General features: G+C 36.3%; 54 protein-coding genes and 1 tRNA gene. 36 read left to right on the forward strand and 19 right to left on the reverse strand.

The genetic code is table 11. The annotated features are described in order from the left end of the window. Window positions 1–149 precede the first annotated feature (149 nt). Window positions 150–707: a DUF234 domain-containing protein gene (locus tag HYU07_04350; GenBank protein ID MBI2129445.1), complete on the forward strand. Its 558-nt coding sequence runs from the start codon at window positions 150–152 to the stop codon at window positions 705–707. Between the two features lie 66 nt (window positions 708–773). Here HYU07_04350 and HYU07_04355 read toward each other — a convergent pair whose 3' ends face one another. Further along, window positions 774–1,196 (reverse strand): hypothetical protein, encoded by a 423-nt coding sequence (locus HYU07_04355; GenBank protein ID MBI2129446.1) that lies wholly within the window; start codon window positions 1,194–1,196, stop codon window positions 774–776. Between the two features lie 114 nt (window positions 1,197–1,310). Next, window positions 1,311–2,567: a B12-binding domain-containing radical SAM protein gene (locus HYU07_04360; GenBank protein ID MBI2129447.1), complete on the reverse strand. Its 1,257-nt coding sequence runs from the start codon at window positions 2,565–2,567 to the stop codon at window positions 1,311–1,313. A 178-nt stretch (window positions 2,568–2,745) separates the two neighbouring features. Here HYU07_04360 and HYU07_04365 point away from each other — a divergent pair, with 178 nt between their 5' ends. Continuing rightward, window positions 2,746–3,711, forward strand: coding sequence for a deoxyhypusine synthase family protein (locus tag HYU07_04365; GenBank protein MBI2129448.1), 966 nt, complete (start codon window positions 2,746–2,748; stop codon window positions 3,709–3,711). 3 nt (window positions 3,712–3,714) lie between these two features. Next, on the forward strand, window positions 3,715–4,743 hold the full coding sequence (locus tag HYU07_04370; protein ID MBI2129449.1) for a decarboxylase: 1,029 nt from the start codon (window positions 3,715–3,717) through the stop codon (window positions 4,741–4,743). Between the two features lie 20 nt (window positions 4,744–4,763). On the opposite strand, the gene HYU07_04375 is transcribed toward HYU07_04370, so the two are convergent. Then, window positions 4,764–5,414 (reverse strand): hypothetical protein, encoded by a 651-nt coding sequence (locus HYU07_04375; GenBank protein ID MBI2129450.1) that lies wholly within the window; start codon window positions 5,412–5,414, stop codon window positions 4,764–4,766. A 104-nt stretch (window positions 5,415–5,518) separates the two neighbouring features. Between HYU07_04375 and HYU07_04380 the strand changes: the two genes are divergently transcribed. From HYU07_04380 to HYU07_04440, 13 genes are all read left to right on the forward strand, one after another. Beyond that, a complete protein-coding gene (locus HYU07_04380; protein ID MBI2129451.1) occupies window positions 5,519–5,755 on the forward strand; it encodes a hypothetical protein in 237 nt (78 codons plus the stop codon). Between the two features lie 26 nt (window positions 5,756–5,781). Further along, window positions 5,782–6,576, forward strand: coding sequence for a TatD family hydrolase (locus tag HYU07_04385; GenBank protein MBI2129452.1), 795 nt, complete (start codon window positions 5,782–5,784; stop codon window positions 6,574–6,576). A gap of 405 nt (window positions 6,577–6,981) precedes the next feature. Beyond that, a complete protein-coding gene (locus HYU07_04390) occupies window positions 6,982–7,359 on the forward strand; it encodes a hypothetical protein (protein ID MBI2129453.1) in 378 nt (125 codons plus the stop codon). Continuing rightward, window positions 7,356–8,006 carry a nucleotidyltransferase domain-containing protein gene (locus tag HYU07_04395; protein ID MBI2129454.1) on the forward strand — a complete coding sequence of 217 codons (651 nt, stop codon included), beginning with the start codon at window positions 7,356–7,358 and terminating at the stop codon, window positions 8,004–8,006. Before HYU07_04390 ends, HYU07_04395 begins: the two co-directional genes overlap by 4 nt. Then, window positions 8,003–9,154 carry a radical SAM protein gene (locus tag HYU07_04400; protein ID MBI2129455.1) on the forward strand — a complete coding sequence of 384 codons (1,152 nt, stop codon included), beginning with the start codon at window positions 8,003–8,005 and terminating at the stop codon, window positions 9,152–9,154. Before HYU07_04395 ends, HYU07_04400 begins: the two co-directional genes overlap by 4 nt. 39 nt (window positions 9,155–9,193) lie before the next feature. Then, window positions 9,194–9,466, forward strand: a complete 273-nt coding sequence (locus HYU07_04405) for a hypothetical protein (GenBank protein ID MBI2129456.1) — start codon at window positions 9,194–9,196, stop codon at window positions 9,464–9,466. Next, the gene (locus tag HYU07_04410; GenBank protein MBI2129457.1) at window positions 9,456–9,881 is read left to right on the forward strand and encodes a DUF2391 family protein; all 426 of its coding nucleotides are present in this window, start codon (window positions 9,456–9,458) and stop codon (window positions 9,879–9,881) included. Before HYU07_04405 ends, HYU07_04410 begins: the two co-directional genes overlap by 11 nt. A gap of 32 nt (window positions 9,882–9,913) precedes the next feature. Next, complete coding sequence (locus tag HYU07_04415; protein ID MBI2129458.1) at window positions 9,914–10,324, forward strand: archease; 411 nt, start codon at window positions 9,914–9,916, stop codon at window positions 10,322–10,324. Between the two features lie 42 nt (window positions 10,325–10,366). Further along, window positions 10,367–11,788 carry an RtcB family protein gene (locus tag HYU07_04420; protein ID MBI2129459.1) on the forward strand — a complete coding sequence of 474 codons (1,422 nt, stop codon included), beginning with the start codon at window positions 10,367–10,369 and terminating at the stop codon, window positions 11,786–11,788. A 166-nt stretch (window positions 11,789–11,954) separates the two neighbouring features. After that, a complete protein-coding gene (locus HYU07_04425) occupies window positions 11,955–12,539 on the forward strand; it encodes a hypothetical protein (protein MBI2129460.1) in 585 nt (194 codons plus the stop codon). Beyond that, window positions 12,539–12,901, forward strand: coding sequence for a hypothetical protein (locus tag HYU07_04430; protein MBI2129461.1), 363 nt, complete (start codon window positions 12,539–12,541; stop codon window positions 12,899–12,901). The genes HYU07_04425 and HYU07_04430 overlap by 1 nt, the downstream gene beginning before the upstream one ends. Next, on the forward strand, window positions 12,898–13,197 hold the full coding sequence (locus HYU07_04435; protein MBI2129462.1) for a hypothetical protein: 300 nt from the start codon (window positions 12,898–12,900) through the stop codon (window positions 13,195–13,197). The genes HYU07_04430 and HYU07_04435 overlap by 4 nt, the downstream gene beginning before the upstream one ends. Further along, complete coding sequence (locus tag HYU07_04440; protein MBI2129463.1) at window positions 13,181–14,455, forward strand: 7-cyano-7-deazaguanine synthase; 1,275 nt, start codon at window positions 13,181–13,183, stop codon at window positions 14,453–14,455. The genes HYU07_04435 and HYU07_04440 overlap by 17 nt, the downstream gene beginning before the upstream one ends. A 28-nt stretch (window positions 14,456–14,483) precedes the next feature. Here HYU07_04440 and HYU07_04445 read toward each other — a convergent pair whose 3' ends face one another. Genes HYU07_04445 through HYU07_04455 form a run of 3 tightly spaced genes read right to left on the reverse strand, consistent with a single transcriptional unit; the run spans window position 14,484 to window position 16,279 of the window. Beyond that, entirely contained in the window at window positions 14,484–15,197 is a 714-nt protein-coding gene (locus HYU07_04445) for a hypothetical protein (protein MBI2129464.1), read from the reverse strand. Window positions 15,198–15,248: 51 nt separating this feature from the next. Beyond that, complete coding sequence (locus tag HYU07_04450) at window positions 15,249–15,626, reverse strand: hypothetical protein (protein MBI2129465.1); 378 nt, start codon at window positions 15,624–15,626, stop codon at window positions 15,249–15,251. Continuing rightward, window positions 15,626–16,279, reverse strand: a complete 654-nt coding sequence (locus HYU07_04455; GenBank protein ID MBI2129466.1) for a hypothetical protein — start codon at window positions 16,277–16,279, stop codon at window positions 15,626–15,628. Before HYU07_04455 ends, HYU07_04450 begins: the two co-directional genes overlap by 1 nt. Before the next feature lie 147 nt (window positions 16,280–16,426). Between HYU07_04455 and HYU07_04460 the strand changes: the two genes are divergently transcribed. Further along, the gene (locus HYU07_04460) at window positions 16,427–17,317 is read left to right on the forward strand and encodes a Fic family protein (protein MBI2129467.1); all 891 of its coding nucleotides are present in this window, start codon (window positions 16,427–16,429) and stop codon (window positions 17,315–17,317) included. 280 nt (window positions 17,318–17,597) lie between these two features. Further along, window positions 17,598–18,494: a hypothetical protein gene (locus HYU07_04465; GenBank protein ID MBI2129468.1), complete on the forward strand. Its 897-nt coding sequence runs from the start codon at window positions 17,598–17,600 to the stop codon at window positions 18,492–18,494. 188 nt (window positions 18,495–18,682) lie between these two features. On the opposite strand, the gene HYU07_04470 is transcribed toward HYU07_04465, so the two are convergent. The 3 genes from HYU07_04470 to HYU07_04480 are packed head-to-tail and all read right to left on the reverse strand — an operon-like array spanning window position 18,683 to window position 20,225. Continuing rightward, the gene (locus HYU07_04470) at window positions 18,683–19,309 is read right to left on the reverse strand and encodes a metallophosphoesterase (protein ID MBI2129469.1); all 627 of its coding nucleotides are present in this window, start codon (window positions 19,307–19,309) and stop codon (window positions 18,683–18,685) included. Window positions 19,310–19,344: 35 nt separating this feature from the next. Continuing rightward, the gene (locus HYU07_04475; GenBank protein MBI2129470.1) at window positions 19,345–19,914 is read right to left on the reverse strand and encodes a threonylcarbamoyl-AMP synthase; all 570 of its coding nucleotides are present in this window, start codon (window positions 19,912–19,914) and stop codon (window positions 19,345–19,347) included. Between the two features lie 56 nt (window positions 19,915–19,970). After that, on the reverse strand, window positions 19,971–20,225 hold the full coding sequence (locus HYU07_04480) for a DUF192 domain-containing protein (protein MBI2129471.1): 255 nt from the start codon (window positions 20,223–20,225) through the stop codon (window positions 19,971–19,973). A 267-nt stretch (window positions 20,226–20,492) separates the two neighbouring features. Here HYU07_04480 and HYU07_04485 point away from each other — a divergent pair, with 267 nt between their 5' ends. Continuing rightward, entirely contained in the window at window positions 20,493–21,554 is a 1,062-nt protein-coding gene (locus tag HYU07_04485) for a winged helix-turn-helix transcriptional regulator (protein ID MBI2129472.1), read from the forward strand. Here HYU07_04485 and pyrG read toward each other — a convergent pair. Next, window positions 21,551–23,170 (reverse strand): CTP synthase (glutamine hydrolyzing), encoded by a 1,620-nt coding sequence (gene pyrG, locus HYU07_04490; GenBank protein ID MBI2129473.1) that lies wholly within the window; start codon window positions 23,168–23,170, stop codon window positions 21,551–21,553. The genes HYU07_04485 and pyrG overlap by 4 nt on opposite strands. 44 nt (window positions 23,171–23,214) lie before the next feature. Next, complete coding sequence (locus HYU07_04495; protein MBI2129474.1) at window positions 23,215–23,835, reverse strand: hypothetical protein; 621 nt, start codon at window positions 23,833–23,835, stop codon at window positions 23,215–23,217. A 98-nt stretch (window positions 23,836–23,933) separates the two neighbouring features. Here HYU07_04495 and HYU07_04500 point away from each other — a divergent pair, with 98 nt between their 5' ends. From HYU07_04500 to HYU07_04510, 3 genes are read left to right on the forward strand one after another with little or no spacing between them, the layout of a single operon-like run. After that, the gene (locus tag HYU07_04500) at window positions 23,934–24,728 is read left to right on the forward strand and encodes a hypothetical protein (protein ID MBI2129475.1); all 795 of its coding nucleotides are present in this window, start codon (window positions 23,934–23,936) and stop codon (window positions 24,726–24,728) included. 47 nt (window positions 24,729–24,775) lie between these two features. Continuing rightward, window positions 24,776–25,762, forward strand: coding sequence for a calcium/sodium antiporter (locus HYU07_04505; protein ID MBI2129476.1), 987 nt, complete (start codon window positions 24,776–24,778; stop codon window positions 25,760–25,762). Window positions 25,763–25,768: 6 nt separating this feature from the next. Then, window positions 25,769–26,125, forward strand: coding sequence for a hypothetical protein (locus tag HYU07_04510; protein ID MBI2129477.1), 357 nt, complete (start codon window positions 25,769–25,771; stop codon window positions 26,123–26,125). A gap of 1 nt (window position 26,126) precedes the next feature. On the opposite strand, the gene HYU07_04515 is transcribed toward HYU07_04510, so the two are convergent. Genes HYU07_04515 through HYU07_04530 form a run of 4 tightly spaced genes read right to left on the reverse strand, consistent with a single transcriptional unit; the run spans window position 26,127 to window position 28,753 of the window. Beyond that, the gene (locus tag HYU07_04515) at window positions 26,127–26,819 is read right to left on the reverse strand and encodes a hypothetical protein (protein ID MBI2129478.1); all 693 of its coding nucleotides are present in this window, start codon (window positions 26,817–26,819) and stop codon (window positions 26,127–26,129) included. After that, window positions 26,816–27,151 (reverse strand): hypothetical protein, encoded by a 336-nt coding sequence (locus HYU07_04520; GenBank protein MBI2129479.1) that lies wholly within the window; start codon window positions 27,149–27,151, stop codon window positions 26,816–26,818. Before HYU07_04520 ends, HYU07_04515 begins: the two co-directional genes overlap by 4 nt. A gap of 1 nt (window position 27,152) precedes the next feature. Next, entirely contained in the window at window positions 27,153–27,731 is a 579-nt protein-coding gene (locus tag HYU07_04525) for a hypothetical protein (protein ID MBI2129480.1), read from the reverse strand. A 50-nt stretch (window positions 27,732–27,781) separates the two neighbouring features. After that, complete coding sequence (locus HYU07_04530; protein MBI2129481.1) at window positions 27,782–28,753, reverse strand: Lrp/AsnC family transcriptional regulator; 972 nt, start codon at window positions 28,751–28,753, stop codon at window positions 27,782–27,784. 122 nt (window positions 28,754–28,875) lie between these two features. Between HYU07_04530 and HYU07_04535 the strand changes: the two genes are divergently transcribed. The 11 genes from HYU07_04535 (at window position 28,876) to HYU07_04585 (ending at window position 37,071) form a co-directional block, all read left to right on the forward strand. Continuing rightward, window positions 28,876–29,715: a hypothetical protein gene (locus HYU07_04535; GenBank protein ID MBI2129482.1), complete on the forward strand. Its 840-nt coding sequence runs from the start codon at window positions 28,876–28,878 to the stop codon at window positions 29,713–29,715. Next, on the forward strand, window positions 29,712–30,779 hold the full coding sequence (locus HYU07_04540; protein MBI2129483.1) for a hypothetical protein: 1,068 nt from the start codon (window positions 29,712–29,714) through the stop codon (window positions 30,777–30,779). The genes HYU07_04535 and HYU07_04540 overlap by 4 nt, the downstream gene beginning before the upstream one ends. Window positions 30,780–30,808: 29 nt before the next feature. Beyond that, on the forward strand, window positions 30,809–31,153 hold the full coding sequence (locus HYU07_04545) for a hypothetical protein (protein MBI2129484.1): 345 nt from the start codon (window positions 30,809–30,811) through the stop codon (window positions 31,151–31,153). 39 nt (window positions 31,154–31,192) lie between these two features. After that, a complete protein-coding gene (locus HYU07_04550) occupies window positions 31,193–31,435 on the forward strand; it encodes a hypothetical protein (GenBank protein ID MBI2129485.1) in 243 nt (80 codons plus the stop codon). Between the two features lie 235 nt (window positions 31,436–31,670). After that, on the forward strand, window positions 31,671–31,910 hold the full coding sequence (locus HYU07_04555) for an AbrB/MazE/SpoVT family DNA-binding domain-containing protein (protein MBI2129486.1): 240 nt from the start codon (window positions 31,671–31,673) through the stop codon (window positions 31,908–31,910). Then, entirely contained in the window at window positions 31,907–32,599 is a 693-nt protein-coding gene (locus HYU07_04560; protein ID MBI2129487.1) for an ABC transporter ATP-binding protein, read from the forward strand. Before HYU07_04555 ends, HYU07_04560 begins: the two co-directional genes overlap by 4 nt. Further along, complete coding sequence (locus tag HYU07_04565) at window positions 32,600–33,856, forward strand: hypothetical protein (GenBank protein MBI2129488.1); 1,257 nt, start codon at window positions 32,600–32,602, stop codon at window positions 33,854–33,856. 30 nt (window positions 33,857–33,886) lie between these two features. Next, window positions 33,887–35,110 (forward strand): ABC transporter permease, encoded by a 1,224-nt coding sequence (locus HYU07_04570; protein MBI2129489.1) that lies wholly within the window; start codon window positions 33,887–33,889, stop codon window positions 35,108–35,110. Then, entirely contained in the window at window positions 35,107–36,321 is a 1,215-nt protein-coding gene (locus tag HYU07_04575) for an ABC transporter permease (protein MBI2129490.1), read from the forward strand. Before HYU07_04570 ends, HYU07_04575 begins: the two co-directional genes overlap by 4 nt. Window positions 36,322–36,425: 104 nt before the next feature. Then, a complete protein-coding gene (locus HYU07_04580; GenBank protein MBI2129491.1) occupies window positions 36,426–36,710 on the forward strand; it encodes a hypothetical protein in 285 nt (94 codons plus the stop codon). A gap of 1 nt (window position 36,711) precedes the next feature. Then, complete coding sequence (locus tag HYU07_04585; protein ID MBI2129492.1) at window positions 36,712–37,071, forward strand: two pore domain potassium channel family protein; 360 nt, start codon at window positions 36,712–36,714, stop codon at window positions 37,069–37,071. Here HYU07_04585 and HYU07_04590 read toward each other — a convergent pair. The 3 genes from HYU07_04590 to HYU07_04600 form a co-directional block, all read right to left on the reverse strand. Beyond that, window positions 37,055–38,008, reverse strand: coding sequence for a radical SAM protein (locus HYU07_04590; protein ID MBI2129493.1), 954 nt, complete (start codon window positions 38,006–38,008; stop codon window positions 37,055–37,057). The two genes, HYU07_04585 and HYU07_04590, sit on opposite strands and share 17 nt — an antisense overlap. 5 nt (window positions 38,009–38,013) lie before the next feature. Next, window positions 38,014–38,087, reverse strand: a tRNA-Thr gene (locus HYU07_04595). Window positions 38,088–38,093: 6 nt separating this feature from the next. Further along, window positions 38,094–38,252 (reverse strand): hypothetical protein, encoded by a 159-nt coding sequence (locus HYU07_04600; GenBank protein MBI2129494.1) that lies wholly within the window; start codon window positions 38,250–38,252, stop codon window positions 38,094–38,096. A gap of 105 nt (window positions 38,253–38,357) precedes the next feature. On the opposite strand from HYU07_04600, the gene HYU07_04605 reads away from it, so the two are divergent. Genes HYU07_04605 through HYU07_04615 form a run of 3 tightly spaced genes read left to right on the forward strand, consistent with a single transcriptional unit; the run spans window position 38,358 to window position 40,770 of the window. Continuing rightward, window positions 38,358–38,624 carry a hypothetical protein gene (locus HYU07_04605; GenBank protein ID MBI2129495.1) on the forward strand — a complete coding sequence of 89 codons (267 nt, stop codon included), beginning with the start codon at window positions 38,358–38,360 and terminating at the stop codon, window positions 38,622–38,624. Continuing rightward, complete coding sequence (locus HYU07_04610) at window positions 38,621–38,956, forward strand: type II toxin-antitoxin system YoeB family toxin (protein MBI2129496.1); 336 nt, start codon at window positions 38,621–38,623, stop codon at window positions 38,954–38,956. The genes HYU07_04605 and HYU07_04610 overlap by 4 nt, the downstream gene beginning before the upstream one ends. 59 nt (window positions 38,957–39,015) lie before the next feature. Beyond that, window positions 39,016–40,770, forward strand: coding sequence for a ribosome biogenesis/translation initiation ATPase RLI (locus HYU07_04615; GenBank protein MBI2129497.1), 1,755 nt, complete (start codon window positions 39,016–39,018; stop codon window positions 40,768–40,770). A 9-nt stretch (window positions 40,771–40,779) separates the two neighbouring features. On the opposite strand, the gene HYU07_04620 is transcribed toward HYU07_04615, so the two are convergent. Beyond that, window positions 40,780–41,952 (reverse strand): NAD(P)/FAD-dependent oxidoreductase (locus tag HYU07_04620; GenBank protein ID MBI2129498.1); only part of this gene is annotated, 1,173 nt, incomplete at its 5' end.

Consider the following 41,952-nt stretch of genomic DNA (forward strand, 5'->3'; position numbering starts at 1 on the left):
TATAGTTTGGGAAAGATTCGAGAACATACAATACTGTTCTGGTTGCGATATCAGAGGGAAAAACAAAATTAAATGAGATCTCGAGCTTATTTAATAATAAAACAAATGAGTCGATAAAATATCTAGACATACTCCGAAGAGAATTTAACATGGTAAAAAAGATGACGCCTATAACTGAAAATCCCGCAAAGTCCAGAATAGGGAAGTATGAAATAATTGATAATTTCCTGTCATTTTGGTTTTATTTTTATGATAAAAACAGATCTTATGCAGAGCAGGAAAGATTTGATGAAATTTTAAGGTATTTTAATAATGAATTTAATGCTTTTGTTGGAAGAAAATTTGAAAAGTTAGTGATATCCTTGATTAAAGAGAAAAAGGTTCTGTCTGAAATAGATTTTAGCCGTATAGGAAATCAGTGGGGAAAATCAGAGGCTGGAGCCTATGAAATAGACCTTGTTGCATTAAATGAGGCAAAGAAAGAAGTATTATTTGCCGAATGCAAATGGAAAGAAAAAGTAAATTCTCTGGAAGTTTTAAAAGAACTCGAAGAAAAAACAGGTTTTGTAGCTTGGAATAAAGAGAATAGAAAAGAGAGCTTTGCCGTGTTTGCAAAATCATTCAGCAAGAAGACTTCGGAATTCAATGGAAGAAAAGTTTATTGCTTTGATTTAAGAGATATGGAGAAGCTTCTGAAAAAGAAGTAAAAAAGGTTTAGGGTTGATTATGCTGTTTAGTAGCTGCATTTTAATTCCTGATCGCTTTAAAGAACCCTATTTCTTCTGCTCTGCCTGCTCAGAAACCTTTGGAAGCGGTATTGGCGGAGGCAGGTTGATCTCCTTGCTCAGGATCAAAGCTTCAATGTTGCATCTCAACAAGATGCTGTTCAGCACTTCTGCCATGATCTCCTTGGAAACATTCTTGCTCTTCTTCCATTCCTTGATGATTTCCTTCAGCTTTTTATCTTCATCAATATAGATGATCTCCCCGCTCAGCTCTATCTTTCCTATGTCAGGATCAAACTTTGATTCAAACTTAAACGAGAATTTCAGGCCTTTTTCATCAGCCTTGCCAAATGCCAGGTCTGTTTCTTCAATATTGCTTATGTTTACGTTGTTTGATATGTTTATCTGCCCTACTGCAGGCTGCCTTCTCTCAACATCTATTTTTGTAAAATTAAATCCGACCATTGTCATAAATATCACCAATGCCTAAGATTTCAGGATGCTATATAAAACTTTCGGAATTGCGCCTCGAATCCTCTCCATCACTAAACTTGACTTGCATCAAAGATTTCATCGTTTACTTATTTATTTTAAGCCCCCTTTTACCCACGTATTAACTAAAAAAGTCCATAATGGATGATTTGAACCTACTGTTCTTTTCATGATTCTGTGCCAAGAATAAGCTTGTTTATTTGCCCAGTCATAACCATTTTGTAATTCATCAGGTGACATGCTGGTTGGTTTAAAAACAACACTTCCAGTATTATATAATGACCAGTCATTTGTCAGAAGCCTATTTTGTTGCTTCATTCTTTCGTAAAGGTTTGTTCCGGGATAAGGCGTAAGTATGTGAAAGTTAGGAGAATCAATTTCTGCATCATTAATAAACTCTAAAGTTTCTTCAAAAATTGTTTTCTTATCATTATCAAACCCAAAAATAAATCCTGATTCGATTGCAATTCCATAATCATGAATTTTTTTTATTTGTTCCCTGTATTTTTTAATCCTATTCCCCTTTTTATTGGCTTCCTTTAAGCTCTCTTCAGATACAGACTCTACTCCAACATATAACCCAATACAACCAGACTTGGAAGCCAACTCTAATAATTTGTCATTATCAGCGATGTAGATGGGTGATTGACTTAACCACTTTTTTCCCAATCCAGTCATTCTTTCAAACAACTTTTTCGCATAATTAATGTCACCTATCAAATTATCATCAACAAAGAACAGATAATTTCCTTTTGTTGACATAATATCTTCAATCACCGAATCAATGGAAAATCTTTGAAACTTTCCATCATTGATAATAGGAACAGAGCAATAATTGCACCTATTTGGGCAACCTCTAGATGTTTCAACACTTTCAAAAACAAACAAGGATTTATTGCCCAGTACAGTTCTTTTTGGAAGAACTCGTTCTGAAGGGGCATTTCCAATATATTCTGATTTTAGTTCACTTCTTTTAAAATCCTCTAATAATTCTTTCCATGCAATTTCACCTTGACCCCTTACTATCGAATTAGCATATAATTTTGATTCTTCAGGCAAGACTGAAGGATGGATGCCTCCCCATACGACTTTTATACCTTTGCTTCTATATTTAGCTGATATTTCTTTTGCTCTCTTAAAAGCGGAAGTTAAAACAGTAATTCCAACTAAATCAACAGGTCTTCTGAAATCTACCTCTTCAACATTTTCTTCATATATTGCTAAATCGACATCTTTAGGAGTATATGAAGCCAACACTGGGAAAGTGGCTCTGTAAAAAGTCCCAATCTTTTTTACCCAACTGTTTACCTTAGTTCCTTCTGATCTCGGATTAATTAAAGCAACTCTCATTAAGAAAGTAAAGCATTACACATATATAAACCTTTTTTTCAGTTAATTTTATAAATAACTCTATTTTCCCATACTGCATGGCATTGTTCGATACAGTAAGGAAATCCGGATCATAGTCCTTTTCTTAGTTATATTTTCATTATTTTAGTTCATTAAACATCTTAATTTGGAGGCCAATATGGAGTCTATAAAGGATCTTATCTGGAAAAAAGGATTAACAGCAAAAGATTTTGTGGATAAAATAGGGAAAGTGGGGTTTCAGAGCATTGAATTAGGCAAAGCTTCAGATCTTATAGTTAAGATGAAGAAGGATAGCGCAAAGATATTCTTCACTTTCACATCAAACATGGTTACATCCGGGTTAAGGGGATTCTTTGCTCAGTTAATCAAATTAAAAATGGCAGACATTATAGTAACCACAGTCGGCAGCGTTGAAGAAGATATTATGAAAGCATTGGGTGAGAAATTCCTTATCAGCACTTTTGACTCTGATGATGTTGAGCTGCATGAAAAAGGAATGAACAGGGTGGGCAATCTGCTTGTTTCAAATGAAAGCTACTGTAAATTTGAAGATGCAATAATGCCGATTTTGGATCAGCTTTACAAAAAGAAGCCAAGGTATGCTGTATCAGAGCTTTTAAGAGAAATTGGCTTGCTGTTGAATGATGAGAATTCAATACTCTGTCAGGCTGCAAAAAACAATGCGCCGATATTCTGCCCTGCAATAACAGACGGCGCATTTGGCTTTCATTTATACTTATTCCAGCAGAAGCATAAAGACTTTATAGTTGATGTTGTGGAAGACTTCAAAAACATACTATTGAGCACAACCCATGATGAAAAGAAAGGCCTCATCTGCCTGGGCGGAGGAATTTCAAAGCATCATGCAATTTTGTCTGTTTTATTGAACGGCGGTGCAGAATATGCATTATACATGACAACTGCAAGAGAAAGCTCTGGCAGCATGAGCGGAGCAACAACAAGGGAAGCAAAAAGCTGGGGAAAGATCAAAGACGATTCTGATGCTGTAACTGTTATTGGAGATGTCAGCATAAACTTTCCGTTGGCAATGATTGCAGCATTGGAAACTTTAACTGAGGAGGGTATCCTCACTTCGTTCGGAGACCCCTCTGGGGCTTTATAAAACATGAATAAGGCAAGATTTGTATTAAGCAGGTCAAAAGTAATCGAGCAGCACAATAAATTAAAAGCCCTTGATGCAGATATTTCCTACAGCTTCAAAACAAATGAAGAAGTAGGAAAAGTGCTGGAAGAAGAAACAGGCTGCCTGTTCAGCATTCATTTTGAGAATGACCTGCCTTTCCTGAAAGACAGAAGCAGGGTTATATTTTTAGCTCAGGGCTTGAATGAAGAGCAATTAAACAGGCTTTTTGATTTAGGAATCAATAAATTTGTGGTTGATAATTTAGTTGATTTAAATACTCTACTGCATTATATAAAAAAAAGCAATAAAAAAATCCTCTTATTGCTTAGAATGAAACTTAAAGAGAATACAATCCATACAGGCAAATACTTTGTTTTCGGCATGGAATCAAAAATAATAAATGAAAAAATCATCGAGTTAAAAAACAATAAAAATATAGAAAATCTCGGAGTTCATGTCCACAGAAAAACCCAGAATGTAAGCGAATGGTCTTTGAAGTATGAGTTGAGCGAAGCATTAAATGAAGAAACCTTGAAATTGCTTGATATCGTGTGCATCGGAGGAGGAATTCCGGGAAATTACAGGAATGTAAGCGATAAAAGCATTGAATATGTATTTAATAAGATTGCTGAAGTCAAGGAATGGCTAAGCTCTTACAGCATAAAAACCCTTATTGAGCCGGGAAGGTTTCTTGCATCATACCCTGTAACTTTGGAAACTGAGATAATAAACATTGTCGGCAATACGGTCATTGTAAACTGCTCTGTTTATAACAGCGCAATGGACACAATCATTGTTCCGATCAAGCTGCTTGTAAAGGGCGAATTAGAAAGCGGGGAAGCATACACTATAAAGGGCTACACTCCCTGCTCATTGGATATTTTCAGGTACAAGGTTTTCCTGAAAAACCCGAAGATCGGAGACAAAATGATATTTCTTAATGCTGGAGCGTATAACTTCTCAACAGATTTCTGCAATCTGGAAAAACTGGAGACTGTGGTTGTAGATTAAAAATTGGTAATTATATGATTTTATTTTTTTGAGTGATTTAAAATGCGCTTAATTGTAATTTGAAGATCTATTGGTGAAGGAAAAGAAGAATTAATGAACTTTTTATTAATCTGATCTGATTCAAAGATGACATCATAATAGCATATCCCACAAACAGGCCCCATAAATTCTTGAGTTTCATTTGAATAAAAATTTATCAAGAATTCAAGACCTTTTTCAATAATATTTATATCTGCTGAACAATTCTTTTTTTTAAATGATTCGATAGTCTGTTTATTAGCAAATTTAACTTCAAATTTCGATTCTTTTTGGATCGGCGGGGTTTCATAAAATTCATAATATTTTTTACCACCACTATCGTTCATGTAACATGTAGAAATGCTAACAACTCCATTAGTGATTCTTGTATCGCCAGTATTCTCCACAATTAAAGGGATGTAAGATTTTTCACCAATTACATTCAAATAAGGATCAATATATACATCAACATCGACTTTTTTATGTACATTTGTTAAAGCCATTCCTACATAAAAAGCGGCGATAATACTGAACAACCAAAATATCACTATAACTATAATAGTGTAAATTAACCTTTTTCTTGATGGTGTTTTTGTACCTGTAATTTGTCTTTTTGCTTCATCTACAATATTTTTAGGATCTGCTCTTGCCATATTGACAATAGAATAAATAACTCAGATTTAAAGCTTATTGTAATTTTTAAAAATTGATTCAACAATAACATAAATTTTAAATACTTGTTTATCAATATTATATTATGCAAAAAAGAGACTATCTTATGATCGCAGTTATTTTGCTTGCCATTATCCTAGTTTCTTCCTTCTTATTTAATTATGCAAGATCCAACATAGGAAGGGCATTTCTCGGCAATCCGCAGGGGTTTGCCTCAAATGCATCGACAATTGCAATGGTCGGTATAATTGCAGTATTTTTCGTAATATTCATTGCTGCATTGATTTTCACATCAAAACCAAAAGCAAACAACAAAATATAAAAACAAAACTTCTTTTTCATCCTTTTATGATATTAGTTGACGTGCATGCGCATCTTGACCACCATAAGTTTGGAAACAATCTGGACAATGTTATAGAGAACTCCAGAAAAGCAGGAGTCAAGGCAATAATCACATCAGGCATAAACAAAAAAACCAACAGATTGATATTGGAAATAGCACAAAAATACCCGGATATTGTAAAATGCTCTTTCGGCCTGTATCCGATAGATGCTTTAGACAAAGAGATCGAGGCAGACCCGAAAACATTTGTCAGGGATATTGGGCCGCTAAATGTTGACGAAGAGCTTGAATGGATTGAAAGGAACAAGGGCAAATGCATTGCAGTCGGCGAATGCGGCCTTGATTTCCACTGGGTTCGGGGAAGGGATGAAGAGCAGAAAAAGGTTTTCCGGAAAATAATTGCAGCAGTTGAAAAAATAAAAAAGCCGATAATTGTCCACTCAAGAAAAGCAGAGCTTGAAGCCATTGAAATGCTGGAAAGCTCTAAAATAAAGCACATTATAATGCACTGCTTCTCAGGCAACAAAAAGCTGATTAAAAGGGCCGCTGACAACGGCTGGAGCTTCTCCATTCCCCCTGTTATTGTAAGATTGCAGCATTTCCAATTATTGACAGAAATGGTCAACATTAACCAGCTATTGACAGAGACTGACGCCCCTTATCTCTCGCCTTATCCGGACAAGATGAATGAGCCCGCTTTTGTGGTCGAAACAATAAAGAAGATCGCCGGGATCAAGGGCTTTGATATCGAAGAAACAGCGAACAGCATTTATTTAAACTACAAGAGGATATTTGAATAAGTGTAACAGTGCAGCAACCGAATGTATGCTGTGCAACAACACTGGTGGTCGGCGAGGTGGGGGTTGTCCCTTACGGGGTGCCGAGTAGGGCAAAATTTCATTAGAAATTTTGACCGTCGACCCACCAGTAGTGTTGTTGCTGAATGATTAGATAAAAATAAACCTTTGGGCTCATGGTCTAGCAGCTATGACGTCGCTCTCACTAAGCGGAGATCGGGAGTGCAAGTCTCCCTGGGCCCATTATGATCCAAAGAATAGAAAGATTGATTATCTGTAATAAATAAAATTAAAATTTTTATAATTTTAGTTACCAATAACCAAAAAATCGAAACATTTATATAGATCTTATAATTACCAGTAATCAATAAAATAATAAATTGATAATTATTGGTTACAGGTGAGCATATGAGCTTAGCATCTAAAAAATATTACGAGATAGCAAAACAAGTTGAAGAGGAAATGAACCTTGCTATAAATGAGCAAGAAAAGAAAGAGCTTAGAAAGGTAGCTGCCCAAAACTACTTTTATTCCGGAGTAGAAGCCATAGAGCATATCCTGAAAAAATCAGGACTCTCTATTTATTCTATAACAAACCACAAAGAGCGCCTTGACATAATAAAGAAGTACAGCAGACAATTTAAAGATCCTGCCGCCATAGCATTAAAATATGAAATTTTGATAAATTATGATTATAGAAGAAAGGTGGCGTATAAGGGAGAAAACGGAAATAAATTCGTCCTTATAAGAGAGTTTGCAGATGCCTGCAAGAGGGAACTTGAATGAATTATGCTGAAAAAAAGCTGAAGAGGGTAAGCAATCTAGAAACAGTAAAAAAACAATCTGAAGAAATTCTTAATGACATAAAAAAGGAACTGGTTAAAATGGAAAAGATAAACGCCATTGTGCTCTTTGGCTCATTTGCCCGCGGCGATTATTCTGAAAGGCACTCCGATTTGGATATAATGATTTTTTTAGATGACACAGAAAAAAACACTGCTCTTGAAGAGCGGATTTTAAAAAAAATCATACAAATAAACCAATCAAAACGAATCTCCATTCATACGGTTTTTCAATATAAAAAACTAAGCGAAGAGGATGCCAGCTTAATGCTTACAATAGCAGAAGAGGGCAGAACATTGTTTGCTAAAAAATCAATAGTCATAAGCAAGGATATCCTGGGCTTGAAAAGCCATCATTTGGTGATATTTGATACAGCAAATACAGATCAAATAAAGAAAAACAAGCTTCAAAGATTCCTTCATGGCTATAGTGTAAAAGGCAAAAAGTACAGGGGAATTATAGATGGCGATAAAGTAATTGGCGCTGGAAAGGGCGCGATAATAGTTCCACAAGAGCTTCTCAACAAAGTGCTTCTTTTTGCAGATTATATAGATGTGAAGGCAAGACAGGGCGGTAAATTCTATAAATGATGATCCAAAAAACAAGCTTTTATTCGTGGAAAACAGGGAATCTGGCAAAAGGATGCAGGCTTTGTGTAGATGGATCTAAATTAGTTTTATTTGCAACCGGTCTATGCCCCAGAAGCTGCTTTTACTGCCCATTGTCCGAGCAAAAAAAGAACAAGGATGTTGTTTATGCAGATGAATGGAAGATCGAAAAAGACAAGGACATAATATCCGAAGCACAATCAATAGGCGCAAAAGGAGCTTCTCTGACAGGAGGCGACCCGTTCATGGTTTTAAACAGAAGCATAAAATACATCAGATTATTGAAAAAAGCCTTTGGGAAAAAATTTCACATCCACCTTTACACGCTTCCTGAATTATTGAATTATGAAAAATTAAAAAAATTTCATGATGCTGGATTGGATGAGCTAAGGCTCCATCCTGATATTTTCAATAAGAAGAATTGGGCTAAGATTGACATTGTTAAAAAATTCAAATGGCAAATCGGAGTTGAAATCCCTGTTATTCCGGGCCAAAAAAAGAAAATCATTGAGCTGATTGATTATTTTGCGGATAAAATCAATTTTCTGAATCTAAACGAATTGGAAATATCAGACACAAATGCGAATAAATTATTGAAAATGGGCTTCAGGTGCAAAGATGAAGTTTCATACGGCATAAAAGGAAGCGAAGAGCTGGCTTTTGAATTATTAAGACATATCAATAAAAAACATCCAAAGCTGAATGTCCATTACTGCACCGCAGCATTAAAGGACAAAGTCCAATTGGCAAACCGGATAAAGAGAAGGGCAAAAAATACTGCAAAAGATTACGATATTATCGGTAAAGAAGGCATGCTGGCCAGGGGCGCTGTTTATTTATCAAATTTAAAGCCCGGATTCAGCTATAGAAAAAGGCTGGGAAATATTTTAAAAAATAAAAAAATAAAAAATGAGCTTATAAAAAAATTAAATGCAATAAAAAATAATCTAAAAAACGGCTTTAAAATAAAAAACAGCTTAATCGCCGTTGACAGGCAGAAATTAAGGATCCTGACTTCAATAAAAATAATCAATAAAATATCAAAAACTAAAAAAGGCCTGTGTTTTGCAATTGTCGAAGAATATCCCACATGGGATCAGACTGAGATGAGTGTTGAATTTCTGCAATAAAGCAAAAACTATTTAAATTATAAAAATAAAGAGCCAAATATGATAATCACCATAAACACAAAAGAGGATTCTCATGAAGACATAAAAAGAGTCATAATGGTGCTGCAGCACCTTCTCGGGGATCACAGCACATTTACAAACCGGAATATATTTGATTCTCCCTCTCCGAGCTTGGATTCTTCGCAGCCTGCAAGCGCTTTTGGGGCAATGTTCGGCAGTGAAAATACGTCATTAACAGATTCATCTTCAGCTGAAATCAAAGAAAAAAAAGACGATGAAGAAACTCCCGAGGTAATTGTTTATGACTATTGAGCCAGAAGAGCCGGAGTATTTCTCGGCAAAGGATATTGTGAGGTCGTTTTTCGGCTCTTTATTTTTTGGGTTTGCACTCATATTCAGCAAGGCATTGATCGATCTCAGCATTACATTGGACAAGATTCACATAATCCTTATTCTGCTTTCGACTTTTCTGATCCTTACATTTGAGATATATTTCATCGGCTACCAAAGGATAAAAAATAGGGAAAGAAGGCCTTTCTGGGAATTCTGGCTGAAAAGATTCGCAACATTCTACATAATAACAGTCTTGGTTTCACTCTATCTCGTTTATATTTATAATTTTCAGGTTTATCTTATAACATACATGGAAGTAATAAAGCTCGTAGTTGCAGTTTCATTGCCCTGCGCAACAGGAGCTGCAATAGCAGACTTGCTGAAAAAATACTAAGCTTTTTATAGTCGGATTTTTTCTCTCTCTTAATGGAAAAATACAAGTTTTTTGAGCACACGGCAGATGCTAAATTCCAGGCATACGGCAAAACCCTGGAAGAGGCATTCTCGAATGCAGCTTTGGCTATGTTCTCAGTAATGACTGATGTTAAAAAAATAAAGCCAAAAATAAAAAAAGAGATAAGTGTTGAAGGAATAGACCAAAAGCAGCTTCTTTATAATTTTCTGGAAGAATTCTTGTTTTTAATGGACACGGAATTTTTGCTGTTAAGCAGCGTTGAAAAGATAAAGATCAATGCAAATAAATTAACTGCAGCAGCCTCTTTTGACAAGGCAGAAAACTATGAAACACATGGTGATGTGAAAGCAGTTACATACCAGGAAATGGAAATAAAACAGGAAAAAGATAAATTTACTGTGCAGGTTGTGGTTGACATATAATCGTAGCAAACTATTTAAACTGATTAAATTTACCCTTTCTTTATGGAACTAAAAAAAATAAATGAGCTTACTTGGGAGATACCGAAAACAGGCAACATGAAAGTTCCTGCGATAATATACGCTTCCGAGAAGCTTATTGAGAAGATAAAGCAGGATTTAACCCTGAAACAAGCAGAGAATGTTGCAGCATTGAAAGGGATCCAGAGAGCATCATACACAATGCCGGATGCTCATCAAGGATATGGATTTCCAATCGGTGGTGTTGCTGCGTTTGACATGGATGAAGGAATTATAAGCCCAGGCGGAGTAGGGTATGATATAAATTGCGGCGTCAGATTATTGAGCACAGACTGGTCTGAAAAAGACATTGCTGCAAAAAGAAAAGAGCTGCTTAATGAGATCTTCAAAGAAGTCCCTGCAGGAGTTGGGAAAGCAGGAATTACAAAGCTGAGCAAAGATATTTTAATTGAGATTCTTAAAAAAGGAGCAAAATGGGCATTAGAAAATGGCTATGGGACAAAAGAAGATCTGGAAAGAACAGAAGAAAACGGAATTATGAAAGATGCTGAGCCAGGCACAGTTTCTCAAAGAGCTTTAGAAAGGGGAATGCCGCAGTTGGGAACATTGGGAAGCGGTAATCATTTTCTGGAAATACAGAAGGTTGATCAAATCTACGACATAGAAACTGCAAAAGATTTTGGAATAACTGAAAAAGGCCAGATAGCTGTGATGATACACTGCGGATCCAGAGGATTAGGCCATCAGGTTGCTTCTGATTATATTAAAGAAATGGAAGAAAAGCACGGCATAAAAGATCTGCCGGACAGGGAACTGGTTAATGCCCCTATTAATTCAGAAACAGGCCAGAGGTACTATAAAGCAATGTGCTGCGCAATAAATTACGCTTTTGCCAACAGGCAGATGATAGAGCATTGGACAAGGGATGTTTTCAGTAAAGTAATGGGCAGCTCTGATGGAATGAAGCAAGTTTATGATGTCTGCCATAACTTGGCTAAATTTGAAAGGCACAATGTTGATGGAAAGCAGAAATTAGTCTGCGTTCACAGAAAAGGCGCAACAAGATCATTTGGCCCCGGAAGAGAGGAAATTCCAGATGTTTATAGAAGCATTGGGCAGCCTGTTATTATTCCGGGCAGCATGGGAACTGCATCTTATCTTTTGGTTGGAACGAAAAAAGCAGAAGAGATTTCCTGGGGATCAACAGCCCACGGCGCAGGAAGAGTGGCATCAAGGAGCGAAGGGTTGAGGACATTAAGGGGAGAGCAGGTTGCGCATGATCTTGAAAGGAAAGGCATAGAAGTCAAGGCAACTTCATGGAAAGGGATCGCAGAAGAAGCTCCGCAGATGTACAAGGACATTGATGAAGTTGTCAGAGTTTCTCATGCGCTTGGGATCGGGAATATGGTTGTCAGATTGGTGCCTCTGGCAGTGATGAAGGGGTAGATGGGATATAATTAGCTTAATGGTTGTTAAAGTTAATTATTACTCGGGGCACACTCCTGATTGTGCTACACCCTTGATGTCTTATTTTATGAAATCGGAACAAATAATACAAAAATTTATATTTAAATACTCACATTCAACTACATGGGGGGTAAGGAGCTTACAAATGACATTAGATTTTACCAACTTATTGCTTGGAAGCGCTTTTGGAATATTTATTGCTTTATTAGCTTGGGGCGACCAGATAAGAAAACCTAGAAAAGAAATAATGGAACTCGAAGAAACTTTTAGAAAAGAATTCAATTTAAAAAAAAGCGTTACAAACCCTCTCATCAGGAAATCATATAATTCAATGCAAAGTTCTAATCGGTATAGCTTTCTTCAACAAACTAAATCAATGATCCAATTATTGGAAAACCCATCAATTAAAGGTGAGAATATTAAACTATTAAATCAGTTCAGGAAACTTCACGGAATTAGGCAACAGTTAGAAACTGATTACACTTTTAGATACATCTTTTCAATTTGGCTTTGTGTAATATTGTATTCTTTTGGTATAATCTCAATTTATACAAATGAACTTACGTTTTCGTTGTTTAACATAACTATAGAATTTAATATAGTTCTTTTATTCATTGTGATTATCATGATTGGTGTTTTGATTCACAATTTCTTTATAGTGCATAAAGGTGAAGAATTATTTGTGAATGAAATATATTCTACGGATGATAGAATAGAGGTAAAAGATTAATGGGAGGAAGAAAATCAGCTAGCGTTGATAGGGTTGTAGGTAAATCTGATACGATTAAACCTAATAAAAAAGCATTTTTTAATGCTATTGATTCTGAAAACCCAAAAAAGATAGTATCAACAGCTGTCGATTTATTATCCTCAAGCGACAGTGCGATTAGTAATCTTTCTCAAGCAACTAAACTCCTAGATTTCATTAGCGAGAATAAACTTAAAGAAACAGCACCATACCAAGATAGAAAAGAAGAAGTTTCAAAAGAATGGGCAAAAATAAAAAAAGAGCATGACTTAAAGACATCCTCAGAAATAGACAGGATATTTATTGATTCTGCCACTAAGGTTATTAGAAGGGGTAAAAAATGAGCGTAGACCCCCTCCAATATGAAAAAGAGTTTTGGGCAGATGTGATATTTAAGAACCTAAATGGATTGACACGTTCAGAAGATGCAAGTCTCAAGTTTTATGCTATGGAACTGGAAAAACAAAATGCTACTGAACAAGGATTTAGAGAATTTTCTTGGATTGCTTCCAATATATTTATTGAACTATGGGCTAAAAGAAAAAGAGAAGGTAAGAATTTAAATGAGAAAGAAATTGAGAAGCTAATAAAACAGAGTTTAAGTAATACATGGAAAGAGTATAATGAACAAAAAAATTAAGGATATTGTCTACACGATTTCTCCGAATTCAAAGATGCGTTTCTTAAATGATAAATATCTTTGGATGGAAAGAGATATTTTTATACTTGCATCAATAATTTTTAATATCGAAACTGTTTTCAGGATGAAAGAAAAAGTTAATCAGGTTAAAATATCTATTTCTGAAGAGACTGCCGAATTATGCAATTTAACAGCTCTCAAAAATGAGATAATGGATTTGTTAAATTATGTGCTGATGTATGATGTCGAGGTTATTTTTGAAGTTAATCAAGAATATTCTAAATATAAAAGAGACAAGGATTTAGAATTTAACAAATGCAATAATGTTTGTCTATTCTCCGGGGGTATTGATAGCTTTTCAGGAATTGTTACTTGTAAAAAAGAATATAAAGATATTGAAGGACTATTCGTAGCACATGGAGATCAACCTAGGGGAGTGAATATTGTCTCTACCCTCTACAAAAATGCATTAGAAAAATTAAAAATTCCAATCCACACTCTTTATGCACCCCCCATGAAAAGATATGGATACTCTCAATTAAGGGGTTTTCTTTATTGTATGTATGGTGCAATCTACATGAGTTTACTCAAAGCAGATAATCTACTTGTAACTGAATGTGGTCCAACGATGTATCAACCAAAATTCTCACCTTTTGATAGTGTAACCATGACTACTCACCCATATGTGTTAAAAAGGACTAAAAATATTATTGAATTATTTTTAAGAAGAAAAGTTCATATTATCACTCCATTTGAAAATCTAACAAAAGCAGAAGTTTTTATAAATTCACCAATAAAAAATCAATTCCAGTTTACACATTCATGTATTTCTTTAGGAACGGGAAGAAATTGTGGGCATTGTTATGGTTGCGTTGTTCGAAAAATTGGATCAATAATAGCTGATCTTAAAGATACAGAATATGATATTAATCCTTTTACTGAGGATTACCAAAAAGGAGAAAATCTTGTCAGTTTAGCAAGGTTTTCTCATGATGTACTATTAAAATATGAGACTATGAATTTTACTTCCAAGGAGAATATTTTCATTTACAAAAAACAGAGGTTGTTTAAGAGATTTGCATTAGATACCTTTGCAGCAATTTATATTTTGAAAGAAAAAGGATTTCAGACTAACCCTTACATCGAAAATTCATATGAAGCCGTCATTAATAAATTAGGTATAAAAAAGATAAAAGAAAGAATTGAAAATGTAAGGTCTGGTAAATTTATTCCTAATTTTGATAAAGAAGTTAACTAGAAAACTTAACTTTAGAGTTCATACATGTTTAATCTTCATGTAAATATTTAAAATTAGTGAATTTATCAAATAGGTCTAAGGTTTTTATAACCTTTTTTTCATAATCTGAAAAATACTTTTTATCCAATATAACCTCTTTTTTTTCTCCACCTAATAAAAAACACAATTTTGGAAGAGGAGAATCACATAATTTTAATGGTGCAGAAAATATCACTTTCCCATGAGCAAAACGATCCCTTGTTTCTATGATTTCCTTAATTAAAGTTAAAAGTTCTTTTCTTTCATCCTCTGCAAGATTATTGATATCAAGATGTTTAATCAATTCCCTAAAAAGTTTCCATTTATTCATCAATGTAAAAAATTCTTTCTCAAGAATAAGCTCTTTGAATATACATTTTTTATTTTTATTAACCATTGCATCCGAAATAAAACCGTCAAGTCTACGTTCAATATTTAAACAACTCCCAATAATTCTTCCCCTCATATTAGTAACTAAAGAATTTTGTATGCCAACATTCCTTAAATGGTCTGTTGTATAACCGCACTTTGGTGTTAGTTTTATTTCTTCAGGGTTTCTTAAATTAAATCCACCATAATTCATAGTGTTAGGATTCATATAAAAGTAGATATAATATGAAATATATAAATATTTGTGAGTGTGCCCCTTGACAATTATCCTTGATGGCTCTCCAAGCTTGATTGGACTGTGTGCCCCTGCATCATAACTCTCATCAGATTTCATCGAATCTTAATTATCTTCCCTTTCTCCCCGGCATAAACATCAAGTAATTCATCAATAGCTTTTCTTCGTCATCTCAAGGCTCTTTCTGACTTTATCATAATATTTATGATCTCCTAAATGAAACTCAATGTAGAATGAATTCTTGACTTTCACAAATAATATCCTGTATTCAATGCCCTCAAGATTAAATGCATATCTGAATGTCATAAGTTCGCCGATTGCCCAGTCTTTATACTTCTTCTTTGAGCCAATTGTTATTGGCTGTATTTTCCTTTCAATGACACTCTTTATCCAGTTATATATTCCCTGTGCTTTAGAGTCTGAAATAAGCATAGTTATCTGATCAAAATTATTCCCAAGAAATTCCAGCCGGTATTCCTGAGAGATTATGCTTCTGATCATATTCTTGAATTCCTTTGGCTCAACCATCACGCAGCACCCTTTACAACATTGTGCGAAAGCTCATATAAATATTTTTGGCTTTCATAATCCAAAGAATCTTTATAATAGCCCGCCTGCGTATAGAAATACCTTTTAATGTAGCCTTTCGTTAAGTATTTGTCTATGATCAAAGGGGCTTCTTCAGATATGTAATTTAAAATTTCCCTGAAATTTCTGAATTTTTCAATTTTCTTCATTAGCTCATAGCCATCCAGAATCTGGTTGTTTTTGAAGTATTCTGTATAAAGCACAAGAAATCGTATGTTTTTATGGTATTTGTTCTTCTCATTCAATATAGTGGGAACTGCCTCATTCACGACATTCCAATAATCTGCAATAGTTGCCTTTAATGGCTTTTTCGGCAGTATGTTCTTTGCAATGCAGCTTTTTGAAACAGAATGGTAAAACAGCGAGTAAAGATCGTTAAAATCAATCCTTATTACATTTATTTTTTTGTTAACAGGTTTAATCTCTTTTTTTGCCCTGCTGATTACGAATAAGTCTATATCCCCGTACTTTTCTTTAAACAAAAAAGAGCCGCTGATAAAGCAGTATTTCAATGGAATGCTGTTTAGGATTTTTTGCGCTTCTTCCATTCTTCCAGCGATCATTGCTTCATCAGAGGGGTTGTAAATTATCATATATTACTTATTTTATACTTATTTATAAATCTTTCCATATTTTAGATTAAATATATAAAAAAAGTAATAGTCAGGTGACTACAAAACAGCCTGAATGTAGTCACCTAATACCAAAAGATTTAAATATGTAGTCACCTATATTATGCCATGCACGTTGAGAAAAGAAAGGCAGGAAAGCGGATAAAGTATTTCTTGGCGCATTCTTACAGGGAAGGCTCCAAGGTTCATAAATTCAGAAAATATCTGGGGCAGGATATAGATTTGCTGGATGAAAGGAAAAAAATAGCTGAAAAGCTTATTCTGGAAGAAATACACAGATACCAAATCATAAAAGATCCGCTTCAGGTAGAGCTTTCAGAAGAAGAGATAAATTCAATAAGAAAGCTTGAAGCTCAAATACCATTAAAGATAAGCCACTTATCAGAAAGAGACTGGAAAGAATTCTCAAAAATATTCACATACAATACCAACGCAATAGAAGGAAGCAGATTAAACCAGGAGGAAGTGAAAGAGCTGCTGGAAAAAGACAAATGGCCCGATAAGTCAAAAGAGGATATTGCAGAAGCATTCGGAGTGGATGAAGCAATTTCATATATTCGAAACACAAAAGAGCGCATCTCATTAGAGCTCATAAAAAAGATGCATAAAATTGTATTTAAAAATTCCAAGCCATTTGCAGGAAAACTAAGAAAAAGAGGCGAAGAAGTGGTTGTCATGGGCAGCGGGGGAAATGTTGTCCACGAAGGAGCGCCTCAGTCGAGAATAAATCATCTTCTGCGCGGATTGGCAGAATGGTATGAAAAGAACAAAAACAGGTATCCTGGATTGATTCTCGGGGCAGTTGTACATAACCAATTTGAGAATATTCATCCGTTCAGGGATGGAAATGGGCGGGTGGGAAGAATCTTGCTGAATAATATACTCATCAAGCATAATCTGCCCCCGATAAACATAGATTTCAGGAACAGGGCAGAATACTATGCATCTTTGCAGGCATATGAAAAAAACCATGATTTAAAGCCCACGATAGAGCTTTAGATTTCAGGAACAGGGCAGAATACTATGCATCTTTGCAGGCATATGAAAAAAACCATGATTTAAAGCCCACGATAGAGCTTTATATGAAAGAATACAATGAATTAAAGAAAAAACTCGGTAACTATAAAACAAAGAAAGCCTAAATAGCCGAATCAGCTCTTTTTCAAATCTCAATTATCTTCCCGGCATTTATGGCCGTTGGCAGTGATTAAATGTTATCTTATATTTATCAGTGACTTTAGAAACATTTTTATACTACCTGAAAATAGTAATTTATACAATGAATTATTTGTTCAAAAAAATCTACATGCCTCTGGACAAGTCATGGATTATAAGGATGGGCATCCTTGACCTGATGAACGGCTATGACAGCACAGTCAGGTTTCTTGAGCAAAATCTTAGTGATGTAGGTGGTGATTTGAAAGCGCTTCATAAAGCATCAATTAACTGGCATTCTCACAAAACCATTTATGTTGGTGAATCAGCAACGCTTTATAGATTCCTTAAATTTGCTTCTTGGAAAAAAGGCTTGAACAAGGACTTTATATTGGAAGGAACCCTCATAGGTAGAGAAATCTGCAATGATTCTGAAATTGCAAACTATTCGCTTGAAAAACTTTTACAATTGGATAACAAAACCTCGCAATGGGCTAGCGCCTCTGCCTTGCTCGGAAATAATGAAAAAATTGAGAACCCGCCTTACAAACTAAAGGTAACTTACGAAGCTGTTTTGCATTGGAAGGAGCGAAGAAGCAAGGGAAAATGCTGGGAGCCTCGCTATGATGAAACAATCCTCAAGCAGGCAACTGCTTTTCTTAAGCTGTTAAGAAATGGAAAAGCCGATTTTGTTGCAGAACAAGCAGAAGACTATTGTTTCGCACGCACATTTGGATTTATTGAAAAAGAAGAAGGGGCTAGACAGTGGCCTAGCCTTTTCACACATGAAAGCAACCGTATCGAGATGATGGAAAATGTGCTTAAAAATAGCGAATTAGGTGAAAAAGTAAATTCAAAAGATCACAGGGTTGTTCAGGCTTATGCAATGCTTCAAAAATTAAATGGAAGGGAAATCAGAATCGCGCATAAGGAATGTGTTGGTAAAAGCTGGACGCAATTCTGGAAATTCCTTGAAGATGCTGACAAGTTAAAATGTCAAAAATTTTCCACCAGTTTTTAACTGGTGGCTTAAAGCCAACTTTTTTTGCATATGGAAAATTTTTGAGCATGATCAAGTGTCAAAAATGCTTGCATTTTTGAGCAAATTGGAAATGTGAACATTTCCGATTAACCACCTGATGCGGTGAATAGCAGCAACATTCCACCAATCTCTGATGGGTGGTTCTTGACAGATAAAGCAGAAATAATTTAAATCTCAATAATCTTCCCTTTCTTCCCGACATTGATCACTTTCGTCTTGCCAACCATCTCTTCTATGCCCTCTGCCTCATGAACATGGGAGCAAAGCAGTATGTCAGGATGAAACTTTTCTATTGCCCTCTTTATTCCGGGGCTTCCTGGGCAGAATTGCGTGAACTTCTCCATCTTTGTTCCTGAAGGATGCACATGCGTGACCATTATTTTTTTACTTAAATCCTTTATTTTGTCAAACCCCTTCTTCAGCAAATCATAAATCTCTTTTTCATCCATCTGAAACAATCCGATATTTGCGCCGCCTGCTCCAAAGATCCCCACATTGCCGTATTTCACAGAATAGCCGTGTATATTTTTAACTCCATAAACTTCAGCAAGAAAATCCGCAGTTGCAACAGTCTCATGATTTCCGGGAATAAGCAAAACTTTCTCATTTCTTTTTTTAAATGGGCCGATTAAGTTTGTTGTTGACCTCTCTCCCATTGTTAAATCACCGCAGAGAATAACAAGATCAACATTTTCCCGTTTTGCCTGCTCAGCCAGCTTCTCAGCAAGGCTCATATCTCCATGAATGTCCCCGGCAGCAAGTATCTTTAGTTTTTTATCAGTTTTCTTTTCCATAATGCAGAATAACAGAACGTAATTTAAAAAACTTCCTATCTTTTTATTACCTTTTCCTTTTCAGTCAGGTCAATTATCGTTGAAGGCTTGCCTTTTTTCTCTCCTTCGTATAGTATGAAATCAATCTTAACCTTTATTTCAGGATCAAGATTTTCAACAGATGTCATGAAATCCTTGCCAATTACATTGGCAGATGTCGTCACAATCGGAACATTCAGCTCAGCAGCAACCTCGCTGAACCAGTGATTAGGGATTCTTATGCCCAGTGTATCTAAATCAGAATTCACATTCGGAGAAATCGCATCCTTTCTTTTGAGTTTTAGAATCAATGTATAAGGTCCTGGAAGCTTTTTCAGCCATTTCTCCGCTTCTTTTGATACTTCACAGTTTTCCTTGATCCATTCTATTGAAGGAGCAATAATTGAAAAAGGCCTTGTATAGCGCTGCTTCGCTTCCCTCACTTTTTTTACAGCTCCAAAATGCCTTGCATTGCAGCCGATCCCATAGATCGTGTCAGTAGGGTGAATAAATGTAGCGCCATTTAATATCCCCCTCAGAATAGCTTCTTTGTTTATCTTGAACTCGTCTTTATTTATGATTTCCATGGTTTTCAGGAATATCCAGCGCTTTATAAATGTTGTTATATGCACTATATACCCGATCAGAATTCTATTTTATCATTGAGCTTTGTTTTATTAATGATGCCGCAAGGCAATTCAACAGCATATTTTGCTCTTCTGATGCCAGTATAAACAGTAAAGGGCTTAAAATTCTTTTTTATTTCAACAATTTTCCCGTTTTTATTTAAAAACAGCACATCAATCGGGTAAAAAACAAAGAGCATGTGCAGCGAGATTCTTTTTTCTTCATCAAAAGCCAAAACCAGCGCAAAATCCTTTCTTCTTTTAGAAAACATCAGTCCGAGTGATTTTATTGCTATTTTATGAAGTCCATAAAACAACTGAACTGACTTTGGCGGTATAGTCACTGGACACACTAGACAACTGCAGGCACAAGATATATAAATGCATTGTATACAAGTTCAGTTGAAAAAGAGGAAAGTTAAGCTGACTTAATCTTTCTTTTGGTGTCTTAGAAACATGAAATCCATTAAGTCGTTTTTACTTCAACCCCTTTTTCTTCATACACAAATCCTGCATAACGAGAATTTGAGACAATTAAAATGAACATAAATGAACAATTGAAAACTATTGGTTGGACCCCGCTGCATACAAGACTTCTGGCGCATAGGATAGGTGATGGCAGCGTAAATTATTACGGACACTATGATTGGAGTAATAAACATATGGAAGAATTTGTTGAACTAGCTAAATTCTTGAAAGTAAAATCTTGGGGACCAATCATAAGTGATAAGTACGGAACAAAGAAGATAATAGTGCATAAGAAAAATTTCAAGAATTTTGCAGCAATATTTGGCTTAAATCATGAACACTTAATTCATGATAAGCTTCTACTTTTAGATACCTTAAAACAACTACCGAAAGATCATAAAATACAGATGTTACTGGCGTTCATTGTGGATGATGGTTCTTGCAGTAACTGGATGCTCTCGCTCTTTGTGGATCCTGATGAGCAAGTGATAGAAAAAGTCAAAATATTATGGAATGACGTATTTCCTGGCACTCTGAGCATTCAAACATCTATTACAAAGAAAGGAACAAAGGTGTATCGCTTATTTTGCAATAGGGAAGGAATAATATCCTTAATGCATGAAATAAGAGAAGCGGTCAGAAAATATGGTCCTATTGCAAATCTTTGGTGGAAGCAGCCAATATTTGATAATAGGTACAAAAAAGCTATTTCCAAAAGAGCCAAGGAGTTGTACGAAACTAAAATTTACTTTGGTTTCAAGGAGAAAAGAGTACTGGAGTATCTTAAGGAGAACAAAACCATAACTATTAAGGAGATTAGAAGGATTTTAAACCTAACAAAAGATAGAGCACATAGATTTATAACCAAACTAGTGAAAAATAATAAATTATTCTTAATAGATGCAGGAAACAGAGCCAGATATTCTCTTGAATATGAAGACAACAGTTTTGAAAATAGAAAAAAAATCATAATGGAATATCTCATGAAAAATAGGATTATGCGCAATCGAGACTGCAGAAGATTGTTGGATGTGGGTTCATCCAAGGCTTACAAAATACTTAAAGAAATACAAAAGCAAGGAAATATAAAACAAATAAAATCTAATGGCACAACATATTACGTGCCATCTTAGGATGTGTACCCTAATGCATCTCTCACAAATCCCAAGAACAAAGGTGCTGGTTTAATTAATCTCGATTTGAGTTCAGGATGTGCTTGGGTGGCTCGGAATTTGCCATTACTCAATTCAATAAATTCTACGAGTTTTGTACCATCCTCCCTTATATGGTGCCCAGAGAATATTAAACCATGATTTTCAAGAATCTTATGGTGCTTTGGGTTGACTTCATATCTGTGTCTATGGCGTTCGATTACTTCTTTCTGCCCATATAACTCATAAACTTTAGTTCCTTCTTTCAAAATAGCTCTATACGCTCCAAGCCGCATAGTTGCGCCCTTTTCCCTGACATTTTTTTGTTCAGGCAGAATATCTATAACAGGGTTCTTTGTTTTCTCATCATTCTCGCTTGTGTTGGCGTCTTTAAGATTGCACACATTTCTTGCGAATTCAATAACCGCTAACTGCAATCCATAGCACAATCCAAGGAAAGGAATGTCATTTTCACGGGCATATTGTATCACTTTTATTTTTCCTTCTGTTCCCCTGGAGCCAAATCCGCCGGGAACAATAACGCCATTAACATCCTTTAAGGCATCTTCAACTTTTACTTTTCCATTCTCTATTTCTGTTGTTTCAATCCATTTCAGTTCAACTTTTGCATTGAGGTGCGCTCCTGCGTGCATCAATGCCTCTATGATGCTGGCATAAGAATCCATCAATGCAGTGTATTTGCCGCAGACTGCAATCTTGATCTTGTTTTTTGGGTTTTTTATGTTTGCAACTAATTTTTTCCATTCAGTTAAGTCCTTTATTTCCCTAAGAGCTAGTTTTTCCTTTAAAACTTTCAGCAATCCTTCCTTTTCAAAAATAAGAGGCAGCTCATAAGTTGTTTCCACTTTCGGGTCTGATATCACTTCCTCTTTCCTTACATTGGAAAACAAGGCGATCTTCTCCTTTATCTTATCCTGCAAATACTCCTCCGACCTGCCTATCACAATATCAGGCTGTATTCCCCTCTGCTCTAGCATTGAAACGCTCTGCTGCGTTGGCTTGCTTTTCTGCTCCTCTACGCCTCCGACAACAGGAACAAATGCGAGATGAACATATAAGATATTTTCCCTTCCAACAATAGCTTTAAGCTGCCTTGTGGCCTCTATAAAGAGCATATTTTCCATATCCCCGACTGTGCCTCCGATTTCAACAAGCATAATGTCCGCTTTTTCCTCATTTGCGATTTCAAAAAGCCTGTTTTTAATTTCATCTGTAACATGGGGTATCATCTGCACAGTCTTGCCAAGATAATCGCCTTTTCTTTCGCGGTCAATAACCGCCTTGAAAACCTTTCCAGAAGTTAAGTTCCATTTGAACTTGCAGTCAATATTCAAGAAGCGCTCATAATGCCCGAAATCCATGTCAACCTCTCCTCCATCATCCAGCACGAAAACTTCGCCGTGCTCTATCGGGTTCATTGTGCCGGGATCAACATTAAGGTAGCCGTCGCACTTTACCGGAATCACTTTGTAAGTTGAATTGAGAAGCCTTCCAATTGATGCAGTTACGATCCCCTTGCCTAATCCAGAAAGAACTCCCCCAGTTACAATGATCCACTTTGTTTTATTAGTGAGCATAACTAAGAACATATAGTTTTATTTATAAAGTTTTCTCAAAAATGTTAAAACATCTTAAAAATGCTGCTATAAACACTAAACCCATCAATTCCCGGAATCGGCAGCATGTTCAATATAAATAAAAACATATTGATCTGCTTCGTCAAATACAATACCGGGTAATATCTTTTATTTATTTTCATTTTCTTTAAAACAATCCACGATCCAATCCACAATATCAGATTTACAAAAGGCCCGACAAATGCTATCACTCCGCTCTGCATGGAAGTCAGAGGCTGAAGCGGCATTACAAACCCTGGGATAAAGAAAATAAAGCCAAATCCAATTAGCTTCAGGAATATTCCGACCAACAGCCATCCATAGGCTGCGAAAAATGTTGCTGAAACTCCAAAAGCCATTGCAGCAAACTTATGCCCTAATTCATGCAGCGCAATTGCAGGAGCAACAGCAGCAACTGCAAACTTAAAGTTAGAAAAGCTTAATCTTCCGTAATGTTTCAAAGGGTCATATGATCCGGCAGCAGGCCTTCTGAAAATATCCTTGAAAATAAAGCCGATCACAATGCTCATGATTATTACATCTATTATTTCAAGGATCAGCGAATTGAAAGGTATGCCGATATTAAACATCCGCAATATATCCAGTCTTGTGAAGTCGAAGATCATGGATAAAAAAGAAATATGCATCATTTAAATAGTTTCCTGTAAAGTTGGGTTCTCTAAAAACACAAATAATATAAATTCGTCTGGTTTTATGCTTATAAATGAATTATGACTATGTAACAGAATTTGGAAAAAAATTAAGAGAAGAATATCTGATCCTAGGAAAAAAAGATTGTCTCAATCGATTATTTCGAATAGACGATATAATTTTGCTTGAAACTAGATATGATGGCGAACCTCTTTTTCCAGTGCTAAAGCAGCCAAAAACAATCTGTAAAATAGTGCTTGACGAAACTATACCTTGTTTGCTATGCGATACCATGACAATTTATCATCCTAACCTTTATTTAACCCTTGCAGGTAGAGGGCCTTTCGCACAATTATTGGGATCAATAGACTGCCTTCCAGCATTGCCTTATCTTAATGAAGCACTTAACCATGATCTAGATCCTTCTATGAGAGGTTGGACTGCTGAAGCTCTTGGTCTTTTTGGAAAAAGAGCCCTTCCACTCTTGAATAGTGCCCTTAAAAAAGAAGAAAATGAAGGGGTTATAACTGATATTGCAAGTTCAATGTTATTTTTAGCTGATGAAAGCTCATTGCCTTCTTTGATTGAAAAAGCTGATTATCTGGTGAATAAATTGCAAAGCATTACAAATGATGAAGAGAGATTTGACCATATTCTTTTATGCCAACTCCAAGAACTTTTTAAGGTATTGAGTTATATTAAACATCCTAAGTCTTTAGCTTGCTTAAAATACCATCTTCATAACGAAAATGATAAAGTCTCCTGGATGGCTTCAAGATATGTTAGATATTACGAAAAAGAAGTAGAGCAAATGCCAAAAATAATAGCTGCGCCAACAATCAATGCCCGCTTACATATTGATGATTAATTTACTTTCCCATAACATTTATATATTGATCTTTAAAATCTTTTCTTATGTTTGAAATAATATTATTATTGGCATTTATAATCCTTTTGAGCATAATATTCATTACACTCGGCTCTGACTGGGCAACTGATTCTTTGATCCCTCTTGCTCAGAAGCTCGGAACAACACACGTCGCTATTGGCCTGATACTTGTTTCAATAATGGTCAGCCTGCCTGAAATAATAGTTGCTGTCTGGGCTGCAAAGCTGGGCCATATAGATATAAGCTTGGGCGTCATAATCGGCTCAATAATATGCAACATAGGCTTAATGACCGGCTTGTCTGCAATGATAAAGCCGCTTAAGGTCAGCAGGTCTTTGATTTTAAGGGACAGCATATTTGCCCTGTGCGTTGCTATTGTTGTTCTTGTTTTAAGCATGGATTATCAGATTACAAGATCTGAAGGATTTGCATTCATCCTTATTTTTATACCCTATTTGATTAATGTCTGGGTTCAGGAAAAATCAAAGCATGAAGCCCAGAAAGAAAAAGAGCTGAAGGAAGTAGAGATAGAGCTGGACTTTATCGGCCTGCAGTTCGGCAAAATAAAAGCAGGAGTTTTGAGCTTTATTTTCGGCATGGTCCTTCTCTTGATAGGATCATATCTTTTTTCAAAATCATTAACATGGATATCTGGCGCATTTGGATTTTCAGACCTTCTTATCGGCCTGACAATAGGCGCAATAGGCCCTTCTATACCTAATATAGCAGCCGCAATCCAGGCAACATTAAAAAACATGGAAGAAGTTGCTGTTTCAGAAACACTTGGCTCAAATATATTTACGCTGCTAGTTACATTAGGAATTTTATCAATCATACAGCCGATAACAATAACAGCAGGATGGCTGCGCTTTGACATTCCGATAATGGTCGCAATGAGCATGCTGCTGCTTACATTTATGGTTTACAGGCAGAGGATAACAAGAGCAGAAGGATGGATATTGTTTTTGGGCTACATTGCTGTTTTAATAATGAACATAGTTATACATGTGTGATGCAAAATGACAGAGCTAATAGCCTGCCTCTCGGCAGCAAAAATAACGCAAGATTATCTGGTTAAATTAATTAACAGCCAGCAGTGGGAAAAAGTGCTCCTTGTGGCAGATGATCTCTGCAGAAAGGATTTTCCTAAAGTGAAGAATGTTGAATTTATAATCACAGATCCAAAAGAGCCGCTGCAGAAACTAAGCGAAAACATAAAAAAACAGCTTGAGAAAAAGATAACAGGCATAGAGGTTGCCTTCAACATGATCGCAGGGTCAGGAAAAGAGCACATGGCTGTATTGTCAGCATTATTAAAGCTCGGAGTTGGGATAAGGTTGATTGTGCTGACTGAGAATGGTGCTCTAGAACTGTAATTTATTTCATTATCTTATACAATTGATAAAGCAATCTATCTGTTGCCCTTACAAGATCAACATTAACGCCCTTGATCACAACACAATTACCCTTAAGCTCTACTTCAGCTTTTCCAGTTTCTTTTAAGTAAATAACCGGCTCATTTGTGTTTGTGCAGTTGATGATCGGCCTTACGGCGCAGGGAATTGTCCTGTTTTCAGAGCATGCTGCAACAGGCATTAGTCCAAGGCCCTGCACCATGTTCAGGCTTAATTCAGCAGCAGCCAGTGCAACATAGCCTGCCCCGGATTCTGCCGGATCAGAAGTCAAATAAATGCTTTTGCTGAAATTAAACCTGCCATCAATTTTTCCTAAAATCGATATATTTTTTATTTCGCCGGGATTGTAATGCAGCGGAATGTTGAAAATGTTGTTTTCGTTCTGTATCTGAGTGTACCACATGCCGCCTATTTTGGTGAACTTATATGCGCCGTATTTGTATTCCTGCGGATTTTCTTCCTTGCTGTAGAAATACTTTACGCTGAATATTAATGCGAATGCAACGATCAAAACAATAATGGCTATTAGAAAAACCCTTATTGCCTTTTTGCTGTCGGTTTTTTCCTCTTCATCAGGTTCCTTTTCATCATCATCTTCAAGTGTTTTTTCTATCTCAGACACATCCTTGATCACTTCTTCATCTGCTTTTTTCATTTCAGTATGTCTGCTGCCCTTTTTATTGCAACAAAGCCATATGCCCATAATATCGGCAGCCATACGGGCATAACTCCAAACAGGCTTCTTCTTTCAAATGTTTCTGACCCTGTAGAAATGAATAAATATTCAAAGAAAAACATCATGGCAAAGCCCAAAACCAAAAAAACAGCGTCACCCTTCTCATATCTGACCAAAAAAGAAATGGCAATAATAACAAGGTATATTGCAGCCAGAATATAGTCATTTTTCACAAATGGAGTAAGGACTATCATAAGCAATACAGGAGTTGCTTCAATGAATACTCCGAATATGTTTTTAACAATGTCCATTTTATTTTATTATTCCAAATAATCCAAATAATACCCTGTCCTTCAATCTTATAAGGCCTTCTTCATTAGTTGAATGAATGGATATGCAGTTCCCTTCCAAATCAACCCCTGTTTCATTGGAATAAGACAGCTCTATGACAGGCACAGTCGCTGTTGCATTCCTGCAGCTGACAACAGGAAGCTTGTACTCGCTTTCATTCATCAGCGAGGCTGCCGCATATATCTTTAAATTCTGCCACAGCGCATTTTGAAGGTCATACTGCGCTTTTCCCATTATCTTGCGCGTGTCTTGTGAAATATCGTAAGTGATATAAAGCATTTTAGTGTTCAATACCTTATTTACAGCATCATTGCTTAAATTTATGTCTTCGACATTTTTTGGAAAATTGTCAAAATAAACATTCTTCCCATTTATTTTTGTTGCAAAAAGATTTCCATTTTGTGAGAAACTATAGCCGTTATACTTCAGCTTTACAACATTTGTATACCTGTCGAAAATAACGGCAAATGTGCTGAACACCATTATGAATGCCAAAAATAATGTCACAAGTACTTGTTTGTTTATTCTTCGCTTTTTCATAAGCAAATGAAGAAATGGCTTATTTATATGTTTTTCTAAATGTTTTTGTTTTATTCAGGCAAATATGATAATTTATGCTCTTCATATATTAAAACAGAATTATAGCTTTTAATATCTTTGCTAAAAGCATCTTTTATCCCTTTTAAAATCGCTCTTAATTCTTTATCACCTTTTACTTCCAAATCAATTCCTAGGTCATAAGAGCCAAGATATTTGACAAAATAGATTATGTTTGGATGCTGTTTGAAATATTGAAATATCTTTTTGATGTTTTCAAAATTCTGAAGCCTAAATAGGACATTATGATACTGATAACCTAATTGCGATGTGTTTATTATAGGTCTAAACGCCTGGATTATGTTTTTCTTTTGCAGTTGTCTTATTCTGTAAGCAATAGCTTCTGCGGTTAGGTCTAACTTGCTTGCTATTTCGTACAATGGAATTCTTGAATTGTTTGCTAAAATTTTAATAATCTGCAAGTCTGTTTTATCCAAATCAAATTCAGGCTCTCCTGAATAGAAAATATCAGGAGAATCATCAAATTTTTTATTAAACAAATAAGCTTTTCTACAGGCATGATTCTCTGTTATTACAATAACATCCCTTTCCTGCACATATTGAGAGTATTTATTCAAAAAATCTGTGAAAAAATCATCAAAAACAATCGGGCTTTTTACCCATGCAATAGCCATTAGATTGTAATAGCCATCGCAGCTTACAATCCAGCCAACATATGGGCTTTTAATAAAATAGTCAATAATCTCTTTTTCTATTTCTGAGGTGATATTCTGAAATGTAAGCATTAATTTATAAGTCATATAACCAAGTTTTGTTATGTTTAAAACAGAGTAATATCCTTTAATTATACTATCGTTCTCTAACTTCTTTATCCTGTAATTTACTACGTCCTTGCTTACACCAACTTTTTTGGCTATTTGCGAATTGCTTTGCCGGGCATTTAAGTCTAATTGCTCCAGTATCTTTCTGTCCTTAATGTCTAATTGTATTGAATTTTGTGACATATTCCATTATACCTAAAAATAAGTATTTAAATATTTCGATTTGATGGATTTTTATAACAGAAGTTTCTTATAATAGAGTGTTATTACTATGTTATGATAAATAAATGCAAGAAGGAATTAAAATGACAATCAAAAAAACATTAACATCAATTGTTTTGACAGGAGCATTAGTTTTAGGTATTGCTGGATGTGGAATACAATATCCAGATGAGATTCCTACTAAGGTAATTAAGAAACATGAGATACATAAATCTATCAAAGAAAACTTGAATGAGGAAAGAACAAGTCTGTTTGAAATTGGCGATCAGGAATATCTTGAAGTCTATCGCATTAAACCGGAATTCAAAGGAAAGAACATCACATTAATTGATTCGGTGCTACTTTACCCGGATAAAGAGACAGTCTGTAATGAACTTTATAAGTATAAAGGGCAGAAACCAAGGTATTTTAATGCTCATGCAGAAGTTATTGTTTATGGTGATGTTGATTCTTTGGATAAAAAGAAGTTTTATGACGCATCTGGCAATTTGTATCTACAGAAAACAATCGATGGAATTAATTTTCTTTCAGATTTAGAGAAAAAAATCAAGATAGAAAAAGGAAGTTTAGAGCATATTGGTAATATTGATTTTGGTATAGTCGGGCAACTTAGGTTGAATAGTGAATTTAGTGAACAATCGTTTTATGATGGGACAAGTTTGTGGTATAATAATACACTCTTGCTTGCAGTTCAAAAAACAATTGATTCAGCAAAACAAAAGCATGTGACTCATGTTTATCTTGAGCTTAGCGGTAGTGCACCAGATGGTATTCGTTTAAGTGGTAGTTTTTCTGGAGGATTAGTCTTCTCAACAGGAGAAATCACAAATCAATCAGACTATCTTATCAAAGCCGTAGCTGAGTTATATACAAAAACTGCGAACGAATCTTTAGGAATAAATCAAGGAGGGGAAAGAAAATGATAAAAAAATTATTCCCGATACTTATCCCGAATGAAAAAGGAAAACTAATAGAGAAAAATGAAACAATAGATTATTCTTTAGATGATGGGCTAATCATCCCAGAAGAATTCATGAGAGATAGCATACATATATTAACAATAATGCAAGGTCCTAACTGGTGTAATTTTGAATGCCCAAATTATTGTTTTACTGAAGGCTTTGCAGAAGAAAATTTAAACGAGGGACAGTTAAAAGATATTATTAACCAAGCAAAAGATTTGGGTGCTAAGGTAACCTATTGGCCAGGACTTGGCGAATTAACACTCTCAAAAGATTTTTGGAATGTTCAGGAATATTTACATAAAAAAGACATGAAATCTGTTGTATTCACAAATGGTTCGGTTTTTTGGAATGATGGCTTAGCAAAAGAATATATAGGCATGAATTCATCCGAATTAATTGAAAAGGTAAGAGAACTTGAAATTAACCTTTATGTCAAATATTGGAATTCTGACCAAAGAAAAGCTGCGGGTATGGCCGGGGTTAAATTAGAAGAGTACCCATATTATATAATTGAAGATGGTATAGGTATTCCTCTAGCATTAACAAAATTGATTGAAAGAATACCTCAAGAAAGGTTAGGTATTGAAACAATGGTATCAAGAGAAAATTATAGAGATGTAATTGAAAATATCATTCCTTTAGTAGAAAAGCTTGATTTGTATTGCTTTATAGAACCGATAATATTTTCTGGTAAAGCTAAAGGAAAAGAAAATGAATTATCCCTCAGTCTTGGGCAACATAATTCTTTAGCTGACATCTATTCTAGTGGAGGAGTTTACGGTAAAAATAACTGCAAAGATAGGCAGTCAACTGAATTAGTATTAATTGGAGATAGTATGTCTCCCGGAATAGCTATACCCCCAAAAAGAGAGAACAAAGTAATAGATGATTATGGTCATACAAAAAATATATTTGATATCTTTCATAATGAATATTTTAGAAAAGTGAGAAAGATAACCCGAACGCAATTTGATGGTTGTTTATGCAGAGCAGTTTTGAATGGAGAAGTTAAATTAGAATGAAACAAAACAGTTAAATGAGGGAAAATAAAATGACATTAGAATCAATGTTAAAACCTGTAGAATGTTTAGATAGAACAATTCAGAAACAATACACCAAACTCGGGCATAAATTGGAGAAGAAATTACCAAAAAGAATTTTAGGTTTACTCAAATTAATTGGTACTGCATACGGTGGTGGTTGTATTGCAGAGATAGGAACGAACCTATTTGGCATTTCAAATGAATTAAATTTAGGTCTAAGCTATAATCTAACTATGAACATAGAGGGTCTTTATAATGCTAGTGAAGTATTTTTTTGGAAGAAAGATCGCAACATTGTAAGTGAATCCACCCCCATCGACCCAGTTGATACCTTTTATAAATCATATAATTGATTATTAAGACTCCCCGTTTTCTTAACAGGAGCAACATTTTTGGGTAAAGCCCTAATATATAACGCAACTAATATAGACCCCGCGTATGATGTGTCTATGGGAATAGGATTTCTAAGTCTAGCATCATCGTTGTACCTGAATGACCAAGATCCAATGTTATTAAAAAAAGCAGATAGTAAGGTAAAGGTATTTTTAAAGAATATATATGAAAAAGCTAAGGATTTGATAATATCTCCAAATCCAGCACTTCAGCCAATACCTATTCCAACAAAGATAACTTAAATTATTGACTGTTCTTAGAGAATTACGTTGGTGTAAGTTCATTAAAACAAGAACTATTTGATTTAGGATTTAAGCTGATGGATGAAATTAAACTTCTTGTTGATGAGCTTCATGACACTGTTGGAATGATTTTCAAAAAATAAAAGTCTGTTTTTATTGATTTTTGAGTCATCTTATGTATGAAACGTATGATTAATACGAAAAGTTTATAAAGTATGAAAAATCATACTTAAAAATGCTTGAGGACAGGTCATTCGAGTATTACGGAAGCACGATCATAGGCGAAAGAGGGCAGATGGTGCTGCCGTCAAAACTGAGAAAAAAATTAGGAATAGGCAAAGGAGAAAAATTTCTTGTATTAAGCGGTGAAAAAATGGGAGCCCGCGGAATCATTTTGGTCAAGGCCGATGTAATGACTAAATTGCTGTCAAAATTTTTCGGAGGGGATATAAATAAAATGCTGAAGGAAAAATGAGCGCGATAATCGAATTAAGGAATGTTTGGAAAACATACAATATGGGTGAAGTTGAGGTTAATGCATTATGCGGCCTAAACCTTAAAATAAAAAAAGGCGAGTTTGTTGCAATACAGGGACCGAGCGGCAGCGGAAAAAGCACAGCAATGAACATGGTTGGCTGCCTTGATATTCCGACAAAAGGCGACATCTTCCTTGAAGGCCAGAATATAGCCAAATTGCGCGAATCAGAGCTTGCCCAGATAAGGGGCAGAAAAATAGGCTTCATATTCCAGCAGTTCAACCTGATCCCCACATTAACTGCCATTGAAAATGTTGCCCTGCCAATGACTTTCCAGGATGTGCCGGCAGATGAGCGCATAAAAGCTGCAAAAGAGCTTTTGGCAATAGTTGGGTTAACTGACAGGATGCGCCACAAGCCTTCAGAAATGAGCGGAGGCCAGCAGCAAAGAGTGGCAATTGCCAGATCGCTTGCTAACAATCCCGATGTGATGCTGGCCGACGAGCCAACTGGGAATCTCGACAGCAGAAGCGGCAGGGATATAATACACTTTTTAAAAAAGATGCATGAAAAAGAAGGCAAAACTTTCATTTTGGTCACGCATGACGCAGCTCTTGCAAAAGAAGCAGACAGGATTGAATATCTCAGAGATGGTAAAATCGTAAAAAGCCTTAACGAGGTGGGTTAGATGAATAAAAAAATATTGCACGTGATTTTGGTTTTTGTTTTGCTGGCGATTTCAATAAACATTGTTTATGCAATAACAACCACTACAACTGTTGCTAACCCGGAAAGCAGGGATATAAAAATAACGCTGATAAGCCAGGAGCCTGACCCTGCAGAGCCTGCGGGATATGTTGACCTGCGCTTTAAAGCTGAAAACTGGGGAACAAGGGCGGCTTCTAATGTAACGCTTGACATTCTTCCGCAATATCCGTTTTCAATCGGCTCTGGAGACAGCGCATCAAAAAACCTCGGCAGCATATCCGGAATACAGCTGGGCTCAGAAGGAGTCATTGCAAAGTTCAGGCTTAAGGTCGATGAGAATGCTGTTGATGGTGAAAACGAAATCAAGGTCCGCTACAAAACAGCATCAGGCTCTGAGTGGGTTGTAACAAGCGCATTCAATGTAAGCATACAAGCGCATGAAGCAATAATATCAGTTGAATCAGCAAATTCAACGCCAAGAATAATTGTGCCAGGAAACGAAGCCGCGCTGAATGTTGTAATTAAGAACATTGCAAGCTCTCTTTTAAAAGACATCAGGATCAAGCTTAATTTAAATGACACTCCGTTTGCCCCAATAGACTCATCCAATGAAAAAGCAATAAAAAATCTTGATGCAGGATTAAAGGAAACAGCAACATTCAAGCTGATAACTGCCCCGGATACAAAGGCAGATGTTTATAAGGTTCCGCTTGAAATCAGCTATATGGACAGGCTTGGAAAGAATTACACAAAAGCGCATTTAATCGGCTTAGTTGTCGGCTCAGCCCCAGACCTCTACATCAGCATAGAAAGCTCAACAATATACAAGATTGGAAGCTCAGGCAAAATCATCATTAAGTTTGTAAACAAAGGATTGACAGACATAAAATTTGTGAATGCAAGGCTGAAAGAAACAAATGACTATGAAATAGTCTCGCCTGATGTTGTTTATGTTGGGAATGTGGATTCAGATGATTATGAAACAGCAGAATTCAGGCTGTTCCTGAAAAATGCAAAAGACGGCAAGGTGATTCTTCCGCTCGCAGTTGATTACAAGGATGCAAACAACAAGGATTATTCTGCCAACATCAGCCTGGAGCTCAAGATAATCAGCCCTGAAAAGCTCGGCATAAAGCAGGGCAATGGCTTTTGGGGAATTATTTTGTTGATCATCATTGCAGCTGCAGCATGGTGGGGCTACAGTAAATTGAAAAAGAGCAGAAGGAAAAAAGCTTAATTTATTTTTTCTTTTTGATAATGGATAAAAATGCTCAAAGACTACATTAAGTTTGCATACAGCAATTTTTTGCACAGAAAGAAAAGGGGAATCCTCACAATCATAGGCATATTGATAGGGATAGCTGCCATTGTTGCGCTTATTTCATTGAGCACTGGCATGAAAGCTGCGCTTAATGAGGAATTCAAAAAAGTAGGCTCAAACAGGGTTATTATTGAAGCCGGCGGCATTGCATTTGGCCCGCCGGGAGCAGGCTCTTCGCTTTCTGCATCTGAATTGACAAAAAAAGATATTGATGCTGTAAGCAAAGTTGCTGGAGTGGATTTCGCAACCGGGATTCTTTCAGAAACAGCAAGAATTGAATTTCAGGACAAAGTTAAGCATACACTTGTTTTCGGAGTTTCAACTGATGCAGAAACAAGAAAAAGATTGGATGAAATAGGCCTTTTTGAAATAGGTGAAGGACGGCAATTAAAGCAAACTGATAAATACAAGGCAGTTCTGGGCTATAAGGTGGTGCATGATCTCTTCAATGTCGATATAAGGCTGGGAGATAAAATAAAAGTTGAAGGCAAGGAATTCGAGGTTGTCGGCATTCAGAAACTGATTGGAACTGGCATTCATGACCTTCTTGTCAGAATTCCCCTTGATACAGCAAGGGAAATATTCAGCGAGCCTGAAAAAATATCATCAATAATGGTCACAACCTCGGCCGGGTTTGAGCCATCCAAAGTGGCCGAGGCAATAAAGAAAGAGCTTAGGAAATTCAGGAATGTTAAAGAAAATGAAGAAGATTTCACAGTGCAGACAGTTGAGCAGAGGGTTGCAACTGTTACAGTTATTCTTGATGTTGTGCAGGCAGTCTTGATAGGTATTGCTGCAATAAGCCTTATTGTTGGCGGAATCGGCATAATGAATACTATGTACACTTCTGTTTTGGAGAGAACAAAAGAGATAGGGATAATGAAGGCAATTGGAGCTAAAAATTCAGACATTGCAAAGATTTTTTTGATAGAATCAGGGCTTCTTAGCCTTGCTGGCGGCTTTATCGGAGTTGTTATCGGCATTTCAATAGCAAAGGCAGTTGAATTTGTTGTGCAGGGCTATGGCATAACATTGTTCAGGGCAAACATCAGCCCTTTATTGATAATCAGCGCTTTGGCATTTTCATTTTTAATAGGATCTGTTTCAGGCTCTTTGCCGGCAAGGCAGGCTGCATTATTAAGCCCGGTAGATGCATTGAGGAAAAAATGATCAACGATTATGTAAAATACGCCTTCCTTAATTTCAGGGAAAGAAGAGTAAGGACATGGCTCACAATGCTCGGCATTTTCATAGGAATAGCATTGGTTGTTGCCCTGATCAGCCTTGGCCAGGGATTGCAGGAGACAATAAACGAGCAGTTTAAGATGCTTGGCGTTGACAAGATAATTATAAGCCCTGGCGGGACTTTTTCAGGAGTTGGAGGAAGCTCTGCAGCATCAGAGCTGAAAGAGAAAGATCTTGATGCAATAAAAAAATCCAGAGGCGTTGATCTTGCTGCTGGCTTCATATATAAACTGGCAAGAATGAAAAGCGGCAATGAATTCAAATACAGCTGGGCAACCGGAATGCCGACAGATGAATCCAGAAAAATAATCCAGAGCATACATTCTTTTAAAATCATTGAAGGTAGGGACTTGAAGAAAGGCGACAGCTATAATGCATTAGTTGGCATAATGTTCAGCGAAGGCAGGGTTTTCAAAAAAAATCTTAAGCCAGGGGACAAAATAGAAGTTGAAGGAAAGGATTTTAAGATTATCGGGATATTGGGCAGGATAGGCAATCCCCAGGATGACTCGCAGATACTTATTCCATTGGATGTTGCAAGAGCTGTTTTAAATGAGCCTGAAAAATATAATACGATAATAGCGCAGATAAAGGAAGGCGAAGATGCAAATGCAGTTGCAGAAAACATTAAAAAAAGGCTGCGTGGCGAAAGGAATGTAAAGGAAGGAGAAGAGGATTTCTCAATACAGACATCGGCCCAGCTGCTGGACACTTTCAAAACAGTGTTTACAATTGTGCAGGCTGTTCTGATCGGAATTGCTGCGATAAGCTTGCTAGTTGGCGGAATAGGGATAATGAATACAATGTACACATCTGTTTTAGAGAGAACGCAAGAGATTGGCGTTATGAAGGCAATTGGAGCGAAGAACTCAGATATTGCGCAGATATTCCTGATAGAATCCGGATTGCTTGGGCTTACCGGAGGCGTAATCGGCATACTGATCGGAGTTGGCTTGAGCAACATTGTGGTTTACATCACAACCAGGATGGGAGTGTCAATCTTAAAGGCATATTTCCCGGGGTATTTGATTATTGGATCATTGCTGTTTTCAGTTGCTGTCGGAATTGCTTCAGGAATGCTTCCGGCAAGGCAGGCGGCATATATGAGGCCTGCTGATTCATTAAGGTATGAATAACTTGCAGTGGAAAATGGCAAACATCGAATTTAAGATCGAGTAATTTATTACTTATATGAGCAAGATAATAGAAACGTTTTTATTTAAGCTGTTTTTTAATTTCCATGATGAAACAAAACGAATTGAACCAAAAGCTTGTAAATCACGCAAAATACTTCCAGAATGAAGTGAGGAAAAACATAGCTATTGCCATATCAGCGGCATTTGCATTTATTCTCGCATTGTACTGGAAGGATCTCATAACTGAAGGCGTCAATAAAGTGCTTGATTATCTCAAGCTAAGCGGCAACAGCTTTTATTTCAGGGTGTTTGTTGCCCTCATTGTGACATTGATCTGCGTATTTGGAATAATAATCATAACAAAATGGGGTCAGATAAAAAACAAATAGGATGAAGCAGAGAATAAGCACATTAATAACAATCTTCCTTGTATTTGCAATCCTGCTTACAGGGGCAACTGTCTACCATAATTTAGAGCGCTGGTCATGGGTGGATTCCTTTTATTTTTCAGCGACAACACTCACAACAGTCGGCTTTGGAGACTTGCACCCGACTACAGATGCATCTAAGATCTTCACAATATTCTATGTGATTGTCGGAGTAAGCGTTGTGCTTTATATGTTCTCTAAGATAATCGTGGGCTATTTTGAAGGGCACGGCGCAACAATAACGAATTCGCTTATGCATGTGCTGAATAAGAAGAAAAAACCAGAAAGGTGGATTGAGCTTAAAGTTAAGAAGGAGAAGTAGGGGTTTTTAGGTTTTTCAGATAAAGCTCAAGCTTGTTTTTAACTTTTTCTTTCAGGCTTTTAACTAGCTTTAATCTTTTAATTTCTTTATCAACATCAAACCTTTTGAATTCTGTCAAAGTTCCTCTAAACTTCCTCCCAGCAATTTTCGCCTGCCTTTCAATTTCTCTCGCATATTTCGATCCAAAATGCCTCAATGCAGGGAACTTGCTTATCGAGTTTGCCCCTGCTTTCAGCAGATCAGAAACATAATAAACCCTGTCCAGCCATATTCCTGCCTGTATGTCTATTTTCGGGGATTCCTTTCTCGTCAATTTTATCCATTCTGCCATATATTCTTTTTTCGGAGGGCTTGATTTTTCAAAGATCGTTCCCTTTTGGGGGTTTAATCCGTAGAAATGTATTTTTGATATCTTGTATTTTTTAATGAAATCTTTCAATCTTTCAAAATCATTAATATTTTCTCCTAAGCCGAGTATTATTGTCATTGCAGTTTTTAGCTTAAGTTTTAGGGCTTCTTCAAGCATCTTTTCAAATGGCTTAATCGGCTTTGAAGGGCAGACAATATCATGGACTTTTGGGTTGATAGTTTCTATAGAAGCAACAACGCCTTTGATGTACGGCCTGAATTTGATCAAATCTCTCTTTTTAATTGGCCCTATGTTGATCCATATCTTTTCATTTATGGTTTTTTTAATTAATTTCAGCATCTCTAAAAAGTCCGTTGCTGCATACGCATTATGCCCGCCTGACAGGAAGCCGATATCCCAGCCTAGTTTTTTGCACAGGATGAATTCAGCCAGAATTGATGCAAATGATCTTACAGCCATCTTCTGGCCTTTCGGCTGGGTGCTCATATAGCAGAACTTGCAGTCTGCAGTGCTGCAGTACCAGCTGAAGAAGACTGCGCGCTCGAAATTCGTTGTAGTTAGTTTCATTTAAAAGCCCCCAAAGGGATTTGCACCCTTGATCTCGAGTTTACGAAACTCGCGCTTTAGCTGGCTAAGCTACAGGGGCATCAGATCATCTAATATTTTTCAGCAGCTCTTCCTTGCTCTGAAACTTCTTCTGGCATTCAAAGCAGAAATAATGCTGCTTCCCCTTCTCATCTTTTGCCATTGTCCCGATTACCTTCTTCAAAAATGTTTCATTCACCTTGTTGCCGCATATTTCGCATTTCATAAGTTTATGTTTTTTCCTTTGTTTATAAACGTTTTTAAAAATGGCCAGCAAGGGATCAAAAATTCAAAAGGTTTAAATATTAGTTCTTATATATACTTATATAAGATGGAACAGGCAACTATTTTGCACAGCCCTACACTAGAGTCAGTGATTATGGTAGAAAAAGCAATACAAAAATACAGCCAGGAATGCGGAAAATATCAATTATGGAAAAAGCTGCCTAAGAAAATGATGTATCAGACATTTCAGACAATTCTGGATTATTTAGAAAAATCTGGAAAAATCATGATAGATAAAGACAGATGCATAATTTGGACATATAACCCAAAAAGAATAAAACAATTGATTTCTGAAGGGCTTGTAGTAAGATGAGAAAAGAGATTCTTGTTGCTTTCATAAGCCAGAAATTAAAAGAAGAGTTTGAATCCCTAACAGATGGCAAATTTGAAGACAAACAACTGTATAAATTCATATGCAGAGCTATTGAAGACATAAAATTAAACCCAGCTTGCGGTATAAAAATACCTAAGAACCTGTGGCCTGCAGTTTATGTTCAAAAACACGAAATTACTAACCTTTGGAAATATAATCTGCCCAATGCATGGAGGCTGTTGTATACCATAGAAACTGATGAAATAAAAATTGTAAATATCATTCTGGAATGGTTCGATCACAAGGAATATGAGAGAATTTTTAAGTACTAGCTTCTTACTTAATTTTGTAAATCATAAGCTTTATTAAACAATAAACAAAAACAAGCCATATGGCAAGAATCGCTGTTGTTGAAAAGGACAAATGCAACCCAGAAGGCTGCGGAAACTATCTTTGCATTAGGGTGTGCCCTGTCAACAGGATCGGCAAGGACTGCATAATAAAGGGGCTGTCAACCAAGGCGCAGATAGATGAAGAGCTTTGCACAGGCTGCGGCATATGCGTCAACAGATGCCCTTTCGGCGCAATACATATAATCAATCTTCCAGAGGAATTAAAAGAAGGCCCGATACACCGCTACGGAAAAAACGGATTTTCTTTGTACAGGCTGCCAATCCCTATATTCGGAAAAGTTGTCGGAATTTTGGGAGTCAATGGGATCGGAAAAACAACAGCATTAAAAATATTGGCCGGTTTGCTAAAGCCTAATTTTGGAAAGGAGAAAGAAGCAGCTTATGATGAGCTCATAGATCATTTCAAAGGCAGCGAAGCACAGTCTTTCTTTGAGAAAATAAAGAAAGGCCATATAAAGATAAGCTACAAGCCGCAGCAGGTTGATGCAATACCCAAAACAGCAAAAGGGAAAGTAATTGATCTTCTGAAAAAAGTGGATGAGAAAAAAGAATTGAGCAAGGTTGCAAAACAGCTGGAAATTGAAAAAATACTCGACAATAACATCAATGAAATCTCAGGAGGAGAGCTGCAGAGAGTGGCGATTGCAGCAACTGTACTGAAAAAAGCAAACCTCTATGTTTTTGACGAGCCAAGCTCATATCTTGATATAAAGCAAAGAATCAAAGTAAGCAAATTCATAAAAAATCTTGCAGATGAAAACACAGCTGTTATGGTTGTTGAGCATGATCTGATTATTCTGGATTACATGACCGACCTGATTCACATGATGTACGGCAAAGAAAGCGTTTATGGAGTTGTTTCGCAGCCAAAGGCAGCAAGGAACGGTATAAACATTTACCTGGATGGATATTTAAAAGAAGAAAATGTCCGCTTCAGGGATAAAACAATAAAATTCTCAGTAAAGCCGCCGACAGAATCCAAAAAGAGAATGCTGCTTACAGGCTGGCAGGATATTGAAAAGAAGCTTGGCTCTTTCAAATTAAAAGCAGAGAAAGGCGAACTGCACCGCCATGAAACAATAGGCATTTTAGGTGAAAATGGAATCGGAAAAACAACCTTTGTAAAAATATTGGCAGGAGCCTTAAAGCAGGACAAGGGCATAGTTGACCAAAACATAAAAGTCAGCTACAAGCCGCAGTACATAGAAACAAAATCAGATGAGCTTGTAATGGCTGCTTTAAAGGAAGCAATGCAGAAATACGATGTTCAATTAATGAGGCCTCTGAATCTTAAGCATTTATTGGCTAAAAAAATCATCGAGCTTTCGGGCGGGGAATTGCAGAGGGTTGCGATAGCATTATGCCTTTCGCAAAAAGCTGATCTATATCTTTTAGATGAGCCTTCTGCTTATCTCGATATTGAGCAAAGGCTGGCTGTTTCAAAAGTCATACATGATATAATGGAAGAAAGGGGAACTTCAGCATTGGTTGTTGACCATGATTTATTATTCATAGACTATTTATCAGAAGGACTAGTTGTATTCGCAGGAGAGCCGGCTGTGCATGGCGAAGCAAAAGGCCCATTTAATATGAAAGACGGAATGAACCTGTTTTTAAGAGAGCTTGGGATCACATTAAGAAGAGATAAAGAATCAAACAGGCCAAGGATCAACAAGGAAGGATCCCAGCTTGACAGGGAGCAGAAAGAGGAGAATAAGCTGTATTATGGTTGATCAAAAGCATCACCTGAGAATATTTTCATCAACAAACTGTAAAATTTGCCCTTTAGGTTTAACATTTACAAGTATGCCTTGCAGCAAGGAGTTAAGATCAGGATCAACAGATGCTTTCATCGCAAGGCTATTTATAATCTCGGCATTGCCAAATATTTTTCTTAATACATGGCTGAATTGCACATCTTCCTCAAATTCTTCAGCGCATAATTCTTGAAAATGTTTTAAGCCATCGGCAGAAACATCGCCCGTCTCAAGGGCTTTTTTGACTGCCATTGCTGCAAATTTCCCGGACTCAAGAGCATAATAAATTCCCTCTCCAGTAAAAGGATTTGCAAATCCGCCGCTATCTCCTATTGCAATGACTCCGTTGCCAATAGGGATCTTTTTTGGATCTCTAAACCTTATTGTCCAGGCTTTTGGTTCATGCGTAATATTAGAGCCCTGCAATAAATTATCTATCTGCTTTGAAGCTTGAATTTCCTTAAAAACATCATAAATATCGGTTTCCTTATATTTTGACAGGCCCCAGAAGCCCAGGCCAACATTAGCTTTGCCATCGCCTTCAGGAAAAATCCAGAAGTAACCTGGCAGCAACTTTTCATGATAATAAATAACAAATCTGTCTTTTACTTCAATATGTTCACGCCAACTTTCCAATGCAATAATTGTTTTTTCTTTGCAGGGTGCAATAAGCCCATATTTTTCTGCTAGGCGGGAATTTGCGCCGTCAGCTAAAATAACAGCTTTTGAATAAATTTTTTCATTGCTTTCGGTTTTTACGCCTTTAACATAACCCGCATCAATAATTAGGTCAATTGCTTCTTCCTGCCTGAATTCAGAATTTTTAGTTTGCATTCCATGGTCTCTCAGCATCTTATCCAATTCAGTTCTATGTATCACATACCCATAGTCTCTATATTTTTCAGTCTTAGGTATATTTCCTTCAATAACTGCGCCATTTGGAGCAATTATTTTTCCCCCGATTACTTTATGGTATTTTCTTTCAATCTTGTGGCCAAAATTCATTTCATCTAATGTCTTAAGAGTCCTTGGAGAAATTCCACCGGAACAAAGCTTTGCTCTTGGAAATTCTTTTTTATCCAATAACAAAAGATCAAGTCCGAGATTTCCTGAGAAATACGCTGCTGAAGAGCCTGCTGGGCCTGCTCCGACAATAAT

It is taken from the genome of Candidatus Woesearchaeota archaeon (assembly GCA_016180285.1).
Lineage (GTDB): Archaea > Nanobdellota > Nanobdellia > Woesearchaeales > JACPBO01 > JACPBO01.

What these genes read in the sequence shown, in the direction of transcription:
- HYU07_04350 (MBI2129445.1), top strand. Translation starts at nt 150, where the DNA reads ATGGTAAAAAAGATGACGCCTATAACTGAAAATCCCGCAAAGTCCAGA.
- HYU07_04355 (MBI2129446.1), bottom strand. Translation starts at nt 1,196, where the DNA reads ATGACAATGGTCGGATTTAATTTTACAAAAATAGATGTTGAGAGAAGG.
- HYU07_04360 (MBI2129447.1), bottom strand. Translation starts at nt 2,567, where the DNA reads ATGAGAGTTGCTTTAATTAATCCGAGATCAGAAGGAACTAAGGTAAAC.
- HYU07_04365 (MBI2129448.1), top strand. Translation starts at nt 2,746, where the DNA reads ATGGAGTCTATAAAGGATCTTATCTGGAAAAAAGGATTAACAGCAAAA.
- HYU07_04370 (MBI2129449.1), top strand. Translation starts at nt 3,715, where the DNA reads ATGAATAAGGCAAGATTTGTATTAAGCAGGTCAAAAGTAATCGAGCAG.
- HYU07_04375 (MBI2129450.1), bottom strand. Translation starts at nt 5,414, where the DNA reads ATGGCAAGAGCAGATCCTAAAAATATTGTAGATGAAGCAAAAAGACAA.
- HYU07_04380 (MBI2129451.1), top strand. Translation starts at nt 5,519, where the DNA reads ATGCAAAAAAGAGACTATCTTATGATCGCAGTTATTTTGCTTGCCATT.
- HYU07_04385 (MBI2129452.1), top strand. Translation starts at nt 5,782, where the DNA reads ATGATATTAGTTGACGTGCATGCGCATCTTGACCACCATAAGTTTGGA.
- HYU07_04390 (MBI2129453.1), top strand. Translation starts at nt 6,982, where the DNA reads ATGAGCTTAGCATCTAAAAAATATTACGAGATAGCAAAACAAGTTGAA.
- HYU07_04395 (MBI2129454.1), top strand. Translation starts at nt 7,356, where the DNA reads ATGAATTATGCTGAAAAAAAGCTGAAGAGGGTAAGCAATCTAGAAACA.
- HYU07_04400 (MBI2129455.1), top strand. Translation starts at nt 8,003, where the DNA reads ATGATGATCCAAAAAACAAGCTTTTATTCGTGGAAAACAGGGAATCTG.
- HYU07_04405 (MBI2129456.1), top strand. Translation starts at nt 9,194, where the DNA reads ATGATAATCACCATAAACACAAAAGAGGATTCTCATGAAGACATAAAA.
- HYU07_04410 (MBI2129457.1), top strand. Translation starts at nt 9,456, where the DNA reads ATGACTATTGAGCCAGAAGAGCCGGAGTATTTCTCGGCAAAGGATATT.
- HYU07_04415 (MBI2129458.1), top strand. Translation starts at nt 9,914, where the DNA reads ATGGAAAAATACAAGTTTTTTGAGCACACGGCAGATGCTAAATTCCAG.
- HYU07_04420 (MBI2129459.1), top strand. Translation starts at nt 10,367, where the DNA reads ATGGAACTAAAAAAAATAAATGAGCTTACTTGGGAGATACCGAAAACA.
- HYU07_04425 (MBI2129460.1), top strand. Translation starts at nt 11,955, where the DNA reads ATGACATTAGATTTTACCAACTTATTGCTTGGAAGCGCTTTTGGAATA.
- HYU07_04430 (MBI2129461.1), top strand. Translation starts at nt 12,539, where the DNA reads ATGGGAGGAAGAAAATCAGCTAGCGTTGATAGGGTTGTAGGTAAATCT.
- HYU07_04435 (MBI2129462.1), top strand. Translation starts at nt 12,898, where the DNA reads ATGAGCGTAGACCCCCTCCAATATGAAAAAGAGTTTTGGGCAGATGTG.
- HYU07_04440 (MBI2129463.1), top strand. Translation starts at nt 13,181, where the DNA reads ATGAACAAAAAAATTAAGGATATTGTCTACACGATTTCTCCGAATTCA.
- HYU07_04445 (MBI2129464.1), bottom strand. Translation starts at nt 15,197, where the DNA reads ATGAAATCTGATGAGAGTTATGATGCAGGGGCACACAGTCCAATCAAG.
- HYU07_04450 (MBI2129465.1), bottom strand. Translation starts at nt 15,626, where the DNA reads ATGGTTGAGCCAAAGGAATTCAAGAATATGATCAGAAGCATAATCTCT.
- HYU07_04455 (MBI2129466.1), bottom strand. Translation starts at nt 16,279, where the DNA reads ATGATAATTTACAACCCCTCTGATGAAGCAATGATCGCTGGAAGAATG.
- HYU07_04460 (MBI2129467.1), top strand. Translation starts at nt 16,427, where the DNA reads ATGCACGTTGAGAAAAGAAAGGCAGGAAAGCGGATAAAGTATTTCTTG.
- HYU07_04465 (MBI2129468.1), top strand. Translation starts at nt 17,598, where the DNA reads ATGAATTATTTGTTCAAAAAAATCTACATGCCTCTGGACAAGTCATGG.
- HYU07_04470 (MBI2129469.1), bottom strand. Translation starts at nt 19,309, where the DNA reads ATGGAAAAGAAAACTGATAAAAAACTAAAGATACTTGCTGCCGGGGAC.
- HYU07_04475 (MBI2129470.1), bottom strand. Translation starts at nt 19,914, where the DNA reads ATGGAAATCATAAATAAAGACGAGTTCAAGATAAACAAAGAAGCTATT.
- HYU07_04480 (MBI2129471.1), bottom strand. Translation starts at nt 20,225, where the DNA reads ATGTTTTCTAAAAGAAGAAAGGATTTTGCGCTGGTTTTGGCTTTTGAT.
- HYU07_04485 (MBI2129472.1), top strand. Translation starts at nt 20,493, where the DNA reads ATGAACATAAATGAACAATTGAAAACTATTGGTTGGACCCCGCTGCAT.
- pyrG (MBI2129473.1), bottom strand. Translation starts at nt 23,170, where the DNA reads ATGCTCACTAATAAAACAAAGTGGATCATTGTAACTGGGGGAGTTCTT.
- HYU07_04495 (MBI2129474.1), bottom strand. Translation starts at nt 23,835, where the DNA reads ATGATCTTCGACTTCACAAGACTGGATATATTGCGGATGTTTAATATC.
- HYU07_04500 (MBI2129475.1), top strand. Translation starts at nt 23,934, where the DNA reads ATGAATTATGACTATGTAACAGAATTTGGAAAAAAATTAAGAGAAGAA.
- HYU07_04505 (MBI2129476.1), top strand. Translation starts at nt 24,776, where the DNA reads ATGTTTGAAATAATATTATTATTGGCATTTATAATCCTTTTGAGCATA.
- HYU07_04510 (MBI2129477.1), top strand. Translation starts at nt 25,769, where the DNA reads ATGACAGAGCTAATAGCCTGCCTCTCGGCAGCAAAAATAACGCAAGAT.
- HYU07_04515 (MBI2129478.1), bottom strand. Translation starts at nt 26,819, where the DNA reads ATGAAAAAAGCAGATGAAGAAGTGATCAAGGATGTGTCTGAGATAGAA.
- HYU07_04520 (MBI2129479.1), bottom strand. Translation starts at nt 27,151, where the DNA reads ATGGACATTGTTAAAAACATATTCGGAGTATTCATTGAAGCAACTCCT.
- HYU07_04525 (MBI2129480.1), bottom strand. Translation starts at nt 27,731, where the DNA reads ATGAAAAAGCGAAGAATAAACAAACAAGTACTTGTGACATTATTTTTG.
- HYU07_04530 (MBI2129481.1), bottom strand. Translation starts at nt 28,753, where the DNA reads ATGTCACAAAATTCAATACAATTAGACATTAAGGACAGAAAGATACTG.
- HYU07_04535 (MBI2129482.1), top strand. Translation starts at nt 28,876, where the DNA reads ATGACAATCAAAAAAACATTAACATCAATTGTTTTGACAGGAGCATTA.
- HYU07_04540 (MBI2129483.1), top strand. Translation starts at nt 29,712, where the DNA reads ATGATAAAAAAATTATTCCCGATACTTATCCCGAATGAAAAAGGAAAA.
- HYU07_04545 (MBI2129484.1), top strand. Translation starts at nt 30,809, where the DNA reads ATGACATTAGAATCAATGTTAAAACCTGTAGAATGTTTAGATAGAACA.
- HYU07_04555 (MBI2129486.1), top strand. Translation starts at nt 31,671, where the DNA reads ATGCTTGAGGACAGGTCATTCGAGTATTACGGAAGCACGATCATAGGC.
- HYU07_04560 (MBI2129487.1), top strand. Translation starts at nt 31,907, where the DNA reads ATGAGCGCGATAATCGAATTAAGGAATGTTTGGAAAACATACAATATG.
- HYU07_04565 (MBI2129488.1), top strand. Translation starts at nt 32,600, where the DNA reads ATGAATAAAAAAATATTGCACGTGATTTTGGTTTTTGTTTTGCTGGCG.
- HYU07_04570 (MBI2129489.1), top strand. Translation starts at nt 33,887, where the DNA reads ATGCTCAAAGACTACATTAAGTTTGCATACAGCAATTTTTTGCACAGA.
- HYU07_04575 (MBI2129490.1), top strand. Translation starts at nt 35,107, where the DNA reads ATGATCAACGATTATGTAAAATACGCCTTCCTTAATTTCAGGGAAAGA.
- HYU07_04580 (MBI2129491.1), top strand. Translation starts at nt 36,426, where the DNA reads ATGATGAAACAAAACGAATTGAACCAAAAGCTTGTAAATCACGCAAAA.
- HYU07_04585 (MBI2129492.1), top strand. Translation starts at nt 36,712, where the DNA reads ATGAAGCAGAGAATAAGCACATTAATAACAATCTTCCTTGTATTTGCA.
- HYU07_04590 (MBI2129493.1), bottom strand. Translation starts at nt 38,008, where the DNA reads ATGAAACTAACTACAACGAATTTCGAGCGCGCAGTCTTCTTCAGCTGG.
- HYU07_04600 (MBI2129494.1), bottom strand. Translation starts at nt 38,252, where the DNA reads ATGAAATGCGAAATATGCGGCAACAAGGTGAATGAAACATTTTTGAAG.
- HYU07_04605 (MBI2129495.1), top strand. Translation starts at nt 38,358, where the DNA reads ATGGAACAGGCAACTATTTTGCACAGCCCTACACTAGAGTCAGTGATT.
- HYU07_04610 (MBI2129496.1), top strand. Translation starts at nt 38,621, where the DNA reads ATGAGAAAAGAGATTCTTGTTGCTTTCATAAGCCAGAAATTAAAAGAA.
- HYU07_04615 (MBI2129497.1), top strand. Translation starts at nt 39,016, where the DNA reads ATGGCAAGAATCGCTGTTGTTGAAAAGGACAAATGCAACCCAGAAGGC.